The following is a 57,671-nucleotide window of genomic DNA, read 5'->3' on the forward strand; positions in this document are numbered from 1 at the left end:
CGGCACGCTCGGGACGGCGGCGCGTCTGGGCCTCGGACTCCTCGTGGACGATCCCGGCGACTTCCCCCTCGCGGTGCTGCTGGCCAACGTGCTGGGCGCCCTGCTCATCGGGGTCGTGGCGGCGCGGCTCCCGGCCTCGGCGGAGCTGCGGCTGCTGCTCGGCACCGGCGTCCTCGGCGGCTTCACGACCTATAGCGCCCTCATGACCGGGACGTTGGCCCTGTGGGGGTCGGCTCCGCTCCTCGCCGCCGCGTATGCCGTGGGCAGTCTCGTCCTCGGTCTTCTCGCGGCCGCGGCAGGGCTCCGGCTGGGGCGCCCGCGCCGGGGAGGCGTGTCGTGAGTCCACTGCTGTTCCTCGCGGCCGCGCTCGCCGGGGGCGTCGGCGCCGTCCTGCGGTACCTCGTCGACCTCGGCGTCGCGCGGCTCGCCGGCCGACGGTTCCCGTGGGGGATCCTCGTCGTCAACCTCACCGGCTCCTTCGCGCTGGGCCTCGTGACGACGGCGCTGCCGGAGGCGGCGTTCGTGCTCGGCGCAGGCCTCCTCGGCGGCTATACGACCTTCAGCACCGCGATGCTCGATGTGGTCGCACTGTGGCGGGACGGCGAGCGCGGCGCCGCGGTGTTCGACGCGGTCGGCATGCTCGTGCTCGGTCTCCTCGCCGCGGGACTGGGGCTCGCGCTGGGGGCTGCGCTCTAACCGACGCTTGCGGAGAGCCGTCGGCGCGCGCTACTCTCGCTGCTAATCGTTTAACGCTAAACGGTTAACATCGCGCACCGCCTTCTCGTGCACCCGTCAAAGGAGACCTCGATGCCCCGCACCTCTCGCCGCGCCCTGGGCGCCCTCGCCGCCTCCGCGGCCGCCGTCCTGGCGCTCTCCGCCTGCTCCTCCTCCGCGACCGGGGAGTCGTCGGGCGGCGACATCACCCTCAGCTACGCGATCTGGGACGAGAACCAGAAGCCCGCGATGGAGGACATCGCCGCCGCGTACACCGAGGAGCACCCGAACGTCACGATCGAGATCCAGGTCACGCCGTACAAGGAGTACTTCACCAAGCTCCAGACCGCGGTGACGGGCGGCTCGGCCGCCGACGTGTTCTGGATGAACGGCCCGAACTTCCAGCTCTACGCCTCGAACGGACAGCTCGCCCCGCTCGACGACGTGGACGCGGCCGACTACCCCCAGGGGCTCGTCGACCTCTACACCTACGACGACGCGCTCTACGGCGCCCCCAAGGACTTCGACACCGTCGCGCTCTGGTACAACAAGGCGCTGTTCGACGCCGCGGGGGTGGAGTATCCGAGCGCGGGCTGGACCTGGGACGACTTCCGTTCCGCGGCCGCGAAGCTGACCGACCCGGCGAAGGGCCAGTTCGGCGTCGCCGCGAGCCAGTACGGCCAGGAGAACTTCTACAACTCCATCGCGCAGGCCGGCGGCGAGGTCATCTCCGCGGACGGCACCCAGAGCGGATACGGCTCCCCCGAGGCTCTCGAGGGCATCGAGCTGTGGACCGACCTCATCGCCGACGGCTCCTCGCCCACGGCGCAGCAGATGACGGACACGAACCCGGAGGACTTCTTCCTGTCCGGCAAGGTCGCCATGTTCCAGAACGGCTCCTGGGCCGCCATCGCCTACGCGGACAACGCGGACATCGGGGGCAGCGTCGACGTGGCGCCGCTGCCGGCGGGTCCGGAGGGCAACCAGAGCGTGATCCACGGCGTCGGGAACGTCGCGAACGCCAAGAGCGCGCACGTGGAGGAGGCCAAGGACTTCGCCGCCTTCGCGAGCGGCGAGCAGGCCGCGAAGATCCAGGCCGAGACCGGCACCGTGATCCCCGCGTACAACGGCACGCAGCAGGCCTGGGTCGACGCCCTCCCGCAGTACGACCTGCAGGTCTACATCGACGCGCTGGAGACGGCCGTCCCGTACCCCGTGTCGAAGAACACCTCCGCGTGGACGAGCATCGAGAGCGAGGTGCTGTCCCAGGTGTGGTCCGGAGCGGTCTCCCCGAAGGACGGACTGCAGGATCTCGCCGCGCAGATGCAGACCGCGCTGGACGCCGAGCAGGAGTGACCGGATGACCGTCCTCGCGCCTCGCGCGGTCGCCCCCGCCGCCGGACGGACCCCGGAGGCCCCACCCTCCGGGGTCCGCCGGCGGCGCCGCACGCCCGGTGCCTCGCCGTGGTGGGCTCTGGTGTTCCTCGGGCCCACCGCCCTGGGCCTCGCCGTGTTCTACCTGTGGCCGACCGTGCGCACGCTCATCATCTCCTTCACGAAGACGGGGCCGTTCGGCGGCGCGGAGTGGATCGGGTTCGAGAACTACGTCCGGCTGTTCCAGGATCCGGAGCTCCTCGGGGCCCTCCGTAACACCGCGGTCTACACGGTGATCGCGCTCATCGGCATCCCACTCGCGGTCGGGATCGCCGCGCTGCTGAACACCACCGGTCTCAAGGGCCGCAGCGCCTATCGCACGCTCTACTTCATCCCCGTCGTCACCATGCCCGCGGCGATCGCGCTCGTGTGGCGCATGATCTACAACGGCGACTACGGCGTGCTGAACGCGGCCCTCGGCGCGGTCGGCATCGAGGGGCGGAGCTGGCTGACCGATCCGAACACCGCGCTGGTCGCGATCGCCGTCGTCGGCATCTGGGCGGGCCTCGGGACCAACATCGTCATCTTCCTCGCCGGGCTCCAGGGCATCCCCGACACGATCATGGAGGCGGCCGACCTCGACGGGGCGGGCCCCGTACGCAAGTTCTTCTCGATCACGATCCCGCTGCTGTCGCCCTCGATCTTCTTCGTCAGCGTCATCAGCGTGATCGGGGCGCTGCAGGTGTTCGATCTCATCTACATGATGCTCGGGCGCAGCAACCCCGCGATGCCGAACACCCGGACGGTCGTCTACCTGTTCTACGAGGCGGGCTTCCTCGACAACGACCGCGGCTACGCCGCCGCCGTCGCCTTCCTCCTGCTGCTGATCATCCTCGTGCTGACGATCGTGCAGTTCCGGCTGCAGAAGAAGTGGGTGCACTATGAGTGACGTCTCCCTCGACACCCGCGCGGTCGTCGGTGCCGCCCCCGCACGATCGCGGAGGGCGGGCACCCCACGGAACCGCGGGCTGTGGATCGTCCACGTCGTGCTCATCGTCGGCGCCGCGCTCATGGTGTTCCCGTTCGTCTGGCAGCTGCTGACCTCGTTCAAGACGCTGTCCGACTCGGTGCAGGTGCCGCCGTCGTTCCTTCCGCGCGAGTGGGTGTTCACCAACTTCGCCGAGGTCTTCGACTCGATGCCGTTCGGGCAGATGTTCCTGAACTCCGTGCTCCTCACGGTCGGCCGCACGGTCGGGCAGGTCGCCCTGTGCACCATGGCGGGCTACGCGTTCGCGCGCATCGCCTTCCCGGGCCGGAACGCCCTGTTCGTCGTGTTCCTCTCGGTGCTCATGGTGCCCTCGCAGCTCTACCTGCTGCCGCAGTACGAGATCATCCAGGCGCTCGGCTGGCTGAACACGCTGCAGGCGCTCATCGTGCCCGGCATCTTCAGCGCCTTCGGGACCTTCCTGATGCGGCAGTTCTTCCTCTCGATGCCGGCCGAGCTGGAGGAGGCGGCGCGCATCGACGGGGCGAATCCGTGGCAGACCTTCTGGCGGATCATGGTTCCGCTCGCGAAGCCTGGCATCATCGCACTTGTGGTGTTCACTGTGCTGTGGTCCTGGAACGATCTGCTGTGGCCGCTGATCGTGACGACCGATCCGGCGAAGATGCCGCTGTCGGTCGGACTCTCGCAGCTCGTCGGCATCCACGGCACCGACTACCCGGTGCTCATGGCGGGTGCCCTGCTGGCGACCCTGCCCATGCTGGTGACGTTCATGATCCTGCAGCGGCAGTTCATCCAGGGCATCGCGTTCAGCGGGACGAAGGGCTGAGACATGGCACAGCGTGAGCACGCCCCGAGCCGCCGCCCGACCCTGCGGATGGTGGCCGAACGTGCCGGAGTGTCGACCGCGACCGTCTCGTACGTGTTCTCCGGGCGAGCAGGGGCCAGCGGGGCGGGCGTGGCCGAGGCCACCGCGGCGCGGGTGCTCGCGGCGGCGGACGAGCTCAACTACCGGCCGAACACGGCCGCGAGGGCGATCCGCACGGGTCGCAGCGGCATGGTGCAGCTCTCCCTGCACATGCTGAGCGATCCGTGGTCGCTGGCGGTGGCCGACGCCGTGAACGCCGAGGCGAACCGGCACGGGCTGACGACGCTGATCCTCGCCGACGGCGACTGGCACGCGGCCCTCGACCGTGTCGAGAGCGACGTGGCGTATCTCGACGGCGTCGGCCTGGACGAGGAGGACGCCCGACGGCTGGGCGACCTCGTCAAGCGCGGCCAGCGGCTCGTGGTGTTCTCGGAGCATCTGGAGCCGGACGGCTTCGACGTCATCCGCTCGGACGCGATCCCGGGGTGCGAACTCGCGATGGATCACCTGCTGGAGCGGCACACGGCCATCGGCTGCATCGCCGCGGAGGGTGCCGTCCGCCTCGCGGGAACCCAGGTCACGCGCTACACGCCGTACGTCGAGAAGCTCGCGGCGGCCGGCATCTCCCCGGATCCGGCGTGGACCGTGACCTACGCGGAGACCCAGGCCAGCGCCTTCACCGCCGCGATCGAGCTGCTGTCGCAGGAGAACCGCCCGGACGCCGTGTACGCGACGACCGACTTCGCCGCGATCGCCGCGATCAACGCCGCGCACATGCTCGGGCTCCGCGTGCCGCACGACGTCGCGGTGATCGGTGTCGGGAACACGCCGGACGCACGGCTCATCGCGCCCACCCTCACCACCGTCGGCCCCACGGACTTCTACGAGCGTCAGGCGCGGATCATCGTCGAGAAGGCGCTCGAGGGCGAGCCCTCGCCCGGGGCGCTGCACGAGTTCCCCTGGGCCCTCGTCCCCGGCGGCTCGACCGACCTCGACGCCCCGGCAGCCCGCGGCCGCTGAGCCGCCCCCTTTCTCTCCCCCTCTGTCACGAAGGACTTCTGTTGGACCTCCACATCGGCATCATCGGCTTCGGCGCGCGCTCCACCCTCCAGGAGGAGGTGCACCGGCCGGGGCACGGCTCCCGCATCACCGCCGTCTGTGACCTCGCCCCGCGCGCCCGCGAGGACGCCAGGGCGCTCGTCCCCGACGCGCTCATCACCGACTCCCTCGACGAGCTGCTCGCATCCGGCGTCGACGCGGTCATGGTGCTGACCCCGGACGACACGCACGCCGCCCTGACCATCCGGGCGCTGGAAGCCGGGGTGCCCGTCTTCTGCGAGAAGCCCCTCGCGATCGATCTCGCCGACGCCGACCGCATGCTGGAGACCGCGCGACGCACCGGCACCCGGCTCTACATCGGTCACAACATGCGGCACATGCCCGTGATCACCCTCATGCGCGGGCTCATCCATGACGGGCGCATCGGGCAGGTGAAGGCCGTGTGGGTGCGGCACTTCGTGGGGCACGGCGGCGACTTCTACTTCAAGGACTGGCACGCCGACCGGAGCCGCACCACCGGACTCCTCCTGCAGAAGGGAGCGCACGACCTCGACATCATCCACTGGCTGGCCGGCGCGTACACCGAGCAGGTGGCGGCGATGGGCGGCCTGAGCGTCTATGGCGACATCACCGACCGGCGGGACCGCACGGGGGAGCGGATGCCCGACTGGTTCAGCATGGACAACTGGCCGCCGACCGCGCTCACGGGACTCCACCCCGTCGTCGACGTCGAGGACATCTCGATGGTGAACCTGAGGCTGGAGGGCGGGATCTTCGCGTCCTACCAGCAGTGCCACTTCACCCCGGACTACTGGCGGAACTACACCGTGATCGGCACCGAGGGGCGCATCGAGAACTTTGGCGACGTGGCCGGCAGCGAGGTGAGGCTGTGGAACCGTCGGCATGCCGGGGCGGCCGACGCGGACGAGGTGTTCATCGTGCCCGAGGTGCCCGACGCCGGACACGACGGTGCCGACGCGCTGCTCGTGGCCGAGTTCCTCCGGTTCGTGCGGCACGGTGGTCTCACGGCGACCTCTCCCGTCGCGGCGCGGGAGGCCGTGGCCGCCGGGATCCTCGCGACCGCGTCCCTCCGGGGCGACGGCTCCGCGATCTCCGTCCCTCCGCTCGACCCCGAGCTCGTCGCCTACTTCGAGCGCGGCCAGACCCCCTCCTCCACCCCCTCCTCCTCCGCCGCCTGACCCACCGGCAGGGGAGTGCAATAGGGCACCCGAACCGCGTCTACCAGGTACGTTTCTGATCCTGCAGCGCGGGGGAGGAGGAGAGGCGCGGGGCTCTCAGGGAGTTCACACCGGAGGGAATGTACAAACGTACATGTACGGATGTCCAGGGGGTGAGCGATGGCGGAGAGCGCGCGTCGGCGGCGTGATCCCGAAGCGCGCCGTCGGGAGATCGTCACCGCGACCGCCGAGCTCATCGTCGAGGTCGGGGCCGACGCCATCACGCACCGCATGGTCGCCGCCCGCGCCGGAGTGCCGCTCGGGGCGACCACCCAGTACTTCGACACCCTCGACGACCTGCGCGGCGCCGCCTTCCTGGCCCTCGCGGACGAGATCGAATGCCGGCTCGACGGGGTGCGGCAGACCCTCGCCGAACGCGGAGCCGGGGCCGACGTCATCGCCGCGCTCGTCCACGACAGCATCCACGACGGACACGCGGTGCAGGCGGACAGAGCGGTGGTCACGGCAGCCGTCCACGATCCGCGTCTGCGCGAGCTCGCGCGCCACCTGTCCGACCGCCTCGTCGACCTCCTGGAGCCGACCTATGGCGCCGACCGGGCCCGAGCGGCGATGATCTTCATCGACGGCGTCATGTGGAGCACGCAGATCCGCGACGTCGATCTCGAACAGTCCTTCCTCGAATCCGCACTGGCGCGGATCCTCGGAGAACCTCTCTCCCTCCCATCCGCAGCGACCGCCATCCCCTGACACCGAGGACCCCGCCTTGTCGAAACTCGCCATCCTCAGCCTGAAGAACCGCGCCCTCATCGCGCTCGTGACGATCGTCGCCGCGGTGTTCGGCGGGCTCGCGCTGACCAACCTCAAGCAGGAGCTCATCCCGTCGCTCGAGCTGCCGGCACTCGTGGTCATGACCACGTACCCCGGCGCCTCGCCCGAGGTGGTCGAGAACGACGTCTCGACGCCGATCGAGTCGGCCATCCAGGGGGTTCCCGACCTGGAGTCGACCACCGCGACGAGCACGACCAATGCGTCCATCGTGCAGGCGATGTTCTCGTACGGCACGAACCTCGCGACCGCGGAGCAGAAGATCCAGCAGGCGATCAACCGCATCTCCTCGCAGCTGCCGGAGGACGTCACGCCGCAGGTGCTCTCGGTCTCGATCGACGACTTCCCGGTGATCCAGGTGGCGGTCACCGGCTTCGACGACGCGGACAACGCCCAGGCGCAGCTCGAGAGCGTCGCGATCCCCGACCTCGAGGACGTCGACGGGGTGAACGCGGCCGAGATCGTCGGCGGCGTCGGACAGCGCATCACCATCACCCCCGACCTCGCGAAGCTCGCCGCCGCCGGACAGAGCAGCGAGGCGATCAGCACGGCACTCCAGCAGAACGGCACCCTGTTCCCCGGCGGCGAGATCACCGAGGACGACGAGACCCTCACGGTGCAGACCGGAGCGAAGATCACCTCGGTCGACGAGATCGCCGCCCTGCCGCTCGTCGGCACCGCGGTCACCATCGGCGACGTCGCGACGGTGGAGCAGGTGTCCGACCCGGTGACCTCGATCTCCCGCGTCGACGGCGAGGACGCCCTGTCGATCTCCATCACGAAGCTCCCCGCCGCCAACACGGTCGAGGTGTCGCAGGGGGTCATCGCGGCCCTCGACGAGATCGGGGAGGCGCTTCCGGACGCGGAGTTCACGGTCGTGTTCGACCAGGCGCCGTTCATCGTGCAGTCCATCGACACCCTCGCCACGGAGGGTCTGCTCGGTCTCGTGATGGCCGTGCTCGTGATCCTCGTGTTCCTGATGTCGGTGCGCTCGACCCTGGTCACCGCGATCTCGATCCCGACCTCGGTCCTCATCACCTTCATCGGGCTGCAGGCGTTCGGCTACTCCCTCAACGTGCTGACCCTCGGGGCGCTCACGATCGCGATCGGCCGCGTGGTCGACGACTCCATCGTGGTGATCGAGAACATCAAGCGCCACTACGTGGGCGACGCGGACAAGGGCGATGCGATCCGTCTCGCCGTGCGCGAGGTCGCCGCCGCCATCACCGCCTCGACCATCACGACGGTGGCGGTGTTCCTGCCGATCGTGTTCGTGGGCGACATGGTGGGCGAGCTGTTCCGTCCGTTCGCGATGACCGTCACGATCGCCATGGTCGCGTCGCTCTTCGTGGCTCTGACGATCGTCCCGGTGCTCGCGTACTGGTTCCTCAAGCCCGGCAAGCCGCTCCTCGACGACCAGGGGAACGCGATCGACCCGGAGGACCCGGCCGCCCCGCCGACGCGGCTGCAGCGCGGCTACCGGCCCATCCTCGGCTGGACGCTGAAGCACTCGGGCATCACGGTCGCGCTCGCGGTGGTGGTCCTCGCCGGGACCCTCGCCGCCGCCCCGCTGATGAAGGTGAACTTCCTCAGCGACTCCGGTCAGAACACCATGACCGTGACGCAGGACCTCGGGCCGACCGCGAGCCTGCAGGCGAAGTCCGACGCCGCCGTCCCCGTCGAGGAGGCCCTCCTCGACATCGACGGCATCGAGCACGTGCAGGCCTCCATCGGGTCGAGCGGTTCCGCGCTGCGCGACGCGTTCTCCGGCGGTGCGGGCATCACGTACTCCGTGCTCACCGACGGCGACGCCGACCAGGAGAAGCTGCGCGCCGAGGTGCAGGACGCGATCGACGGCCTCGGCGACGAGGTCGGCGAGGTCGCCGTCGCGGCATCCGCCGGCTTCGGCTCCAGCGACATCGAGATCACCGTGTCGGCCGCGAGCGGCGACGACCTCGCCACCGCCACCTCCGCCGTGGTGGACGAGCTCGACGGCCGCGAGGGCATCGGGCAGGTGACCGACAACCTCGCCGAGGCGCTGCCGTACATCGCCGTGGTCGTGGATCGCCAGGCCGCCGCCCAGGTCGGACTGTCCGAGGTCGCCGTCGGATCGATCGTGTCGAACACGATGCGTCCCCAGCAGATCGGCTCGGTCGAGATCGACGACACCGCGCTGACCGTGTACCTCGTCAACCCGGAGCCGCCGACGACCGTCGACGCCCTCCAGCAGCTCGCGATCCCCACCGCGGCGGGCATCGTGCCGCTGGAGGACATCGCGACCGTGGAGCAGCGCAACGGTCCGACCTCGATCACCACCGAGCAGGGACGGCGCACCGCGACCGTCACCGTGCCGCCCGCATCGGACAACCTCGCGGTCGCCACCCAGTCGGTCACCGAGGCGCTCGCCGCCGCGGACCTGCCGGACGGCGCCTCGGCCGAGGTCGGCGGCGTCGCCTCGCAGCAGGCCGACTCGTTCGCGCAGCTCGGCCTGGCGATGCTCGCCGCGATCCTCATCGTGTACGTGGTGATGGTGGCGACGTTCAAGTCGCTGCGTCAGCCGCTGCTGCTGCTGATCTCGGTGCCGTTCGCGGCGACCGGCGCCATCCTGCTGCAGATCATCACGGGCGTACCGCTCGGCGTGGCATCGCTGATCGGCGTGCTGATGCTCATCGGCATCGTGGTGACGAACGCGATCGTGCTCGTCGACCTCGTGAACCAGTACCGGGAGAAGGGACTGTCGACCGCGGAGGCGGTGATGGCGGGAGGGGAGAAGCGTCTGCGCCCGATCCTCATGACCGCGCTCGCCACCATCCTCGCCCTCACCCCGATGGCGCTCGGGATCACCGGGCACGGCGGCTTCATCTCGCAGCCGCTGGCGATCGTGGTGATCGGCGGGCTCGTCTCCTCGACCGTGCTGACGCTCATCGTGCTGCCGACCCTGTACAACCTCGTCGAGGGGGCGCGGGAGCGCCGTCGCGCGCGGAAGGGCGAGCCGCACGACGATGGCGCCCCGGTCCCCGTGCACACGGACGGCACGCCGGTCAGCCGGCGCGAGCTGCGCGAGAACCACGGCGAGTAGTCGCGCGTCCGCAACGCGGAGAAAGGGCCCCGGTCCCGTCGAGGAGACGAGGATCGGGGCCCTTCCGCGTGTGTTCTCCGGACCGGTGGACCGCGGTCAGGCGAAGGAGAGGCCCCACTCCACGGTCCAGGTCTCGCCCGGGGCCAGGCGCCGCAGGCCGCGGCCGCTGTTGAGGGCATCAGCCGGGGCGGTCATCGGCTCGATCGCGACGGCGAGCGGCGTACCGGGATAGTTCGTGGCCGTGTACACCTGCACGAAGTCGAAGCCCTCGCCCTGCCAGAGCGTGACGGTCCGGCCGTCGGGGGCGGTGAGGGTGTGCCGCACCCGGCCGTCCGGGTCGCGCTCGAGGTCGGTGAACCCGGTGTCGAGCGAGACGTCGCCGACGCGGATGCCCTCGCGCAGCTCGGGATCGGCGGGACGGGTGCCGATCGGGAGCATGCGGTCATCCGTCTCGAAGGCGGTGCGGGCGGGCACCCGGAGGACGAGGTCGTGCGGGTCGACATCGCCGATCGTGGGGAACGGGTGTGTGCCGACCGCGACGGGCGCGGGGGAGTCGGACCAGTTGGTGAGCGTGTGCGTGACCTCGATGCCGTCCGCGGTGAGGACATACGCGACGGACGTCTCGATCAGGTACGGGTAGCCGGTCTGCGGGAAGACGGTCGCCCGCAGCGTCGCGGCGCCCTCCGTCTGCTCGATGGCGTACGCCGTGAAGCGCAGCAGGCCGTGACTGGCGTTGTCCGTCTTCGGCTCGGTGATCGCGAGCTGGCGCACGGTGCCCTCGTCGTCCCAGCGGCCGTCGCGCACCCGGTTGGGCCAGGGGGTCAGCACGACGCCCGAGCACGACGGCGTCGGGATGTCGAGCGGATACGGGGAGATGAGATCGACCTCGCCGATCCGGAGGGCACGGAGAGAGGCGCCGACCTGGGCGATCTGCGCGGTCACGTCGCCGAGACGGAGATGGACCTGGGTGCCGGTGGGAGAGACGGAGTTCACCTCGACATCGTAGTGCCGCAGGCCGCCGGAGTGCGGGGGTCTCCCAGGGATGCCGGGTAGACTGAGACGGTCGGCTTCGGACACCCGCGCAGGGCGCGGACGTTTTTCAGTGTGTGAAGTGTGAGTCCAGGGGCCGATGGAACGCGTCGATCGACGCGAATCAACCATCACAGGAATGGCCCCGGCCGCAGATCGTCCGGACTCCGCTGGATCGGAGTGCTCGCGCGTGCGCGCAGCGCTGTTCTCGTGCGAGAACGCAAGAAGGACACCCGAATGCCCAAGAACAAGAAGCCCCGCGGCGGTCGCGCCGCCGCGAACTTCGAGCCGCGCTACGGCGCCAAGAAGACCTCGTTCCACGACCGCCACCGTCCGGCCGGCGGTCGGGACACGGCTCGCGACGAGCGTCCCGCACGCGACGACCGCGAGGGTCGCGCGACCGGCGGGTACGACCGTCGCCCCGGGAGCCGCAGCCCCGGGCACCGCGGCTACCGCCCGGAGGAGGCCGAGTCCGGTGCTCCGAAGCGCCGCTGGAGCTCCCAGGAGCGCGCCGGTCGCGACGAGGCCCGCAGCATCCGCAACCGTGCGGAGTCCGGGCGTCGCGAGGCCCCGCACCGCCGCGACGACCGCGCCGGTGGCGGCCGGTTCGACGACCGCGCCGAGCGTCCGCGGTACAACGACCGGTCCGGCGCTGGACGGTTCGACGACCGTCCGCGGCGGGACGACCGCGGCGGCTCGCAGCGACAGGGGTTCCGCGACGGCGACCACCGCGACGGCGGACGCCCGCGCTTCGACGACCGCCGGAACGAGCGTCCGCGCTTCGACCGCGACGACCGTCCGCGGCGGGACGACCGCGGCGGCGATCGCACCCGCGGTGGCGACCAGGGGACCGAGCGTTCGTACGACGCCGCCCGTGCGCGCCGCGCGTTCGACCGCGACCGCACGCAGCGCTCCTTCGAGGGCGGGCGCGAGCGGCCGTCGACCGGAGGGGCCTACCGCACCGAGCGGCCGCGTCGGGACGAGCGCCCTCGTCGCGACGAGCGTCCGACCCGGAGCGACTGGAACGCGAAGCCGAAGGCGGCGTTCGAGCAGGCCGACGACGTCGTCCACGAGCGCCTCGAGGCACAGGCCGTGCAGGCCGTCGAGGTCGAGGGCGTCACGTTCGCCGACCTCGGCCTGGGCTCCAACATCACCGAGACCCTGAACAACATGGGCGCCGCGACGCCGTTCCCGATCCAGGCGGCGAGCATTCCCGCCGTCCTCGAGGGGCGCGACGTGCTCGCCCGCGGACGCACGGGCTCCGGCAAGACCATCGCCTTCGGGGCACCGCTCGTCGAGCGGGTGCTGCAGTCGCAGGCGGGCAAGCGTCGTGAGTTCGGACGGGCGCCGCGCGCGATCATCCTCGCCCCGACGCGCGAGCTCGCGCTGCAGATCGACCGGACCATCCAGCCGATCGCCCGCAGCGTCGGCCTCTTCACGACGCAGATCTACGGCGGCGTGCCGCAGGGCCGCCAGGTGGGCGCGCTGAAGAAGGGCGTCGACATCGTCATCGGCACCCCCGGCCGTATCGAGGACCTGATGAACCAGGGCAAGCTCGACCTGTCCGACTGCCGGATCGCGGTGCTCGACGAGGCCGACCACATGTGCGAGCTCGGATTCGTCGAGCCCGTGCAGCGCATCCTCCGCCGCACGGCCGAGGGCAGCCAGAAGCTCCTGTTCTCCGCGACGCTCGACCGCGAGGTCGCGGCGCTGGTGGACGAGTTCCTCGTCGACCCCGCCGTGTTCGAGGTCGCCGGCGAGGACCAGGGCTCCAGCACCATCGAGCACCGGGTGCTCGTCATCGAGCACCGCGACAAGGCGGACATCCTCACGTCGCTCGTCGACCGCGAGGGCAAGACGCTCGTCTTCGCCCGTACTCGCGCCTACGCCGAGATGCTGGCTGACCAGTTCGACGACGCGGGAATCCCGGCCGTCTCGCTGCACGGCGATCTCAACCAGGCCAAGCGCACGCGCAACCTGGAGAAGCTGACCTCGGGTCGGGTGAACGTGCTCGTCGCGACCGACGTCGCCGCGCGCGGCATCCACGTCGACGACATCGACCTCGTGGTCCAGGCCGACGCGCCGGACGAGTACAAGACGTACCTGCACCGCTCCGGTCGCACGGGTCGCGCGGGGCGCTCGGGCCGGGTCGTCACGCTCATCACGCGGCAGCGCCAGCGCCGGATGACCGAGCTGCTCGGTCGCGCCGAGATCGAGGCCCCGTTCGAGCAGGCCCGCCTGGACGACGACGTGATCGAGGAGATCGCCGGCCGCGTGCCATCCGCCGCCGAGCTCACCTCCTGACCCGTTCGGGATCAGAAAGGCCCCGGAGACTTCGGTCTCCGGGGCCTTTTCGCGCTCCGCACCGGCCGGGTCAGGGGAGGGTGTGCTCGTGGAGGGATGTCGTGAGGGCGGTGCCGTTGAGGTCGAGGTAGAGGACGCCCTCGGTGACCGTGAGGGTCAGGGTGTTGCGGCGGGCGAGGTGGGGCGTGGCGGTGTCGACGAACCCGGGATCGAAGCTGTAGAACCGGATGTCCTCGGCCCGGTGGATGCGCTTGTCGGCCCATGGCGCCATGACCTTCGCGGGATCGCGGTGCGTGTAGACCACGGTCCGGTCCGCGAGGCGGGTGGCATGATGCAGCCGTGCGGCGTCGGGAGCGCCCACCTCGATCCAGACGGTGACCCGCCCCGTGAGGTCGCGCACGAGCACGGCGGGCTCCTCCGTGTCGGAGACGCTCCCGCCGAACGCGATGCCCTCCGCGAACTCGAGTCCGTACGCGAGCACCCGGGTGAGCATGTACGCGTCGGTCTCGGAGGGGTGCCGGGCGGCGCGGAGCGAGACGTCCTCGTAGACCCCGCGATCGGTGTCGGCCAGCTGCATCTCGAACGTGTGGACTGTCGAACCGATCGCCATGATCCTCGAGCCTACGCGGCGCAGCACCCCTTCCGTGACCGACTCAGAACAGCATCGGCTGGGGAGGAGGGGACGCGGCAGCGCGGCCGCTCGGGGTGAACATCACCGGTCCGGCCCCCGGTGTCTCCGTCTGCACGTGGCCTTGGCCCGGGCGGAACCCGCGCCGCGGATAGTCGTCTTCGTGCCGGCCGTCGAGTCCGTGCATCCGGATGAGAGGACGAGCGCGCTTGGCGAGCCACTGCCGATACGGCTTCGGCGCCTCGACGGACGCTCCGGGATAGAGCCCCCGGTACGACGACACGAGGTCGGGACGGTTCTCGCCGAGCCACTGGAAGAACCACGGCTTGACGCCCGGACGCAGGTGCAGGGCTCCGTAGATCACGCTCCGCGCTCCGGCGGCCTTGATGCGGCGCAGGGCGTCGTCGATCGCGGCGAGGGAGTCGGTGAGGTGCGGCATGATCGGCATGAGGAACACCGTGACCGGGAACCCGGCGTCGGCGAGGGCGCGCACCGTGTCGAGGCGGGCCTGCGTGGTCGGAGCGCCGGGCTCGATCGCTTTCTGCAGCGCGTCGTCGTACATCGCGATCGACATCTGCACGTCGACCGGCACGCGCTGCGCCGCCTTCTTCAGCAGCGGGATGTCGCGGCGGATCAGCGTGCCCTTCGTGAGGATCGACATCGGGGTGCCCGACGCCGCGAGCGCCTCGATGATGCCGGGCATGAGGGCGTAGCGCCCCTCGGCCCGCTGGTACGGGTCGGTGTTCGTGCCGAGGGCGACCGTCTCGTGCTGCCAGCTCCCGCGGCGCAGCTCCCGTTCGAGCACCTCGACGACGTTGACCTTGACGACGATCTGGGTGTCGAAGTCGGCACCGCCGTCGAGGTCGAGGTACTCGTGCGTGCCTCGTGCGAAGCAGTAGGTGCAGGCGTGGGAGCAGCCGCGGTAGGGGTTGATCGTCCAGGCGAAGGGCATGCGCGACGCCCCGGGGACGTGGTTGAGGGCGGACTTCGACAGCACCTCGTGGAACGTCATCCCGGCGAACTCCGGCGTCGTCACCGCGCGGAGGACGCTGGACCGGTTCTCGAGGCCTGGCAGCGCCGCCTCGTCGCTGTCCGCGAGCTTCTGTCCCTGCCACCGCATCGTCCTAGTCGAACAAAGAATCGAATGGAAGTCAAGCGAGTATGGCATCAATGTTCGAATGGAAGAATGGGGCCATGCCCTCCTCGCCGTACGCTCAGCATGCGGCGCCGCGCTCCCCGATCTTCGGCCCCGCTCTCCCAGTCGGGCTGGCGGTGACCGCGGTGGGCGTGCTGCTGTCCCTCACCGGGGCGGCCGCGACCCCTGTCGCCTCGGAGGAGATGCCGCGGCCGGTCGCGGTGATGCAGGTGCCGACCGTGGAGAACGCGGCGACGCCCGCGGCGGACCCCTGTGCCGACCCCGGGGTGCAGGAGGCGATGGCGGCGGGGGATGACGCCGCCACCATCGCGGGGTTCGGCGGCGGAGCGCGCTTCCGTGAGGCGGTGGTCGCGGGGAACGCGCCCTGCGTCTCGCTCAGCGATCCCGCCCGGATCTGGGTGGTGGTGAACAAGGGGCGTCCGCTCGATCCGGCCGCCTACGAGCCCGCGGAACTGGGCCAGGTGCCGCTGCAGATGACGACGCCGTCGGGCCGCGTGCGCACGGAGGTCGCCGACGCGGTCGGGCGCATGGCGGAGGCCGCCGCGGCCGCGGGCGTCGGCCGCATCGGCGCGAACAACGGCTACCGCTCCTACGGGCTGCAGGTCGCGACCTACGGCGCCCACGTGCGGGACCAGGGGCAGGCCGACGCGGACGCCGGCTCGGCGCGCCCGGGGCACAGCGAGCATCAGACCGGTCTCGCCCTCGACGTCGTGGCCTGCGATGCCGGGTGCGGCGGTCTCGACGGCTTCGGGGCGACGCGGCAGAGCGAGTGGGTGGCCGCGCACGCCTGGGAGTACGGGTTCATCGTGCGCTACGAGCAGGTCGGCACCCCGGTCACCGGGTATGCGCCGGAGCCCTGGCACCTGCGTTACGTCGGCACGGAGCTCGCGGCGGCGTATCACGAGGGCGGCTTCCACACCCTCGAGGAGTTCTTCGGCCTGCCCGCCGCTCCCGACTACGAGCACTGAACGGACGGGTCCGCGGTGGCGCTCGGCGTGCTCTGAGGCTTTCCACAAACGCGGTACCCAGTCCCACTCGGGATGGGATGCATTCTCACAATCGCCTGTCCTGCCCCGTGTTCCCGCCGTAGACTCGCCGGAGCAACGACGCACGACACGTTCGGGAGGACGGCATGGAACGCGACATCTACGAAGAGGATCACGAGGCATTCCGCGACCTCGTCAAGGATTTCGTCAAGCGCCACGTCACGCACGAGGCGATCGAGAAGTGGGACGCCGCCGGCGAGGTGGACCGCGCCACGATGCGCGCCGCGGGTGAGGCCGGCATCATCGGGCTCTCCGTGCCCGAGGAGTTCGGCGGCGCCGGGATGCTGCAGGACTACCGCTTCCGCGCGATCGTGAACGAAGAGGTCATCGCAGCCGGAGCAGGCTCGCTCGCCGGCGCCTTCGGCATCCAGGACGACCTGGCCGTCCCGTACCTCGTGCACATGGGCACGCAGGAGCAGAAGGAGAAGTGGCTGCCCCGCATGGCCACCGGCGAGGTCGTCGGTGCGCTCGCCATGACCGAACCCGGGGCCGGCTCCGACCTGCGCGGCATCAAGACCACCGCCAAGAAGGTCGACGGCGGCTACCTCGTCAACGGCGCCAAGACGTTCATCTCGTCCGGTGCGACCGCCGACCTCGTCGTGACCTTCGTCAAGACGGGCGAGGGCAACCGGCCCGACGCGTTCAGCCTCGTCCTCATCGAGAAGGGCATGGAGGGGTTCGACAACGGCAAGAAGCTCTCGAAGATGGGCTTCCACGGTCACGACACCGCCGAGCTGTCGTTCAGCGACGTGTTCGTGCCCGAGGAGAACCTCATCGGCGGCGTCGAGGGCAAGGGCTTCATCCAGCTCATGATGAACCTCCCGCTCGAGCGCCTCTCGATCGGCGTGGCCGGAGCCGCCGCCGCACAGGCCGCGCTCGACTGGACCGTCGCCTACACGAAGGACCGCGAGGCCTTCGGGGAGCGCATCATCGACTTCCAGAACAGCCGCTTCACCATCGCCGACATGTCCGCCACGGTCGACGCGCTGTGGGCCTTCATCGACCGCGCGCTCGTGGCGTACAGGGACGGCAGGCTCTCGGCCGAAGAGGCCGCGAAGGTCAAGTTCTGGGCCACCGAGCGCGAGTGGGAGGTGCTCGACGCCGGGGTCCAGCTCCACGGCGGCTACGGCTACATCACCGAGTACCCGATCGCCCGCGCCTTCCTCGACGCCCGTGTGCACCGCATCTACGGCGGCACGAACGAGATCATGCGCGAGATCGTCGGGCGTCAGATCGCCGGCAAGCGCTGACGCAGGGCCCGCGCGGCGGGCCGCAGGAGAAACGCACCCTCGGGACATCCCGAGGGTGCGTTTTCCGTCTGGAGGCAGAGGGGTGCGGCCCCACTTGTATCGACGAGTGGCGCCGGCGGGGACAGTCGGCCGTGCGGCGTGCCGGTCCCTGGGTCGTCGTTCTGCGCAGAAAAGCCTGATGACGAGCGGATAATTCCGGGTCCGACCAGGGGGCCGACTTTCTTCTGACTTGTCTCTTCAGGGGATACATGTGCTGGTCCATGATCGATACATGTCCGGACAGGCGACGTCCGGCTCGAGGACGCCGATGTCCTCGCACCCGCTCACCGAAGAGGCCGGAATGTCCACGCTCACCCTGCCGCAGCTCGACCGTACGTCGACGGCTCCGATCTGGTTCCAGATCATGCGCGCCGTCGAGGGGCAGATCGCCCAGGGCGCCTGGGCGCCCGGGGACCGCCTGCCGAGCGAGAGCGAGCTGCGCGCGCACTTCGCGGCCTCCCGGACCTCGGTCCGCGATGCGCTGTCCCGTCTCGAGAGCGCCGGGATCATCTCGCGGCAGCAGGGCAAGGGCGCGTTCGTCGAGCGTGCCCAGGGGCCGTCCGCCTGGACGCTGCCCTCCGCGCCGAGCCTGCTCGGCGAGTACAGCGAGGACGGACGCAGCGCCCTGAGTTCGGAGATCCTCCGCGGAGGGATCGAGCCGCTGCCGTCCTGGGCCGCCGCGGTGGTCGGTCGCGACTCGCCCGACGGCATGGGCTTCGTGCTGGAGCGCGTGCGCGCCGTCGGCGCCCGCACCGCCGTCCACGTGATCAACTACCTGCCGACGCGCTTCGTCGGCGTCCTTCCCGACCTCCGCGACCCCCGGGCCAGCCTCTACGCCGCGATCTCCCGCGTCACCGGTGTGCGGATCGCGCGCATGCACCGCACGATCGAGGCCGTCTCGGCCGACCGGATGCTCGCGGGACTGCTCGAGGTCGAGCCGGGGCATCCGATCGTCGTGGTCGAGGCCGTCGCCTACGACCAGAGCGGGCAGCCCATCGACATCTCCCGCGCCTCCGTGCGGACGGACCGTTTGCGCGTGAGCGTCGACACCGGCTTCGACGCGGCGGGCATCTCGAACGAGACCGCTTCCGGTCGATACCCGGCCGCGCTCCGCTGACCCCTTCCCCATCCTTCGATCCTCCGGGAGCCCTGCATGACCGACCACCGCATCCTCGTCATCGGCGACAGCTACATGACCGCCGAGGTCTTCACCCGCGCCTTCCGGGAGCGGGGGATCGAGACCGACGCGGTCACGATGACGATCGCGGAGCCCACCTGGGACACCGCCGCGATCCGCGAGTTCGAGGGCGATCCGGCCGAGGTCGCCCGGCTCGCCGCGGGGTATGACGTCGTCGCCTTCCACGCCGCCCCCGTCACCGCCGAGGTCATCGCGGCCCTGCCCGACCTCCGCCTCCTCGGCTGCGCGCGGGGCGGCCCCGTGAACGTCGACCTCGACGCGGCCCGCGAAGCCGGCGTCCGCGTGACGACCACGCCGGGCAAGAACGCCGACGCCGTCGCGGATCTCACCATCGGCTTCCTCATCTCTCTGGTGCGCAACGTGCCGGCCTCCCTTCGGGACGTGGACGACCGGGTGGCGGACGGGCGTGCGCTCGCCGAGTCGACGTTCGAGGGCGCCCGGTGGTTCGGACGCGAGGTCAAGGGGCTGCGCCTCGGGCTCATCGGCTACGGCAACGTCGCCCGGTTGGTCGCGGCGCGAGCTCGCGCCCTCGGGGCCGTCATCACGGCGTACGACCCGTTCGTCGATCCCGAGGCGGTGACCGATGCGACGATCGTAGGCGACCTCGACGCGCTGCTCTCCGCCAGCGACGTCGTCAGCGTGCACGCCAGGGCGACCGCGGAGAACCGGCACCTGATCGGCCGGGCGCAGATCGAGCGGATGCCGCGCGGCGCGTTCCTCATCAACACCGCCCGCGAGTCGCTCGTCGACGAGCACGCACTGCTGGACGGGCTGCGTTCCGGACAGCTCGCCGGCGTCGCCCTCGACGTCAACGAGCCCGACGGGCCGTGGCGCGAGCTCGTCGCGGAGCCGAACCTGGTCCTCACCCCCCACCTCGCCGGAGCGACACACGAGACGCTCGCCCGCGGTGCGGACATGCTCGCCGCGGAAGTCGAGCGGTTCCTGGCAGGAGGTGATCTGCGATGGGAGCGCTGACCGACGTCTTCCTGGCGATCGACGCCGGGACCGGCTCCGCACGCGCCCTCGCCTTCGACATCGAGGGCCGGCTCGTGACCCACGCCGCCCGGGAGTGGACCCACCGCGCGATCCCGGGCCACCCCGGTGGCACGGCCTTCGACACCGCGAACGGCTGGGAGGCCATCGCCGGCGCGGTCGCCGAGGTCGTCGCGCGGCTGGACGGCCGCCGCGTCGCCGCCGTCGCCGCCTCCAGCATGCGCGAGGGCTTCGTGCTGTTCGACGAGGCCGGCACGGAGATCTGGGCCTGCCCGAACACGGATGGTCGGGCCCGCGCCGAGGCCGACGAGCTCGTGGCGGAGGGCACAGCCGACGAGATCTACCGCACCGCCGGGGACTGGGTGTCGATCACCGCACCGGCTCGGCTGCGCTGGATCGCGCGCCACCAGCCGGAGGTCCTCTCCCGTGCGCGCCACCTCGGCATGCTGAGCGACTGGGTCACCACCCGGCTCACCGGCGTCTTCGTCACCGAGCCGACCTGCGGGTCGAGCTCCGCCCTCTTCGACCTCCGCGCGCGCGGATGGTCCGCCGACCTCGCGGATCTCGTCGGCATCGACCGGCGCATCCTGCCCCCGGTCGTCGCGGCCGGCGAGATCGTCGGCGCTGTGACGCCCGCGGCGGCGGCCGCGACGGGGCTGCCCGTCGGCACCCCGGTCGTCGCCGGCGGGGCGGACACGCAGCTCGCCCTCCACGGCATCGCGGCGCGAGAGGGGACTCCGACGATCGTCGCCGGGACGTTCTGGCAGACGACGGCCGTCGTCGCGGAGCCCCTCGTCGACCCGGATCGTCGTCTGCGCACCCTCTGCCACGTCGACCCCGGCACCTGGATGATCGAGGGCATCGGCTTCCTCTCGGGACTCGCCATGCGCTGGTTCCGAGACGCGATGTGCCCCGACGCGGCGGCGCTCGGACGCGCGGAGGGCCGCTCCGCCTTCCGCATCATGGAGGAGTGGGCCGCCGAGGTCCCGGTCGGCGCGAACGGCGTGGTCGCCACGATGGCGAACGTCATGCAGGCCGACGCGTGGCACCACGCCGCGCCCGCGTTCGTCGGATTCGACATCAACGACGCCGCCGGATCGTCCCGCGGGGCGTTCATCCGGGCGATCGAGGAGTCCGCGGCCATCGTCGCCGGCGCGCACCTGGAGATCCTCTCCGCTCTCACCGCGGGCCGCGCGGTCGCGGACGGCACCGTGACGTTCACCGGCGGGTCGAGTGCGGGAGCGCTGTGGCCGCGGATCATCGCCGGAGTCACCGGCCTGGACACGCGCGTCACCCCCGCCCCGAGGCCACGTCATACGGTGCCGCGCGTCTCGCCGCCGCCGGTGTCGGCGCCACGCTCCCGCCCATGGGCGACGCCGAGCGGGTCGAACGGGTCGATCCCGCCGAGCACGCGCAGTACCGCGCGGTCACCGAGCGCTGGCACCGCGTCTACCGCGACGTCCTGGCGATCTCGAGCCCCGACCTCCCTCCGCTCTTCACCCCGCCGGGGGCGGCCCGCGGCCCCCTCGACCCCTCCACCCCCCGCCTCTCGCCCGTCGGCCACATCGGCTGACGACAACACGAAGGAGACCTCCATGGCAGACCTCGACGGCAACGCCGACGCCAAGCAGTTCCACGTCGGGACGCCCGGCGTCCGGTTCACGCAGAACATCCGTGGCGCCGCCAACCTCGACTGGGGCATGCAGAACCGCCTGTCCCGAATCCTCGATCCGGAGACCGGGCGCACGGTCATGCTCGCCTTCGACCACGGCTACTTCCAGGGGCCGACGTCGGGACTCGAGCGCATCGACCTCAACATCGCGCCGCTCGCCGCGCAGGCGGACGCGCTGATGGGCACGAGGGGCGCGCTGCGCACCTCCCTCCCGCCGGCGACGCGTGCCGGACTCGTGCTCCGAGCCTCCGGGGGACCCTCGATCCTCAAGGACCTCTCGGACGAGTACACGGCGATGGCGATGGAGGACGCGGTCCGGCTCAACGCCGATGCCGTGGCCGTGCAGGTCTTCGTCGGCGGCGAGCACGAGAGCCGCAGCATCCGCAACCTCACCACCCTCGTCGACGAGGGGTACGCGGCCGGGATCCCCGTGCTCGGCGTGACCGCGGTGGGCAAGGAGCTGGTCCGCGACGCCCGCTACCTCGGACTCGCGACGCGCATCATCGCCGAGCTCGGCGCACAGCTGGTCAAGACCTACTACTGCGAGAAGGGCTTCGAGGACGTGGTGGCCGGATGCCCCGTCCCGGTCATCATGGCGGGCGGCAAGAAGCTCCCGGAGCTCGACGCGCTCACCATGGCCTCCCGTGCCGTGCGGGCCGGGGCGGCCGGGGTCGACATGGGCCGCAACATCTTCCAGAGCGCGGCCCCCGCCGCGATGATGACCGCCGTCCGCGCCGTCGTGCACGACGACCTCGACCCCGCCGACGCCTACGAGCTGTTCCGCGCGGCCACTGAGGCCCCGGTGCCCGCATGAGCGCCGACGTGCTGCGGACCGCCGATGCCGCGCTGCGGTTCGGCGACTGGGGTCCGGGATACCTCGCCCAGGGGGAGGACGCGGCGTTCGGCGTCGTCGTGCTCCGCCCGGGGGACGAGTTCGCGAATCACCTCCACGAGCACCACACGGAGTCGTTCGTCGTGATCGAGGGCCGCGCGGAGATCTGGCTGGACCGCGACACGTGTCGGGTCGTCTCCGTCGGCGACGTGCTGCGGGCCGAGCCGCACGAGGAGCACTTCGTCCGCAACCCCTTCGACGAGACCTTCCGTGCGGTCTTCGTCAAGACCCCCTGGGTGGACGGCGACAAGGTCGACCGCCCCTGGACGCCGGACCTCCGATCCGGCGACTGACGTTCCCCCTCACCCGAGAAGAACCACCGAAAGGACACCACCATGAGCAGGCAACGACGCCCCTCTCCGACCGCGCGCCTCGTGCGCCGTGCCCTTCCCGTCATCGCCGTGGCATCCACGGCGGGCCTCGTGCTCGCCGGCTGCGGCGGGGACGCGGGAGGCGCCTCCGGCGACGGAGGCGACAAGACCCTGAAGGTCCTCATCGCCGCACCCCAGGAGGGTGCCGGTGCCATCCTCGAGGAGGACTTCGAGGCCGAGACCGGCGTCGAGGTCGAGGTCGAGGTCGTCCCCTACGACCAGATCCAGACCAAGGCGATCCTCGACGCGCAGTCCGGCACCAACAACTACGACGTCATCCAGTACTGGTACACGTCGGTCGGCGCCCTCGCCGACGCCGGGGCGCTCGCCGACATCACCGACTGGGTCGAGTCCGACGAGGACATCGACTCCGGCGACTTCATCGAGGCGATCTTCGGACCGTACTCGCAGTACGAGGGCGCCACCTACGGTCTGCCCATCGACGGCGACACGCACGTGCTCTTCTACAACAAGGCGATCTTCGAGCGGAACGGCGTCGAGGTCCCGACCACGTGGGACGAGTACGTCGAGGTCTCGAAGAAGATCACCGACGCCGAGAAGGCGAACGGCGTCTACGGCAACGCGCTGCTCGGCTCGAAGAGCGCGTTCAACATCGGGTCGACGTTCTTCAACCGGCTCGCGACGATGTCGCCCGACCCGATCGACCCGCAGATGCCGCAGCTCGACACCGAGTACGCGGTGGCCGCCGCGCAGTCGATGCTCGACGCCTCGCCGTCGGCCCTCCCCAGTCCGCTGGAGATCGGATTCGAGCAGGCGCTGCCGCAGTTCCTGTCCGGGTCGGTCGGGATGATCGAGTTCTGGACCGACCTGGGCGTGTTCGCGCAGGACCCGGAGCAGTCGAAGATCGTCGACGGCTGGGGCGTCGCCCCGCTGCCGGTGGGCCCCGAGGGCAAGGTCTCCGGAGCGCTCAACGCGGGATGGGCGATGGGTATCAGCCCCAACGCGAGCGACGAGGACCTCGCGAAGCAGTTCGTCGCGTTCGCCTCGTCGAAGGAGACGAACGAGAAGCTCATCACGACGACCGGCTCCGGTGTCGACCCCACCCGCACCTCCACGCTGGAGAGTCCGGAGTACGTCGAGTTCGCCCCCGAGGTCTCGGCGGTCGCTGCCGAGGTGCTGCCCAACGCGCAGTCCTGGCCGACCTCGCCGCAGGCGCCGGAGATGATCCAGTCGCTCAGCGACAACCTAGCGCTGATGCTGCAGGGCGGCCTCACCGCCGAACAGGCGATGCAGAACACCTGGGACACCTGGCAGTCCCTGGCCGACTGATCCCCTCGTCGAACCCGAAAGGACCGCTCATGTCGCACCCCGTCACCTCCCGGCGCCGCGCCCGACGCGCGTCGTGGACGGGACGCGCCCTGCTCGCGCCCGCCGTCATCGCGATCGTCATCATCGCGATCTACCCGCTCGGCTACATCATCGCCGCCTCCTTCTCGGAGTCGTCGCTGGGCCGGCCGTTCACCGAATGGGTCGGGTTCGACAACTTCGCGGCACTGCTGGGGGACGGGGTCACCCTCCCGTCCCTCGGCAGGTCGCTGCTCTTCGCCATCCCCTCCGCCCTGATCGCGCTCGTGGCAGGGTTGGTCGTCGCCCTGTCGCTGGACGCCGCGGTCAAGGGCGGGCGCGTCATCCGGGTGCTGCTCCTGCTGCCGCTGATGACACCGCCGGTGATGGCGGGCGTCATCTGGAAGCTCATGCTGGCCCCGACCGGGGGACTGCTGAACAACATCGGGCAGTCGTTCGCGCCCGGGTCCGAGCCGTTCCTGTTCCTCGGCTCCAGCCCCGCGGCGATGATCTCCGTGATCCTCGTGGACGCCTGGCAGTGGACGCCGTTCTGCGTGCTGCTCGTGTTCGCCGCGCTGCAGACCCTGCCGACCGAGGTGTACGAGGCCTCCCAGGTCGACGGTGCCGGGGTGTGGCAGACGTTCTGGCGCATCACGTTCCCGCTCGTGCTCCCGAGCCTCATCACCGTGCTGCTGCTCAAGCTCGTCGTCTCGTTCAAGGTCTTCGACCTCGTGTTCATCATGACCAGCGGCGGGCCGGGCTTCGACACCACCGTCAGCAGCTTCCAGATCTATCGGACCGGGCTGCAGACGTTCGACGTCGGCGCCGCCGCCGCGCAGACCATCGCCTTCCTGGTGCTGGTCACCATCGTCATCCTGCCGCTCAACGCCGTGCGGCAGCGGCTGCACAGAGAGGGCTGACCCATGTCGCTCACACTCCGCTCCACGGATCGGGTCGACGAGAGCGCGACCGTCACGCTGGTGGTCCCCGACGCCCGCCGTCGCCAGCGGCGCCGTCGGACCGCGAGCATCTCCCGGCCCGGCCGGCCGTCCGTCACCGTCACGGCGGTGAAGGCCGTCGTGATCGTCGTGGCGATCGTCCTCGCGCTGCTGCCCGTGCTGTACATGGTGAGCATGTCGTTCAAGAGCCCGGACGACATCCTGTCGACCCGGATCCTCCCGTCCCGCCTCGCGTTCGAGAACTGGGTGGCCGCGTTCGAGAACTGGCCGATCCTCACCTACCTCCGCAACTCGATCGGGGCGGCGGTCGGGGCGGTGGTCGTCTCGCTGCTCGTGGCGATCCCGGCGAACTACGCGATGGCCCGGTTGCGCGCCGGCGGGAAGCAGACCCTCGGGCTCATCGTCTCGGCGTACGTCGCCCCGCCGATCGTGGCGATCATCCCGCTCTTCGTCCTGGTGCGCACCGCGGGCTCATGGACTCGGTGATCGGGCTGGGCATCGTCGAGGGCCTGCTGCTCACGCCGGTGGCGGTGTGGCTGCTCGACGGGTTCTTCCGCTCGATCCCGTTCGAGGTCGACGAGGCGGCGCAGATCGACGGATGCGGTCCGCTGCGCACCCTCTGGGCGGTGATCCTGCCGCTCACCGCCCCCGGCATCGTGGCGGTGTCGATCATCGTCTTCATCCTCGCGTACAACGACTTCCTCATCCCGCTGCTGCTCACGCAGAGCGTGGACTCCCAGACGCTCCCCGTGGGCATCGCGCTCATGCAGGGCGGTCGAGAGGTGATGTTCGGGCAGATGGCCGCCGCGAGCCTCTCCGGGCTGATCCCGATCTACCTGCTGGCGCTGTTCCTGCAGAAGTGGCTCGTCGGCGGGCTCACGCAGGGCAGTGTGAAGTAAGCGGGCGCGGGCACAACTTCGGAGATTCCGGACGACACGCCGGGGCGGCCTCTTCCGCCCCGGCGTGTCGTGCCCTGTCTCCGAAGCTGTGCCCGGCCTCAGGCGAGGGGCTCGGCGGCGGCCTCGCGGGCGGCCTTCGAGGCGGGGGAGGCGGCGCCGATCTTCCAGTAGCCGCAGAAGCTGACGGCGTTCTTGTCCACGCCGCGCTCGCCGACGAGCTGCTTGCGGACGCCGGAGGCCAGGGACTGCTCGCCGGCCGCGTACGCGTGGAACGGAGCGTCGGGGAGTGCCGTCCTGCCGAGGGCGTCCAGGGCGAGAACCCCGGGCGGGATCTCGTGCGGCCGCACGATCCACACCACGTCGAGCCCCGACGGATGCGCGAACTCCAGGGCGTCCTCCGCGGACGGGACCTCGATGATCGCCGTGCCCGCGGCGTCGGCCGGCAGGGAGGCGCTGATTGACGCGATCGCAGGGAGGGCGGTCTCGTCGCCCACGAGCACCACCCGGTCGGTGCCCCGCTCGGGGTTGAACGTCAGGCCCTCGTCGATGATGAGGACGTGCTCACCGGGGGCGCAGGTCTCCGCCCATCGGGAGGCCGGACCGGCGGTTCCGTCGGCCGCCGAGCCGTGCAGCACGAAGTCGACGTCGAGCTCGGCGCCGGTCTCGGCAGTGGCCGGGCGGTACGCGCGCACGGTGTAGTTGCGCATCACGGGGCGCTCGCCGTCGGGGATGCGGAGGAACTTCAGATACCCGAACATCCGGTTCGCCTTGGCGGGCACGCGCTCGAGCCCGGCCTCCCCGCCGATCGGCAGGAACAGCCGGAACCACTGGTCGTAGCCCATCGGACGGAAGCGGTCGATCTCGCCGCCGCCCAGGGTCACCCGCACCCAGTGCGGCGCGAGCCGTTCGGTGCGGAGCACGGTGAGGTGCAGGAGCTCGGCCGTCTCCGGCTTGACCATCTTGCTGAATGCCATGCGGGCGCCTTTCAGGGGAGCTGCCAGGGGAAGAAGACGACGAAGATCGCGGCCGACACGGCGAGCATCGCCACGGTGAAGACGGTGTCCCTCGCGCGGAACGGCACGAGGTGCCGCTCGGTCCGTGTCGGATGCGCACCGAACGCCCGGGAGTCCATCGCGAGGGCGACGCGCTCCGCATGCCGGATGGCACCCGCGAGCAGGGGGACGATGTACCCCCAGCCGCGGGCGATCCGTGCGAAGGGGCCGCGGCCACCGTGGTAACCGCGCACCCGGTGCGCGGCGCGGATGACGGCGAGCTCGTGCCCGAACCGGGGCACGAAGCGGAAGGCGGCCAGGGCCGTGTACCCGATGCGGTACGGCACGCGCAGCTGCTGCACGCTCGCACGCACGAGATCGGAGCCGCTGGTGGTGAGGCCGCCGACGAGCGCGAGCGCGACGATCGACCCGAGCCGGAGCGCCGTGGCGAACCCGATGAGGAGGGCACCGCCGTAGAGGGTCCAGTCGCCGATCGTCACGACGGGGGCGGTGTCGGCGACCAGGGCCGCGTCGACCCACAGCGAGAAGCCGACGCCGATCGCGAGCATGCCCGCGGGAAGACCGAGCAGGAGCAGCGCGAGGAGGCGCCCCGTCACCCGCGCTCCGATGAGGATGAGGGCGTAGGCGAGCACGAGGAAGGCGGCGGGGGTGGCCAGGTCCCGCACGAAGACGAGGAGCAGCATGGCGGGGGCGAACCCGGCGACCTTCGCCAGCGGGTTGAGGCCGTAGAGGAACTGCCGCCGCGACGTGGCTGTGAGCGGCGCGTACGGATCGAGCGTGGTCATCGTCATGGCGACACCTCCCACCCGGCCGCGGTGAGCACCCGCTGCAACGCGGGGACGCGCAGGCCGGCGGAGGGGAGGATCGCGGGATCGGCGAACAGTGCCGCCGTCGGACCGGCGGCCCGCACCCGCCCGTCGGCGAGGACGACCGTGTCGGTGGCGTGCTCGGCGACGAGCTGCAGGTCGTGCGTGACGATGACCACGGTCGTGCCGTCCGCCCGCAGGCTCTCCAGCAGGTGCAGGAGCTCGGCGGCTCGGGCCCGGTCCTGCCCGAACGTGGGCTCGTCGAGGGCGAGGACGGGCGGACGGGTGATGAGGGCGGTGCCCACGGAGAGCCGTCGCTTCTCGCCGCCGGAGAGGAGGAACGGATGCACGCCGGCCTTGTGCGTCAGCCCGAACCGCTCCAGCATCTCCGCCACCCGCGTGCGGACCTCGTCGTCCGGCACCTGGCGCAGCCGGAGCCCGTGGGCGAGCTCGTCGAACACGGTGGCGGCGATGAACTGGTGCTCCGGGTTCTGGAACACGAAGCCGATGCGCGCCGCGAGCTCCCGAGGGGAGGCCGTCCCTGGGTCGATGCCGTCGACGGAGACCCGACCTCTCGGCGGCGGCACGACCCCGGCGAGAGTCTGGATCAGCGTCGTCTTGCCCGCCCCGTTCGCCCCGACGATCGCGGTGAGGCTCCCGGCGGCGATGTCGAGGTCGACCCCGTGCAGGATCTCGGTGCGGCGCCGTGTGACCGTGAGGCCGCGGGCCCGGATGATGGGCTCCCGGTCGGCGGGGCGAGGGTCGCCGACCGGCACCGAGGACGCGGCGCCGGGGCCGGGAGGCAGTGCGGCGGCCAGCGCCTCGGGCGTCAGCGGCAGCGGGTCGAGGACGATCCCCCGGTCACGGAGGCGGAGCGCGGCGAGCGTCGCGGCGGGCAGCCAGACCCCCATCGCCACGAGCTCGTCGGCATGCGCGCGGATGGTCTCGGCCGCCGGACCGTCGAAGACCACCCGGCCCTCGCGGTCGAGCACGATGGTGCGCGTGACGAAACGCATCGCGGCGTCGAGGTTGTGCTCGACGAGGAGGATGGCCCGGTCTCCGGCGGCCACGACCTCGGTCAGCGCCGCGTACACGTCGTCGATCCCCTGGGGGTCGAGGTTCGCGGTCGGCTCGTCCAGCACGATGAGAGGCGAGCCCATCGCGAGGGCGCAGGCGATGGCGAGACGCTGCCGCCCGCCGCCGGACAGGTGGTCGGGGTTGTCGTCGCGACGCTCCCACAGGCCGACGCGCCGCAACGCCTCCTCCACGCGGGCGCGCACGGTCTCCACCGGGAGCAGGAGGTTCTCCGGACCGAAGGCCACCTCGTCGTACACCGTCCCTGTGACGATCTGCGCGTCCGGATCCTGGAAGACCATGGCGACGTGCGTGCTGAGCGTCGCGGTGTGCGCGGTGGTCGTGTCGACGCCTCCGGCCTCGACGGCGCCGGTCATCGTCGCGGGGAGCGCGTGCGGGATGAGCCCGTTGAGGGCGAGCGTGAGCGTCGACTTCCCGGAACCGGACGGGCCGAGCAGCAGCACGACCTCGCCGGGATCGATGTCGAAGGTCACGTCACGGGGCGACGGGTGCGCGGCATCCGCGTGGGTGAGGGTCAGCTCGCGCACGCGGAGGAGGGGTGCGGATGGGCGCACGGCACGTCCCTGGCTCGACGGAGGGTGTGCCTCTAACTTAGCTGAGCCTTACCTGTGCTGCCAGCGGGGCCCGTGCGCGATCAGCGGCGCGCGACCCCGGCGGTGCGCAGCGCCGAACCGATGGCGAGGCCGATCGCCGTCCAGGCCACAGGACCGAGCACGGAGATCGCCAGGTACAGCAGCTGGGCCCACAGCGGCATGACCGCGAGGTTCGCCGCGAAGAACACCGCGACCGCCACGACGACGCCGATCACGACCGCCGAGACGAAGAACCGCCAGGCGCCCCAGGAGCGATAGCGGGTGAGGGCGGCGACACCCTCCTGGATGAGGCCGAAGAGCAGCGCGGTGCCGATGAACCGCAGCGACCACGCCGGGTTGAAGGCGCTCGCGATGAGGGCGGCGAACACGTGTGTGATGAGCGCCACGAACGGCAGCCGCAGCACCTCCTGCGCGATGATGCCCGGCAGCACGTGCGAGCCCAGCACGAGGCCGTAGAGGAACAGCAGCGGGCTGGCCAGGAGGAGGGGAGTGACCCATCCGGCGATGCCGCCGAGGATGCCCGTGGCGACACCGATCGCTGCGCAGATCAGCAGCACTCTGGTCGACAGGACGGAGGTTCGGGCCACGTCTCCAGCCTACTGGCGACATTCGGAGAGTCGGCCGCCGTCCATCCTGACCGATCGGCACGATCGGGGGCGACCATCGTTCAGTTCTCGATCCGGCGCCGAACGGCGGGGCTATCGTGAGCCGCGGTGCGGCGACGACGCGGCATCGGGATCATCGGATCATCAGGAGCGAGATATGGGTCGAACACCCCTTCGGATCGCAGCAGCCACCACCCTGGCGACGCTGTTCATCGCATCGACGGCAACCGCAGGCCACGCAGCGACCGGGGAGGTGACGCACCCCGTTCCGGTCGCGGGGACCCCCGGGCACTACATCGTGATCATGAAGGCCGATCCCCTCGCCAGCTACGAAGGCGACGTCAAGGGCCTCAAGGCGACGAAGCCCGACGAGGGCGAGCAGCTCGAGACGCAGTCGCAGGACGCGCAGCGCTACGTCAAGCACCTCGAGTCCGAGCAGAGCAGCCTCATCAACGACGTCGGCGTCACCCCGGACACGACCTACCAGGTGGTGCTCAACGGTTTCAGCGCCGACCTCTCGGGTGAGCAGGTGGACCAGCTCCGCGCCTCGAAGGACGTCCTCGGGGTGTATCCGGACGAGATCCGTCACCCCGACGCGCAGACCTCGACCGACTACCTCGGCCTCGGCGACGACCGCAAGGGCCGCGGTGGGGTGTGGCAGCAGACCGGAGGCGTGAAGAAGGCGGGCGAGGGCGTCGTGGTCGGCGTGATCGACACCGGCATCGCGCCCGAGCACCCCTCGTTCGAGGGCAAGAAGCTCAAGCAGCAGAAGAAGCAGAACAGCCGCCACAAGGGCACGGACCCGTACACCGACGGCACCTACGTCTACTTCGACAAGTCCGACGGCGGACAGTTCCGCGGCGCGATGGTCGATGGTCAGGACTGGGACGAGCGCGACTACTCGACGAAGCTCATCGGCGGGCAGTACTTCTTCGCGGGAGCCCAGGCGGCCGGGTTCGACTTCCAGTACGACTACCTCTCCCCGCGCGACGGCGACGGTCACGGCTCGCACACGGCGAGCACCGCCGCGGGCAACTTCGGAGTGGACGCCGAGGTCGAGGGTGTCGACTTCGGAACGGTCTCCGGTGTCGCGCCCGGGGCGAAGGTCGCGGCCTACAAGGCCTGCTACGTCGGCCCGGACACGACCGTGACGACGGATGACATCTGCGCCCTGAGCGACCTCGTGGCCGCGATCGATCAGGCCGTGGCGGACGGTGTCGACGTGATCAACTACTCGATCGGCGGCGGCGCCGCGAGCACCGTGATGGCTCCCGAAGACCTCGCGTTCCTCAACGCCGCGGCCGCCGGTGTCTTCGTCGCGACCAGCGCCGGCAACGACGGCCCCGATCCGGTCACCGCCGACCACGCCTCGCCGTGGTACACGACGGTCGCCGCCTCCACCATCCCGACGTGGGAGGGCACCGTGCAGTTCGACGGCTTCGAGCAGGCCGGGGCCTCGGTGACCGTCCCGTTCGGCGACAGCGTCTCCGGTCCCTCCATCGCCGCCGTGGATGCCGCGGCGCCCGGTGCGGTGGATGCGCAGCTGTGCCTGCCGGGCACCCTCGACCCGGCGAAGGTCTCGGGACACATCGTGGTCTGCGACCGCGGCGGCAACGCCCGCGCGGAGAAGTCCCAGGTCGTGAAGGACGCCGGGGGCATCGGCATGGTCCTGGTGAACGTGCCCGGTGGTGCGGATTCCCTCGACAACGACTTCCACGCCGTGCCGACCGTGCACCTGAACGCCGCGCACCGTGCGGCCGTGCTCGCCTACGTGCAGGGCGGCGTCGATCGGCCGATCACCCTCGTCGGTGAGAACACCACCGGCGTGACCACGCCGACCCCGCAGATCGCGGGCTTCTCGAGCCGAGGACCGGTCCTCGCCGACGGCACCGACGTGCTCAAGCCGGACATCGCCGCACCGGGAGTGGCGATCCTCGCCGCCACGCACAACGCCCCGGGTGAGGACCCGACCTTCGGCATCCTCTCCGGGACGTCGATGGCCTCCCCGCACATCGCCGGCCTCGGTGCGCTCTACCTCGGGGAGCACCCGCGGGCGACCCCGGGCGAGATCCGTTCGGCCCTGATGACGACCGCCTCCGACACCGTGCTCCCCGACGGCTCGAAGAACACGAACCCGTTCGAGCAGGGTGCCGGACAGGTCGATGCGACGCGGTTCCTGAACCCCGGTCTGCTCTACCTCAACGGGTTCAAGGACTGGGCGGCGTTCCTCGACGGGAAGGGGCTGTCGGACTTCCCCGGCATCGACCCCATCGACGGCAGCGATCTGAACCAGGCATCGATCTCGATCGGGTCCCTGGCCAGCGCGCAGACCGTCACCCGCTCGGTCACCTCGACCGAGAAGGGCGTGTTCACGGCGAAGGCCTCCGTCCCCGGCGTGAACGTCACCGTCACGCCGTCCCAGCTCTCCTTCGACAAGCCGGGGCAGACGAAGACCTTCACGGTCACGTTCGACAGCACCACCGCGCCGGTCGAGCAGTGGGCCACGGGTTCGCTCACCTGGACGAGCAAGAAGAACACGGTGCGCTCGCCGATCGCGGTCTTCCCGGTCACGGCGGATGCCCCGGCCGAGATCACCGGCAGCGGCGTCGACGGCAGCACGACCGTCGACATCACCCCCGGCCTCGACGGCGATCTGGCGCTGGGCGTCTCGGGTCTCACGCCGTTCCAGCTCCTCAGCGACCCGGACAACCCCGTCGAGGGGCACTCGGGCAACGAGAACTCGGGCGACGCGAACAAGGACGTGTCCTGGATCGTCGACGTGCCGGAGGGCGCTACGCTCTCGCGCTTCGACCTCGACTCGTCCGACGACGAGGGCAGCGATCTCGACCTCACCGTCTACCGGGTCGTGAGCCCCGACGACCTGCGCTACTACGAGCGCTGGCAGTCGGCGACGGGCTCGGCCGACGAGCAGGTGACGATCCCCGCACCGACCGCGGGCACCTACCTCGTCGTGGCGAACGTGTACGCGACCACCGGGCCGATGACGTGGGACATGACCCACGCCTCCGTGCTGCCGGACGGGGAGGGCTCCTTCACCGCGACGCCGAACCCGATCGCCGCGGTCCGCGGGGAGAACACGAGCTACGAGCTGAGCTGGACCGGTCTGACCGCCGGAACCCGCTACCTCGGACTCGTCCAGTACGGCGACTCGGCCGTGCGCACGGTGGTGACGGTCACGACGCCCGCGGATGCCGCGCCGACGCCGACTCCCGCGCCGAAGCCGTCGCCGACTCCCGAGCCGACGCCGACGCCGGATCCGACCACGACCCCGGAGCCGACTCCGGAGCCGACCGCGCCTCCGGAGACCGACGCCCCCGGGTGATCCGGGAACGGTTGCACGACCCGGTCACGGCCGCACGAGGGAATCCCTCGTGCGGCCGTGCCGTCGTCTCCGGGTCGTGCAGACGTGCTGGGGCGCAGATCGTCCGGCCCTCCGTTCGTCGCATGACCCCCGCCGCTCGTCGCAGCGTCCTCGGATCCGGGCATGACGGCGGGGCGCACTCCCTAGCGTGGGGAGACGCAATGATGCGCCCCCAGAGGAGAACCCCATGACCGCACCTTCGTCGCGCCGCCGCGACGGCGCCGGGCTCGTCGACGACGACCCCGTCATCGAGACCGACCCGAACCTCCCACCCGTCGCCCTCTCCGCGGAGCACGAGGCGAAGAGCCGCCGCTGGACCCTGCCGAAGATCCTGCTGTGGACGGCCATCGCCCTCCTCGGCGGCGTCGCCTGGGTGATGCTCGCCATCGTGCGCGGCGAGACCGTGAACGCGATCTGGTTCGTGTTCGCCGCCGTGTGCACCTACCTGATCGGCTACCGCTTCTACTCCAAGGTCATCGAGAGGTACATCACCCGCCCCGACGACCGCCGGGCCACGCCCGCCGAGGTGAAGCAGGACGGCAAGGACTACGTCCCCACCGACCGCCGGGTGCTCTACGGTCACCACTTCGCCGCCATCGCCGGCGCCGGACCGCTCGTCGGCCCCGTGCTCGCGGCGCAGATGGGGTACCTCCCCGGCACCATCTGGATCATCGTGGGCGTCGTGCTCGCGGGAGCCGTGCAGGACTACACGGTCCTCTTCTTCTCGATGCGGCGCGGCGGCCGGACCATCGGCCAGATGGCGCGGCAGGAGCTCGGCAAGATCGGCGGCACGGCGGCGATCATCGCCTCGCTGCTCATCATGCTCATCATCGTCGCGATCCTCGCGCTCGTCGTCGTGAACGCCCTCGGCGAGAGCCCGTGGGGCGTCTTCTCCGTCGCGATGACCATCCCGATCGCCCTCTTCATGGGCGTGTACCTGCGCTACCTGCGCCCGGGCAAGGTGACCGAGGTCTCGATCATCGGCTTCGTGCTGCTCATGGCCGCCATCATCGGCGGCGGCTGGGTCGCCGGCACCGAGTGGGGCCAGGCGATCTTCCACCTCGACCGCACCACGATCGCGTGGGGCATCATCATCTACGGCTTCATCGCCGCGGTGCTGCCGGTCTGGCTGCTGCTCGCGCCCCGCGACTACCTCTCCACGTTCATGAAGATCGGCGTCATCGTGATGCTCGCCGGCGCGATCGTCCTCGTGCGTCCGGAGATCTCGGTCCCCGCGGTCAGCATCTTCGGCGAGAACGGCATGGGTCCGGTGTTCGCCGGTCCGCTCTTCCCCTTCCTCTTCGTGACGATCGCGTGCGGCGCGTTGTCCGGATTCCATGCGCTGATCGCGTCGGGCACGACCCCGAAGCTCGTCGAGAAGGAGCGGCAGACCCGGTTCATCGGCTACGGCGGCATGCTCATGGAGTCGTTCGTCGCGATCATGGCCCTCGTCGCCGCGATCTCGATCGACCAGGGCATCTACTTCGCCATGAACGCCCCGGCCGCCGCGACCGGGGGCACCGTGGAGGGAGCGGTCGCCTTCGTGAACTCGCTCGGGCTGACCGGGGTGAACCTCACGCCCGACATGCTCACCGGCACGGCGGCGGCGGTCGGCGAGGAGTCGATCGTCTCGCGCACCGGAGGGGCTCCGACGCTCGCGCTCGGCCTCGCGCACATCATGCAGCAAGCCCTCGGCGGACAGGCGCTGATGGCGTTCTGGTACCACTTCGCGATCATGTTCGAGGCCCTGTTCATCCTCACGGCGGTGGACGCCGGAACCCGGGTCGCCCGCTTCATGCTGCAGGACTCGATCGGCGCCTGGTTCCCGAAGTTCCGCGATGTCTCCTGGCGCCCAGGGGTGTGGATCTGCACCGCGATCATGGTGGCCGGCTGGGGAGCGATCCTCATCCTCGGCGTCACCGACCCGCTCGGCGGCATCAACACGTTCTTCCCGCTGTTCGGCATCGCGAACCAGCTCCTCGCGGCGATCGCGCTCGCCGTGGTGCTGGCCATCGTCGCCAAGCGCGGTCGCAGCTACTTCCGGTGGCTGTGGATCATCGCGCTGCCGCTCGCGTTCACCGCGGTCGTCACCATCACGGCCTCGCTCTACAAGATCTTCTCGCCGGTGCCGGCGATCGGATACTGGGCGAACCACTTCCGCTACCTGGAGGCGCTGAACTCCGGTGACACCACGCTCGGCGCGCCGGAGGTGCTGCAGGCCGTCATCCGCAACACCGCGGTGCAGGGCACGCTGTCGATCATCTTCGTGGTGCTCGCGATCATCGTCATCGTCATGGCCGTCATCGCGACCGTGAAGGCGATCCGCAACGGCGGCGGCGAGAACACCGAGGACCCGCCCGTGCCGTCCCGCCGCTTCGCCCCGGCCGGGTTCCTCCCCGACGCGGAGGAGCGCGAGCTGGAGAAGCAGTGGGAGCCGATCCTCGCCGAAGAGCGCGCGGCGGCACGGCACTGAGATGACCTCCACGGTGGATCGGACGGATGCCGCGACCTCCCCGCTGCGGGCGCTGTGGAGCGCCCTCGGCCGGGTCGGCCGCGGCATCCGCTGGTACATGACGACGCTGATGGGCGACACCGCGTACGCCACGTACGTCGCCCATCACCGTCGGCATCATCCGGACGAGGAGCCGCTGACGGAGCGGCAGTTCTGGCGTCAGCGGATGGACGACCAGGACCGCAATCCCGGTGCCCGCTGCTGCTGACCCTGCCTGCGCGTCCCTAGGCTGAGCGCATGAACGACGTCGTCCTCGCCGCGATCCTCGGCGCGCTCGGCGGCATCGCCCTCACGGCGCTGCTGCTGCTCGCCCGGCGGTTCGCGCGCGGCTCGGCCGACCTCGGCAGCGAGGCGGAGCAGGGGGCACTGCGGGCGCTGCACCAGGCGAGTCTCGCCGCTCCGCACCTCCGCGGCGGATTGACCGGGCCGGATGCCGTCAAGGCCGCCCGGCACCTGCGGGCTCTGCTGGGCAGCGCCGCGGTCGCCATCGTCGGCGAGGACGACACGGTCACCCTCGACGGCGCCGCGGACGGGCTCGAATCCGCCGCCGTGCGCATCGCCGCCCAGGTGCGCGGGTCGGGGCGGCGGCAGGTGTTCCCCGCGCCCTCGCGGACGGACGACCTGGAGGCGGTCGGCGCGCCCATCCTCGTCGACGGGGAGACGGTCGGGGTGGTCGTCGCCTTCGCGTCCCCGGTGCGGGCCGCCCTCGTGCGGGCGGCGGAGGAGGTGGCCGACTGGTGCGCGGCGCAGGTCGAGCTCGGCGGACTCGAGGCCTCCCGCACCCAGCTCGCCGAGGCGGAGCTCCGGGCTCTGCGTGCCCAGATCTCCCCGCACTTCATCTACAACGCCCTCACCGCGATCGCCTCGTTCATCACGACCGACCCCGACCGGGCCCGTGACCTCGTGCTCGAGTTCGCCGACTTCACCCGCTACTCCTTCCGCCGGCACGGGGAGTTCACCACGCTCGCGGAGGAGCTGGGCAGCATCCACTCCTACCTCGAACTGGAGCGCGCGCGGTTCGGCGATCGCCTGCGGGTGACGCTGCAGATCGCGCCGGAGACGCTCGCGACGGTCATCCCCTTCCTCTCCGTGCAGCCGCTCGTCGAGAACGCCGTGCGGCACGGTCTGGAGCCGGGGGAGGGCGGCGGCGAGATCCGCATCACCTCCCGCGACGACGGCACGCACACCGAGATCCTCGTGGAGGACGACGGCGTCGGGATGGACCCGGACGGCCTGCGCGCGCTGCTCACGGCGCGCGAGGAGGGCGGTCACGTGGGTCTCCGCAACGTCGACACCCGGCTTCGCCAGGTCTACGGCAGCGGGGGTGGTCTGGTCGTCGAGACCAACGCCGGCGCGGGTACCCTGGTGCGCATGCGAGTCCCGAAATCGCAGCCCCTCCACGACCCGGACGACGACTGAGGAGCGGCATGATCGACGTCCTCGTCGCCGACGACGAGCAGCCGGCCCTCGATGAGCTCGTGCACCTGCTGCGTGCCGACCCGCGGATCGGCGAGATCCTCACTGCGGCAAACGGCGCCGACGCGCTGCGTCAGCTCTCCGCGCGTGCGGTGCGGATCGCGTTCCTCGACATCCACATGCCGGGCCTGCTCGGCACCGAGCTCGCCCGCGCGCTCCTCGGTCTCGCGGAGCCGCCCGCGGTCGTTTTCGTCACCGCCGACGAGGCCCGTGCGGTCGAGGCGTTCGAGCTGCGCGCGGCGGACTACCTCCTCAAGCCGGTCCGGCGGGAACGCCTGCGCAGCGCCGTGGACCGGGTGATCGAGCAGGAGGCCGCACCGCGCGGCGAGGACGAGGTGCTGCCGGTGACCGTGGGTGCGTCCGTGCGGTTCGTCCGGCGCAGCGACGTGCGCTGGGTGCAGGCGCAGGGCGACTACGCGCGGCTGCACACGGAGGACGACGGGCCCGGCCACCTCGTTCGCATCCCGCTCTCCGAGCTCGAGGCCCGGTGGGCGCCGGCGGGATTCCTCCGCATCCACCGTTCCACGCTCGTCCGGATCGCCGCGGTGACCGAGGCGCGGCTCTCGGGTGGGGAACCCGGCGTCGTCGTCGGCACGGCCGTGCTGCCGGTGAGCAGAAGGCTCGTCGCGACGGTGCGGGAGGCGCTCGTGCGGGGGGAGGGAACCGGATGACCGAGGCGCCGAAGCGGGTGCGGGTCACCGCGGACACCCCGCCGCGCCGCTCCGCCGCCGCCACGCGGGGGATCGCGCTGCCCGGCGCACCGGTCGCGGAGGCCGATGCCGTCTACGCCCGTGCCCTGATGCGCAGCCAGCTCCGGCTCGCGCTGGGCACCGTCGCCGGCTTCGTGGTGGTCGTCGTCGCCCTGGCGCTCGGGATCGCGCTCATCCCCGAGGTCGACGCCGTCGTCCTCGGCGGGCTGCCGCTGTCGTGGCTGCTCCAGGCCTTCGCGTTCTACCCGGTGATCCTCGTGTTCGCGGTGCTGTACGTGCGCACGGCGGTCCGCAACGAGCGGCGGTACCGCGCCCTGCGGGACCGCGAGTGAACGCCGTGCTCGACCTCGTCGGGGTCGCCCTGGTCGTGATCGCCACCCTCCTCATCGGCGTGTACGGGCTGCGCGTGTCGCGCACGACGAGCGACTTCTTCGTGGCGTCGCGGACGGTGCGCCCGGTCTGGAACGCCTCGGCCATCAGCGGCGAGTACCTCTCCGCGGGCACCTTCCTCGGCCTCTCCGGGCTCGTGCTGCTGGACGGCGCCCGCGGCTTCTGGTTCCCCATCGGGTACGCCGCGGGGTACCTGCTCGTGCTCGTGTTCGTGGCCGCGCCCCTGCGCCGGAGCGGGGCGTACACGATCCCCGACTTCGTCGAGGCCCGGCTCGACTCGACCGCCGCGCGCCGTGTCACCAGCCTCGCGGTGCTCATCATCGGCTGGCTCTACGTCGTGCCGCAGCTGCACGGCGCGGGCATCACGCTCGTCGTGGTCGCCGGGCTGCCGGAGTGGGTCGGCGCCGTGACGATCGCGGTGCTCGTGGCGGCGGCGGTCGCCGCGGGCGGCATGCGCGCGATCACCTTCGTGCAGGCGTTTCAGTACTGGCTCAAGCTCACCGCGCTCCTCGTGCCGGTGGTGTGCATCGCGTTCGCCCTGAGCGGCGGCCCGCACGACTTCGATCCCGCGCTCATCTTCCCCGCCGAGGCCGGGCCGTCCGGCTTCGACGCCTACGAGACCGCGTCGCTGCTGCTCGCGCTGCTCCTCGGCACGATGGGGCTGCCGCACGTCCTGGTGCGGTTCTACACGAGCCCGACCGGAGCCTCCGCGCGGCGGACCACCGTGATCGTCATCGCCATGGTGAGCGCGTTCTACGCCGTGTCGAGCGCGATGGGGCTCCTGGCGCGGATCGCCGCCCCCGACCTCGCACGGCCGGGGGTCGCCGACACCGTGGTGCTGCAGCTCCCGTCGCGGGTGTTCCCCGGGCCCGCGGGTGAGCTGCTGACGGCCCTCATCGTCGCCGGGGCCTTCGCCGCGTTCCTGGCGACCTCGGCCGGACTCGTGGTCTCGCTCGCGGGGGTCATCAGCCAGGACGTCTTCTCCGGCTCCGTGCGCTCCTTCCGGTTGTCCGCAGTGCTGTGTGCGCTCGTGCCGCTGGGGGTCGCGCTCCTCACGGTTCCCGCGGGGCTCGTGTCGAGCGTGGGGGTGGTGTTCGTCGTGGCGGCGTCGACGCTCTCGCCCGTGGTGCTGCTGGGCGTGTGGTGGCGGGGCCTCACCGCGCGCGGGGCGGTCGCGGGCATGGTGTGCGGCGGCGTCGCGACCGGACTCGCCCTGCTCGTGCACGCCGCGGTGGACGGGGTCGGCGTCGCGGCGCCCTACCTCGCGCAGCCCGCCGCCTGGACGATACCGCTGGCGACCGGGGTCACCGTTGCCGTGTCGCTGCTCGACCCTCGTGCGCCCTCGTCCCGCACGGACCGCTTCCTCGCCCGCGTGCACACCCCCGACCGCGCCTGAGCCTGCTTCTGCTTCCCGGACTCTGTCTCCTGGAACAGGCGTTCGCGCGGGTTCAGGCAGGTGAAAGCCCATCGAGCCTGAGCCGGCGCGAGTGCCTGAAGAGCGGGAAGGGTAGGTGTGGTCGGGCCACAGGACTCCGGCGCGGCGGCAGGCACTAGCGCGAGAACAGGCAGGGAGCACCAGGAGTGCCTGAACTGGTGTGGGTGCCTGAACTGGCGCGTCAGCGAGGTTGCGCGCGAGGGCAGGCAGTGGCGTGAGAACAGGCAGGGAGGATCAGGAGTGCCTGAACTGGCGTGGGTGCCTGAACTGGCGTGGGTGACTGTTCGGACGCGTCAGCGGTATTGCGCGCGAGGGCAGGCAGTGACGTGAGAACAGGCATGGAGGGTGGCGAGTGCCTGAATCAGCGGGAGTGCCTGAATCGGCGGGAGTGCCTGTGCGGGAATGCCTGAATCGGCGGGAGTGCCTGTGCGGGAGGGTCAGAGGGTGCGGCTGCGCGGCATCAGGCGCACCGGGGGAAGCGGCGGCGCGGGGATGCGCTGGTCGTGCCCCTCGACGACGCCGAACCGGGGGGATGCGGCCTCCCAGTCCTCTCGGGCGGCGGCGATCTCGTCGTGGGAGCGCCCGGCGAAGTTCCACCACATGACGATCTCGTCCTCGAACGGCTCACCCCCGAGGAGGAACAGCAAGCCGCCCTCACTGCTGGTCACCTCGACGCTGTCGCGGGAATCGCCGAGGTAGAGCATGTCGTTGCGGGTCATCGCGTGCTCGGGGACGGCGGCGTCGCCCTCGACGAGGAGCAGCGCATGCTCCCACTCCGGCCGCAGCGGCAGGCGCACCGTGGTTCCGGCGGGCACGACGATCTCCGCCCCGACGATCGGCGTGTGCACGGTCGCCGGCGAGCGCACGCCCGCGAACTCGCCGAGCACGACCGTGGCCGGGGCGTCCGATCCGGTCGCGGCCGGAAGGGTCGTCGTCGGCAGGTCGGTGTGCCGCTCGAAGCCGCCGTCCCCGTGGCGCGCGGACTCCGGGAGCACGACCCAGAACTGCAGCGCATCGAGCGGAACGGGCTCGTCGCCGATGGAGTACTCCGAGTGCGAGATGCCGTTGCCCGCCGTCATGAGGTTGAGCTGTCCGCGCCGGAGGTCGGCATCGCTGCCCAGCGAATCGCGGTGCCGGATCTCGCCGACCAGCGGCCAGGTCACCGTCTGCAGACCGATGTGCGGATGCGGCTCGACGCGCATCCGGGTCTCGGCCGGGCCGAACCTGTCGAGGAAGCACCATGCGCCGATGGTGGGGAGGTTGCGATGCGGCAGCACCCGCAGCACCTCCATGCCGCGCACACCGCCGAGCGGCACCGCCCGGGGTTCGAGGACGAGGCGGCGCTGCCCGATCATTCCGCCCTGCCCGTGGGGTCCTCGTCCGCGCCGGCCGACTCCTTCTGCACCGGGGCGTCCGCCGTCGAGCCCGGGCGCTGCGGCCAGCGGATCTCGGCGCCGGGCACCTCGTGCGTCTGGAGGTACTTCGCGATGTACGGGCAGAGCGGCACGATCGCGTCGCCCGTCGACGCCACGTCGGTCAGTGCCGCCGCGGCGAGCTTCCCGGCCAGGCCCTGGCCCTGGAAAGCGGGGTCGATCTCGGTGTGCAGGAAGCGGATCGCGCCGGGGCGGGTGTCGAACTCGGCGAACCCGGCCAGCACGTCATCGGAACGGATCTCGTAGCGGGAGGCCTCGTCGTTGCGGGTCACGGTGATGTCGGTCATCGGATGCTCCTTCCGGCGTCTGGAACCAACCTACGCCCGGGATCGAGGGTGCGGGCCTGTGGACGTTGCCGTGCCGCTGTCCGTCGGGGTGATTACGCTGGAGGGATGCCGCAGACTCCCCGCGATCCGTACGACGGATGGATCCCCGAGCCGGACGCGGCATCCGACCAGCCCTGGGACGACGGGTGGGAGCCGACCGAGCCGCCGGAGCCGATGGACTGGGAGCCGCAGGGCGCGGGCTTCGAGCCGCCCCTCGACTGGGGTCCGGGTCCGACGACCGCGGTGACCACCGCGCCGGCCGTCCGCCGCGCCACGCCCAGCCGGTATGCGACGGCCCGTGAGGCACTGCACACCGTCTTCGGCTACGACGACTTCCGCGGCGACCAGGCGGCCATCGTCGAGCAGGTCATCGGCGGTGGCGACGCCGTCGTCCTGATGCCCACCGGCGGCGGCAAGAGCATCACGTACCAGGTGCCCGCTCTCGTGCGCGAAGGCACCGGACTCGTCATCAGCCCGCTCATCGCGCTCATGCACGACCAGGTCGACGCGCTGCGCGCCAACGGTGTGAAGGCCGCGTACATCAACTCCACCCAGTCGATCGAGGAGCGCCGCGAGGTCGAGCGCGCCTATGTCGCCGGAGAGCTCGATCTCATCTACGTCGCACCGGAGCGGCTGTCGAGCGCGCAGACCACCTCCCTCCTGCAGCGCGGCACGCTCAGTGTCATCGCCATCGACGAGGCGCACTGCGTGTCGCAGTGGGGCCACGACTTCCGGCCGGACTACCTCGCGCTCGGCGACCTGGGCGAGCGGTTCCCCGGCGTCCCCCGCATGGCCCTGACCGCCACCGCGACGCGGGCCACGCACAAGGAGCTCACCGAGCGCCTGCACCTCGACGCGGCGAAGCACTTCGTGGCGAGCTTCGATCGCCCCAACATCCAGTACCGCATCGTCCCGAAGGTCGATCCCCGCAAGCAGCTCGTGCAGTTCATCCGGTCGCAGCCGGAGGGGGCGGCGGGCATCGTCTATGCGCTCAGCCGCAAGTCCGTCGAGCAGACGGCGACCTATCTCGCCGCGCAGGGTCTCGACGCGCTGCCGTACCACGCCGGTCTGCCCGCCGAGGTGCGGGCGGCGAACCAGTCGCGCTTCCTCCGTGAAGACGGCGTGGTGATGGTGGCGACCATCGCGTTCGGCATGGGCATCGACAAGCCCGACGTGCGCTTCGTCGCCCACATCGATCTGCCGAAGTCGGTCGAGGGGTACTACCAGGAGACGGGCCGCGCCGGCCGCGACGGCGAGCCGTCCGTGGCGTGGATGGCGTACGGGCTCGGCGATGTGGTGCAGCAGCGCCGTCTGATCGATCAGAGTCCTGGTGACCGCACGTTCAAGATGCGGATGGGGCAGCACCTCGATGCGATGCTCGCGCTGTGCGAGACGGTGGAGTGCCGCCGGCAGAACCTCCTCGGGTACTTCGGCCAGGACTCGCAGCCGTGCGGCAACTGCGACACGTGCCTCGACGACACGGCGACCTTCGACGGGCTCGTCCCCGCGCAGAAGCTGCTGTCCACGATCGTGCGTCTCAAGCGCGAGCGGAATCAGGCCTTCGGTGCGGGCCACCTCATCGACATCCTCCGCGGGGCCTCGACCGAGCGCATCCGCCAGCAGCGGCACGACGCCCTCGCGACCTACGGCATCGGCGCCGACCTCTCCGACCAGGACTGGCGCAGCGTGGTGCGCCAGCTCCTCGCCCGGGGCATCCTCGTCGCGCAGGGCGACTACGGCACGCTCGCACCCGGAGAGGCCGCGGCCGGGGTGCTGCGCGGCGAGACCGCGGTACCGCTCCGGAAAGACACGATCGGACGCCCGTCGTCGCCGTCCCGCGCCCGGAAGGCGAGTGCCGCCGACGCCCTCGACGCCGGAGACCGGGAGCTGTTCGAGGCGCTGCGGGCCTGGCGCGCCGAGACCGCCAGGGAACAGGGCGTCCCGGCGTACATCGTCTTCGGCGACGCCACGCTCCGTGCGCTCGCGGAGCATCGGCCGACCTCGCACGCCGACCTCGACGGCATCACCGGCATCGGTGCGAAGAAGCGCGAGGCCTATGGCGACGGCGTCCTCGCCGTCATCGCCGCCTCCTGACTCCGACCCACCCCCTTCCGCGCGAGCCACCCCTTTGCGGACGCTCGCAGGGGGCCGGGAAGCACGGAACGGGGTGGGTCGACGGAGCTCCGAACGGGGAACCTGTCGCGAGCCGACAACGACGGGCGCGGACGGGGCGGCCAGGCGTTGGAGGATGCGGACAGGGGACTTCGTGCGGTTTTGTCGCACACCTACCATGAGAGGCATCCACTTTCGTCTCTCCGAGAGGAACGCTCATGGTCGACGCCGCCGTCCGCCCTTCGACGACACCTGACCCGCGCGAGAGCGCGACCGCCCCGCGGATCGATGTCGCCCGCCTGAACGACGCCCTCATGGGCACCTGGGGCGACGTGCGCCGCCAGGCCCGCGAGATGATCAAGGACTCCGCGTTCTGGCGGAAGGACGAGCTCGGCAAGGACGACCACCGCGAGCGCGTGCTCAGCCAGCTCCACCTCCTCGTCGACAACAAGGCGGTGCACCGGGCGTTCCCGAAGCGCTTCGGCGGCGAGGAGAACAACGGCGGCAATATCGCCGGGTTCGAGGAGCTCGTGGCCGCCGACCCGAGCCTGCAGATCAAGTCGGGTGTGCAGTGGGGGCTCTTCGGCTCCGCGATCCTGCAGCTCGGCACGAAGGAGCACCACGACAGGTGGCTCCCCGGTGTCATGGACCTGTCGATCCCCGGCGCGTTCGCGATGACCGAGATCGGGCACGGCTCCGACGTCGCCGCGGTCGGCACCACCGCCACCTACGACCCGGAGACGGAGGAGTTCGTCATCCATACGCCGTTCCGGGGAGCTGTGAAGGAGTACCTCGGCAACGCGGCGCTGCACGGCATCGCGGCGACGGTCTTCGCCCAGCTCATCACGAACGGCGTCAACCACGGCGTGCACTGCTTCTACGTGCCCCTGCGCGGCGAGGACGGCGTGGATCTGCCGGGCATCGGTCGCGAGGACGACGGTCTCAAGGGCGGACTGAACGGCATCGACAACGGCCGCCTCTCCTTCGACCAGGTGCGCATCCCGCGCACGAACCTGCTGAACCGCTACGGCGACGTCGCCCCGGACGGCACCTACTCCAGCGCGATCGACAGCCCCGGCCGCCGCTTCTTCACGATGCTCGGCACCCTCGTGCAGGGACGCGTCTCGCTCGACGGCGCCGCCTCCTGGGCCTCCGCGCTCGGCCTGCACATCGCGATCACCTACGCCACGCAGCGTCGCCAGTTCGACGGGGCGGACGGGCAGGAGGTCGTGCTGATGGACTACGGCAAGCACCAGCGCCGTCTGCTCCCGCGCCTGGCCACCACGTATGCGCAGATCTTCGCGCACGACGAGTTCCTGCAGAAGTTCGACGGCGTCTTCTCCGGCCGCACCGACACCCCGGACGACCGGGAAGACCTGGAGACGCTCGCGGCCGCGCTCAAGCCGCTGTCGACCTGGCATGCGCTCGACACCCTGCAGGAGGCCCGCGAGGCGTGCGGCGGCGCCGGCTTCATGTTCGAGAACCGGCTCGTCGGACTCCGCGCCGACCTCGACATCTACGTCACGTTCGAGGGCGACAACAACGTCCTGCTCCAGCTCGTGGGCAAGCGGCTGCTGACCGACTACGCGAAGCAGTTCCAAGGCAAGGACGCCGCGGCGCTCGCGCGCTACGCCGTGGGGATGACCGCCGGCAAGGTGTTCCACGGCGCCGGCCTCCGTCAGCTCGGTCAGGCGGTGACCGACTTCGGCCAGGTCGCCCGGTCGGTGGAGCGCGGACTGCGCGAGGAGCAGCAGCACGACCTCCTCGCGGGCCGTGTGCAGCAGATGGTCGCCGACATCGCGACCCGGCTGCGTGCCGCCGGCAAGGACAAGGTGCTCGGGGCGCGGCTGTTCAACGAGAATCAGGCCGAGCTCATCGAGGCGGCCAGGGCGCACGGCGAGCTGCTGCAGTGGGAGGCCTTCACCGACGCCGTCCACGCGATGGACGACGCCGAGACGAAGAAGGTCATGACCTGGCTCCGCGACCTCTTCGGCCTGCAGCTCATCGAGAAGCACCTCGCCTGGCACCTCATCCACGGGCGGCTCTCCACGCAGCGGGCGGCGGCGGTGTCGAGCTACATCGATCGGCTGTGCGCGCGCCTGCGTCCGTACGCGCTCGACCTCGTGGACGCGTTCGGCTACGAGCCCGAGCACGTGCGGGCTCCCATCGCGAGCGGTGCGGAGAAGCAGCGGCAGGACGAGGCCCGCGCGTACTACGCCGACCTCGAGGCGACCGGTCAGGCTCCCGTCCTGGAGAAGACCCTCAAGCGGCAGAAGCGCTGAGCCGTCGGCCCGGGCTGCACAGACGGCCCTCCGGACAGCGGATTCATCGGCGGGGGCGGATAGTCTCGGCGAGTACCGACCCGAGGAGCAACATGTCGACCGTCACCGCCTACGCCGCCCCCGCCGAAGCCGCCCCGCTCGAGAAGACCGTCATCGAGCGCCGGGAGCTGGGCCCGCACGACATCCTCATCGACATCGCCTTCGCCGGTATCTGCCACTCCGACATCCACACCGTGCGCGGAGACTGGGGTCCGCAGCAGTACCCGCTCGCCCCGGGACACGAGATCACCGGAACGGTCGCCGCGGTGGGGTCCGAGGTCACGAAGCATGCCCTCGGCGACCGCGTCGGTGTCGGCTGCCTGGTGAACTCGTGCCGGGAGTGCGTGTACTGCCTCCGCGGCGACGAGCAGTTCTGCACGCAGGGCGCCGTCGGCACCTACGGGGCGGTCGACCGCGACGGCACGATCACCCAGGGCGGCTACTCGCAGCAGGTCGTCGTCACCGAGGACTTCGTGCTGCGGATCCCGGACGCGCTGCCTCTCGACGCGGCGGCTCCGCTGCTGTGCGCGGGCATCACCACGTACTCGCCGCTGCGGCATTGGAAGGTCGGCCCCGGCACGCGCGTCGCGGTGGTCGGACTCGGCGGCCTCGGTCACATGGGCGTGCAGATCGCGCATGCCCTCGGCGCGAAGGTGACCGTGCTGTCGCAGACGCTCGCGAAGCAGGACGACGGCCTCCGCCTCGGCGCCGACCGCTACTTCGCGACGGGCGACCGCGACACCTTCCGCGACCTGCGGGGCTCCTTCGACGTGATCCTCAACACCGTGAGCGCCGTCATCGACCTCCGCTCCTACCTCGGGCTGCTCGACGTGGACGGCACCATCGTGTGCGTCGGTGCTCCCGCGGAGGCCCTCGCCCTGAACGCGGGGTCGCTGATCGCCGGACGACGCTCCATCGCCGGCTCGAACATCGGCGGCATCCGGGAGACCCAGGAGATGCTCGACTTCTGCGCGGAGCACGGCATCACGGCGCAGATCGAGGTCATCCCCGCCTCGGCCATCAACGACGCGTACGAGCGTGTCCTCGCGTCCGACGTCCGCTACCGCTTCGTCATCGACGCCGCCACCTTCGCCGACTGACCCCGTCCCCGTCCCGGTCCCGGTCCGTCCGTTCCGTCGCAGGATCAAAACCGCACCCCCGGTGCCTGCCTGAGGAGCGATTTCCGTCCCGCGAACATCGAGGCCGCAGAGCCGGGACGGAATAGTGTCCGGATGAGGGCCGCGCAGGCGCGGTTCTGACCCCGCGTTGGTCTCGGAGGGCACCGTCTGCCGGAGGACCTCGGTCTGGTCTCCGCGCTCGGTGTGGGATGGGAAAGGTGCCGCGGATCTGCGTCGAAGGGCCCTTTTCGATCCCCCCTCGGAGGTGTGTGTCCTGGCGGGATGGAAAACGGGCCTGGGAGGCGGGGGGGAGGGGCGGAAGTGAACTCGGACGAGGGACGCGGGACGAGGGACGGGGGCGCGGGACCGGGGACGGGGGTGTCGGTGGGGGTGGATACGGTGAGGGGATGACCTCCCTCCTCCTGGGGCCCGACTCCCGCGCGCGCTGCGCCTGGGTCGGCGACGACGCAGAATATCGCCGGTACCACGACGAGGAGTGGGGGACGCCGCTGCACGGGGACCGCGCACTGTTCGAGAAGATGGCGCTCGAGGGGTTCCAGGCGGGGCTGTCCTGGATCACGATCCTGCGCAAGCGCCCGCGGTTCCGCGAGGTGTTCGCGGGGTTCGTGCCGGAGGCCGTGGCGGCGTTCGACGACGCGGACGTGGAACGCCTCATGGGAGACACCGGCATCATCCGCAACCGCGCCAAGATCCTCGCGACGATCGGCAACGCCCGGATCGTGGAGTCGATGGCGGACGGAGAGCTCGATGCCCTGATGTGGTCCTTCGCCCCGCCGGCGACCGGAGCACGGCCTCGCGAGTTCGCCGACGTCCCCGCGGTCACGCCGGAGTCGACCGCGCTGAGCAAGGAACTGCGACGCCGGGGTTTCCGCTTCGTCGGGCCGACGACGATGTACGCCCTCATGCAGTCCGCGGGCATGGTGGACGACCACATCGAGGGGTGCTGGAAGGCCTGACGCCTCGACGGAGAAGAGCGCGGGGCCACACGCCCTCGCCCGATATACTCGGCACATCGGGGGATCCCCCGGCGCACGACGCCGGGTGGCTGCAGGCGCGCGGTCTCCCATCAGACCGTGAGGAGCAGGAGTGGCAACGCGCATGGCAGCGACACCGCCGACGCTGGCGGGGTACAGCTACGTGCGTCCGCTCGGGTCCGGCGGTTTCGCCGACGTGTTCCTCTACGAACAGGACATGCCGCGCCGCGTCGTCGCCGTCAAGGTCCTGCTCGCGGATGCCGTGAACCCCGAGGTGCTGCAGACCTTCAACGTGGAAGCCGACATCTCGGCGCGGCTGAGCGCCCACCCCTCGATCGTCACCATCTACCAGGCGTCCATCTCGGCGGACGGGCGGCCGTACTTCGCGATGGAGTACTGCCCCGACACGATGAGCGCGCGCTACAAGAAGGCCCCCCTCCCGCTCGCGGAGGTGCTCGACATCGGCGTGCGCATGGCCGGCGCTCTGGAGACCGTGCACCGGGCCGGTCTGCTGCACCGCGACATCAAGCCGTCGAACGTGCTCATCAACTCGCTCGGCGCGCCCGTGCTGGCCGACTTCGGCATCGCCGCCGCCGTCATCGAGGAGGGCGAGGGCGAGACCATCGCGATGTCCGTGCCCTGGAGCTCCCCCGAGGTGCTGCAGGAGCGCGTGTCCGGATCCATCCCCAGCGAGGTCTGGAGCCTCGGCGCGACGCTCTACACGCTGCTCGCCGGCCGCAGTCCGTTCGAACGCGCCGACCGCGGTTCGAACTCGCGCGATCAGCTCACGGACCGGATCATCAAGGCGCGCTACACCGCGGTGCCCGTCCCCGGCATCCCGCCGATCATCGACGACATCTTCGCGAGCGCCATGCACCGTGACCCCGCGAAGCGGCCGGCGAGCATGGCGGAGTTCGCGGAGAAGCTGCGCTGGGCGCAGTATGAGCTCGGCATCTCGCCGACGGCCTTCGAGGCGGCGTCGTCGGAGTGGGCGGCGGCCGCGCCGGTGAGCTTCTCGGACACCTCCGTCCGCGGACCGGTCATCACGACGGTCGCACCGGACTCCCGTCGGGCCGCCCGCGCCGCTCAGGCCCAGGCCGCCCCGCGTGACCGCGACGACATCCCCGCGGGCCCCCGCGGCCGCAACCGTTCGCCGCTGGTCGTCGGCATCGTCGGAGCGGTGATCGGGGCCGCCGTGATCGCGGGCCTCGGGACCGCCGCACTGTTCCTCACCGGGGTCCTCTGATGGCAGCGGGGAACCGTGCCAGGGCGGAGGCCGCGCGCCCGTCTCGGGGGCGGCTGATCGCGCTGGTCTCCGGGATCCTCGCGCTCGTGGTCGTCGTGGCGCTCGCGGTGACGGCCCAGGGATATCAGTCCCAGGAGGTGCCGCGACTCGAGCCCTCGGTCTGGGTCATGCGCGACAGCGGGCAGTACGCCCGCGTCAACACCGAACTCGCCGAGATCGACACGGTCCGCGACGTCGACGACCCCGAGGCGGTCTGGCAGAGCGGCTCCAGCACCGTGCTGTTCGCGCAGGGGAACCGGCAGCGGTGGGACGTCGATCCGGCCAGCCCCGCCGATCTGCTCTCCGACAGCTCGGAGGAGGGGACGCCGCTCGCTTCGCAGCCCACGCCCGCCGGGACCAGGGATGTCCTTTCCGCCGGGCCCTATGTGGCCTACCGCACCGACACCGGGCAGGTGTCGGTGTCGACCCTCGCGGCCGGAGCGGGCACGGCCCTCGTCGACCCCTTCGCCGAGGTCGAGGTCGAGGAGGGAGAGGACCCGCCCACTTACACCGCGGATGCGATCGGGCTGTCGCCGGATGGCCTGCTCGTCCTCTACTCGGCGGACGAGGGGGCCGTGCGCCGCTTCGACATCGACGAGCACCGGTTCCTCGGGGACGAGTCCCCCGTGGCCGATGCGCCGGAGGCGGGCGAGGGGCTGGCGATCGCGGTCGTCGGTGAGCGCTGGGCGATGCTGCAGCCGAACTCGGGCACGCTGTGGCTCTCCGGGCGCGATGCGGCGGTCACCCTCGACGTCACCGAGGACGCACGCCTGCAGCGCGGTGCCGCCGAGGGCGACGCGGTGCTCGTCGCCGACTCGGACGGCCTCGTCTCCGTGGACCTCGCGTCGGGGGAGGCCGACCGGGTGGCCGAGGCCTCCGGCGTCCCGGCCGCACCGGTCACGGTCCGCGGGGAGACGTACGCGGCGTGGCTCGACAGCGGCGGTGGAACCCTCTGGAGCGCGGGGGAGACCACCCCGCTGCAGGTTCCGGACGAGACGCTCGACGCGGCCGCCATCGACCCGGTCTTCCAGGGCAACGGCGATCGCGCGGTGCTGGTCGAGAAGGGCACCGGCCTCATCTGGACCGCGCCGGAGGGCGTGCTGATCCCGCTCGAGCAGTGGAAGATCGAAGACGACACGGAGCAGCAGGAGGGCACGATCGTCGTCGAGGACGTGGCGGAGCAGCTCCCGCCGGTCGCCGTCGACGACGCGTTCGGCGTGCGGGCCGGGGAGCAGGTCATCCTCCCCGTGCTCTTCAACGATCACGATCCGAACAAGAAGGACGTCCTCACGATCGACCCGGACTCGGTCGCCTCCGGGCTGAGCGACCCTGACTTCGGGGATCTGTCGCTCGTGGCGAACGGTCAGTCCCTGGTCGTGAACGTGAAGGCAGGCTCCGGGCAGACGAGCTTCACCTATGCCGTGACGGACGGCGCCGCCGTGTCGCCCCCGGCGACCGTGACGCTGACGGTGGTCGATCCCGGGGTCAACTCCGCCCCGGTGTGGTGCGGTGTCGACGCCTGCACTCAGGAATGGCCGACACCGCAGATCCTCGCCGGCGGGAGCACGATCGTCTCGGCGCTCTCCGGATGGGTCGACCCCGAGGGCGATGCGTTCGTCCTGAGCGACGCGTACGAGACGGACTCCTCCTCCCCGGTGATGGTGGCCCCGATGGCCGACGGCCGGGTCGCGATCCGGCACACCGACCCCAATGCCGCGGACGCCGTGATCTCGGTCACGGTCGTCGTACAGGACGTGCACGGGGCGACGGCGGAGAAGACCATCGAGGTCCAGGTCAGCGGCAGTCCGGCGTTGCAGGCGTCGGCCGTCGCGGTGACCGCGCGCGTGGGCGAGCGGCAATCCCTGCGCATCTCCGATCACCTGTCCGGAGGGTCGGGCTCGTACCGCCTCGTGGACGCCGTCCAGACCGCCGCGACGGCACAGGGCTTCGAGGTCACCCCGAACGCGGCCTCCGGCACCGTCGATCTGACCGCCGCCGAGCCGGGCCAGTACGTGGTCACCTACACCGCGCAGGACGTCACGACCCAGGCCGAGCAGTCCGCGGTCATCCGGATCACCGCTGTCGACGGCTCCGCGGCGCTCGCGATGGCGCCGCTGACGGCGTTCGTCCGCGAGGGCGAGGACACGACCGTCGATGTCCTCGGCGCGGTGCAGAACACCAGCGGACGGGTGCTGCTGCTGTCCGACGCCGTGAGCTCGACGCCGCAGCTCAACGTGCGCGTGGTCGGCAACGAGAGCCTGCGGGTCAACGGCACGACCGAGGACGGCGAGCCCGGCCTGATCGGCAAGGCCACCGTCACGGTGGCGGACGGCGCGGGCGGGGCCGTGCAGGGCACCGTCAGCGTGTTCCTCACTCCGCCGTCCACGGTCACCCGGCCGATCGTCTTCCCGGATGCGGTGACGGTGCGAGCCGGTTCGCTCACGCGCATCGAAGTGGCGGCCAACGATGTGGCACCGCGCGGGGAACCGCTCCTCGTGCTCCCGGAGGTGACCGGATCCGGCGAGCCGGACGAGCTCGTGTTCGCCGACCGCAACGCGCTGCGCTATCTGGCGCCGAAGACTCCCGGCACGTACCGCCTGACGTACTCCGTCTCCCTCGAACGGAATCCGTCGCTGTCGGATGACGGCGTCGTGACGGTCACGGTCGTGCCGCCGGGCACGAACCGGGCCCCCACGCCGACGCCGCTCACCGGCCGCGTCCTGAGCGGCCAGACGGTCTCCATCCCGGTGCCGACGACCGGGATGGACGGCGACGGCGACCGCGTGGTGCTATCCGGCGTCGAGCAGCCGAAGAAGGGCGGCGGCACGGCCACCATCTCGGCGAACGGTGAGGCGATCGTGTACCGCGCGCCGGCCGGAGGCGTCGCCGGCGGCCAGGTCTCGTTCCGCTACAGCGTCCGTGATCCGCAGGGCGAGGAGGGGAGCGCGGCCGTGCGCATCGGCGTCCTCGATGCGGACGTGGACGACGCCGCCCCTGTGACCTTCAGCGACTACGTCCGCGTCGAGGCGGGATCCCGCACGCCGGTCGTGCTGGACCCGCGCTCGAACGATCTCGACCCGGCGCAGAGCGAGCTCGAGATCACCGAGCTCGTGCCGAACGCGCCGCCCGTCAAGGGGAACCCGCTGTACGACCGGCTCAACGCGCTGATCGATTCCGACACCTCGCTGAAGGACGGCCGGGTCGTGCTGCGTGCCGGCGAGACCGCCGGCACCAACTCGTACTTCTACACGGTGAAGTCGTCGCGCACGGGGAGCACGGCGCAGGGCCTCATCGTCGTGACCGTCACCGACGGCACGGTCGCCGATCAGCCGGTCATCGCGGACACCGTGCTCACCGCGCGCGACCGCGACGATCTCGCCGATCGCGGCATCGATGTCGTGACCGACCGGGTTCGCTGGCCCTCCGGCGACGTCGGCTCGCTGCGGCTGCGCCTGTGGGGAGAGCAGCCGGGCTATTCGGTGCAGGGGAACCGCATCGTGGGCACCGCGCCGAAGGAAGGCGCCCTGGTGCCCTTCCAGCTCACCGGAACGGCAGCGAACGGACGCGACGTCGTCGCCTACGGCTTCCTGCGCATCCCGGCGTTCGACGACATGCAGGTGCAGCTCGTCCCCGGCGCGACGCCGGTCGTCGTCGACGAGGACGCGGCGGTCTCCTTCCCCGTGCAGGACTACGCCGACCTCCCGTCGTCCGATGCGATCGAGATCGGCACCGGGTCGTTCACCGCCCAGCGGGCTGCCGCAGAATGCACCGCCGACGGCCCGCGCGAAGCGGAGTACCGGGCCGGCCGCGAGGCGCCGTGGTCGGACACCTGCCTGATCCCGGTGCGCCTGGAGGGGCAGAAGCGGTGGTCGTACCTCGACGTGCCCATCAGCGTCCGCCCGTCCGAGCCGCAGCTGCTGCTCTCCTCCATCTCGCACACGATCGCCCCCGGAGCGACGGAGAGCGTCGACCTCTACGCCAACATGGCCGCGTGGGAAGGGGGCCGGGAGGGCAACGCCTCCTCCCTCGAGTACCGCATCGTCTACTCCGGTTCGGCGTTCCTCGTCACGCAGAGCGGCGGGAAGCTGACGATCGAGGCGCGCGCCGATGCGCGACCGGGCAACACCGAGAACGTCAGCGTCACCGTGCCGCAGTACGGACAGCCGTCGGCGTCCGTCCGCCTCGTCGTCGGCGCGGCCCCGCCGGACGCCCCGCGGGGAGCGACCTTCACCAAGCAGTGCGTCGTCACGAGCGCCAACTGCTCGATCGACGTGGTCGACGTCGCCGGTGAGTACGATCCCTTCGCCGGGAAGCCGGGATCCGGGCTGCGCCTGATGTCGCTCGGGGCCGGCGCGCGCTGCGACGTGGCCTCGGTCTCGACGGCGGGCGCCAAGACCATCACGGCGAGCTGGCCCGGCGGCGGGCAGGCGCCCGGCGGACAGTGCGTGATCCCGTTCGTCGTGTCGGATGCGCAGGGCCGCACCGGCACCGGCACGCTCACCCTCGACCTCCAGGGGTTCCCGCAGGCCCCCGCGAGCGTCACGACGGTCGGCTTCACCCGCACGACCGTCGCGCTGGAGGTGCCGCTCGGCGAGGCGGGACGCGCGCATCCCGCGGTCTCCGGTGTGACGATCCTCCAGGACGGCGCCCCGGCGAATGCGTCCTGCAGCCCGGCCGGCGCCGTCTACCGCTGCACGGTCAACGGGCTGACGAACGGCACCCCGCACACGTTCACCGCCGCTGCCGTCAACGCCGTCGGCACCTCGGCCCCGACGTCGCCGCACACGAGCTGGGCCTACGCCGCTCCTGTCGTCTCGAACGCGACGGCCACGCCGGAGTACCGACCGGGGGTCTCCGACCGGGGACGCGGGGCGGTCCGGGTGTCGATCGACGCCGCCGACGACGCCGTCTCGTTCCGGATCGAGGAGACGGGCGAGGTCATCAACCGCACGGGGGCGACCACCACGGCCGAGATCGCGCTGTCGCCGGGGGCGCAGACGCTGACGATCGTCCCGATCAGCCAGTTCCAGCCGCCGACCGGCGGTGGGAACGAGGGCGGCGGGTTCCGCACCTCGGTGACGGTCGCCGGCTCGGTGTACTTCGACCCGGCGGCGACCCAGGCGACGGTCGTCTCGAACACGGCGGTGAACGTCTCCGGCATCGCCGCGCAGGCCAACGGCAGCGCCAAGGGCGTCCAGGTCGTGTACGTGGCGTGGCGGTCGGGCAACGTCAGCTGCACCGCACGCGGCGACGGCACGCTCGCGGTGTCCGGCGGCGAGGTGCAGTCCGAGTCTCCGTCCCTCCAGGGGCTGCGGCCGTACCAGGTGTACTCCGTCAAGGCCTGCGCCTCGAACGGCTACGGGGTGGCGGAGTCGTCCACCGCGACGGTCTTCACGTTCACGTTCGTCGACGGTCCCGGCGGCGACACGACCTACACGGTCGCGAAGGACCCCCGGCGCGACGGGAACCGCTACGAGTACGGGCTGGCCTCGGCCCCGCGCATCGAGGTGGAGAACGGCTTCGTGCCGAAGTACTACATGTACGGATCGTGGCGCGATGACTTCGCGCTCACACCGGACTCGTCACCGGGCCAGGTGCTCGCCCGCGCCTGCCATGCCAGCCAGAGCAACTCCTGCTCCGGCGAGGTCACCATCACCGCGACGACCGCACCGACCGTGGTCAACGCCGTGTTCCAACCCTGCATGCCCGTCGTCGAGGGCGACGTCGTGACGGTGTCCGCCGCCGCACGCGGCTCGTACATCCTCGAGGCGACGCCCCTGGTCGACACTCCCGGCACCTTCGACGTGACCATCACGTGGACCGGAGCCTTCGCCACCCTGACCCCCATCACGCATCGCATCACGGGCCTGTGCCCCTGACCGCCGAGCACACCGACACGAATACTCTTTCCCTATGCCAGCCACCGCAGCAGCCCCCGTCACCATCGCTCCCGAGCAGGCCTCCTGGTTCGCCGAGACGTTCTCGATCCTGAGCGGCAACATCGAGCAGGCGATCCTCGGCAAGCGCCACGTGGTCGAACTCGTGCTCGCCACCGCCGTCAGCGGCGGCCACGTCCTCCTGGAGGACTATCCGGGAACCGGCAAGACGGCGCTCGCCCGCGCCGTCGCCCAGACGGTCAACGGGACCAGCAGCCGCATCCAGTTCACGCCCGACCTCCTTCCGGGCGATGTGACCGGCATCACGGTCTATGACCAGAAGGAGGGCACGTTCGAGTTCCACGCGGGGCCCGTCTTCGCGAACATCGTGCTCGCCGACGAGATCAACCGGGCGAGCCCGAAGACCCAGTCCGCGCTGCTCGAGGTCATGGAGGAGGGCACGGTCACGGTCGACGGCGTCACCCGGTCCGTCGGCTCCCCGTTCCTCGTGATGGCGACGCAGAACCCCATCGAGCAGGGCGGCACCTACCGGCTGCCGGAGGCCCAGCTCGACCGCTTCATGATCAAGACCTCGATCGGCTACCCCGACGAGGCGGCGACGATGCGCATCCTGCAGGGCGCCGGTCGGCCGAAGACGGTGCTCGACGGCATCGTCGACACCGACACGATCCTGACGATGGCGGAGATGTCGCGCGGGGTCTACGTGAACCCGCTGGTGTCGGACTACATCATGCGCATCGTCGACGCCACGCGGCGCGCGTCCGAGGTCCGTCTCGGGGCCAGTGTGCGCGGGGCCCTGGCGCTGTCGCGCCTGGTGATGACGTGGGCGGCCAAGAACGGGCGCACGTTCGTGACGCCCGACGACGTGCGCGAACTCGCCGTCGTCGCCCTCGCGCACCGTCTCGTGCTCGAACCGGAAGCCGAGTTCGACGGGGTGACGGCCGTGGCCGTGGTCGGACAGATCCTCCTCGACGTCGAGCCTCCGCGCGAGAACGGCACTGCGTGACCTTCAGCACCGAATCCCGCCTGACGCGGACGACCGCCGGCACGAGCACGTCGACGCGGACGTCCACCGTCACGCGTTACGACCGCACGCGCCGCGGTCCCGTGCGCGGCGCGGTCTTCGGCGCGCGTCGGGTGGTCCGCTCCGTGGGGCGCGCGACGAGGGCCACGGTCGGCTGGGTCCGTGAGACGGTCACCACGGCGGGGATGCTCGTCGCCGTGGCCGTGGTGCTCGGCGTGCTCGCCGGGCTGCTGTTCGGCTGGGTGGAGGCCTGGGCGGTCGCCACGATCGCGCTCGTGCTGCTGGTGGCCTGCGTGCCGTTCATCCTCGGCGCCCATGACTACCGGATCGATCTCGTGCTCGACCGCGACCGCGTCGTCGCCGGTGCCGAGATCGGTGCGACGCTCGACGTCCGCAACAACGGCGAGCGCCTCTCGCTCCCCGGCGTCGTGGACGTGCCGGTGGGGGAGGGCCTCGTCGAGGCGCACGTGCCGCTGCTCCGACCGGGCGCGCACCACCGCGAGGAGCTGACGATCGCCGCGCACCGCCGCGGCGTCATCGATGTCGGCCCCATGACGATCACCCGCGGCGACCCGATCGGGATCCTCCGCCGAGAACTGCGCTGGCCGGATGTGCAGCGCATCCATGTGCACCCGGTGACCGTGCGGCTCCCCAGCACCAGCGCGGGCCTGATCCGCGACCTCGAGGGCACGCCGAGCACCACCCTGGTGGACGCCGACCTCTCCTTCCACGCCGTGCGGGAGTACGTCGTCGGCGACTCGCCGCGCCACATCCACTGGAAGTCGACGGCGAAGACGGGCACCCTCATGGTGCGGCAGTACGAGGAGTCCCGGCACGCGCGCATCGCCGTCATCCTCGACCTCGACCCCGAGTCCTACGCGAGCGACGACGAGTTCGAGAACACGGTCAGCGCCGCCGCGTCCCTGGCGCTGCAGGGCGTGCGGGACGGCAGGGACGTGCTCTTCTCGGTGAGCAACGAGATCCCGGAACACGGTCGCGCGGAGGTGCTGTCGATCCGCACTCTGCCCACGGTCACCCCCAAGGCGCTCCTCGACGCGACCTCCACGATCGATCAGGCGGCACGGGTGATGCGGCTCGAGGCCGTCGCGGCCCTCACGGCGCAGTCGTACCCCGACCTCTCGATCGGGTTCCTGCTGACCGGCTCCCTCCTGCCTCTCGAGCGTCTGCGTCACGCGGCGGTGAAGCTCCCGGCGGCCGTGGAGGCCGTGGCGGTGCGCAGTGAGCTCGGTGCGCAGCCGACGATGCGGACGGCCAGGGAGC

General features: G+C 71.1%; 44 protein-coding genes (2 of these 44 running past the window's edge). 35 read left to right on the forward strand and 9 right to left on the reverse strand.

Features of this window, described 5'->3' with window-relative positions; translation table 11 throughout:
* The 9 genes from IZR02_RS02140 to IZR02_RS02180 form a co-directional block, all read left to right on the forward strand.
* Positions 1-340, forward strand: the 3' portion of a protein-coding gene (locus IZR02_RS02140; protein WP_231729394.1) for a fluoride efflux transporter FluC. Its footprint begins 35 nt before the window's first position; the window shows 340 of its 375 coding nt (coding positions 36-375); its start codon lies off the left edge, out of view; it ends in the stop codon at positions 338-340.
* The gene (locus IZR02_RS02145; RefSeq protein ID WP_025104696.1) at positions 337-696 is read left to right on the forward strand and encodes a fluoride efflux transporter FluC; all 360 of its coding nucleotides are present in this window, start codon (positions 337-339) and stop codon (positions 694-696) included. The genes IZR02_RS02140 and IZR02_RS02145 overlap by 4 nt, the downstream gene beginning before the upstream one ends.
* 111 nt (positions 697-807) lie before the next feature.
* Complete coding sequence (locus tag IZR02_RS02150; RefSeq protein WP_025104695.1) at positions 808-2,070, forward strand: ABC transporter substrate-binding protein; 1,263 nt, start codon at positions 808-810, stop codon at positions 2,068-2,070.
* Between the two features lie 4 nt (positions 2,071-2,074).
* Complete coding sequence (locus tag IZR02_RS02155) at positions 2,075-3,037, forward strand: carbohydrate ABC transporter permease (protein WP_025104694.1); 963 nt, start codon at positions 2,075-2,077, stop codon at positions 3,035-3,037.
* Entirely contained in the window at positions 3,030-3,920 is an 891-nt protein-coding gene (locus IZR02_RS02160; protein ID WP_025104693.1) for a carbohydrate ABC transporter permease, read from the forward strand. The genes IZR02_RS02155 and IZR02_RS02160 overlap by 8 nt, the downstream gene beginning before the upstream one ends.
* A gap of 3 nt (positions 3,921-3,923) precedes the next feature.
* A complete protein-coding gene (locus tag IZR02_RS02165; RefSeq protein ID WP_025104692.1) occupies positions 3,924-4,979 on the forward strand; it encodes a LacI family DNA-binding transcriptional regulator in 1,056 nt (351 codons plus the stop codon).
* A gap of 41 nt (positions 4,980-5,020) precedes the next feature.
* A complete protein-coding gene (locus tag IZR02_RS02170; protein ID WP_197426443.1) occupies positions 5,021-6,217 on the forward strand; it encodes a Gfo/Idh/MocA family protein in 1,197 nt (398 codons plus the stop codon).
* Positions 6,218-6,376: 159 nt separating this feature from the next.
* Complete coding sequence (locus IZR02_RS02175) at positions 6,377-6,964, forward strand: TetR/AcrR family transcriptional regulator (protein WP_025104690.1); 588 nt, start codon at positions 6,377-6,379, stop codon at positions 6,962-6,964.
* Between the two features lie 16 nt (positions 6,965-6,980).
* Entirely contained in the window at positions 6,981-10,121 is a 3,141-nt protein-coding gene (locus IZR02_RS02180; protein WP_025104689.1) for an efflux RND transporter permease subunit, read from the forward strand.
* A 96-nt stretch (positions 10,122-10,217) separates the two neighbouring features.
* Here the strand turns inward: IZR02_RS02180 and IZR02_RS02185 are convergent, their stop codons facing one another.
* Positions 10,218-11,114 carry an aldose 1-epimerase family protein gene (locus IZR02_RS02185; RefSeq protein WP_062766154.1) on the reverse strand — a complete coding sequence of 299 codons (897 nt, stop codon included), beginning with the start codon at positions 11,112-11,114 and terminating at the stop codon, positions 10,218-10,220.
* Positions 11,115-11,387: 273 nt separating this feature from the next.
* Between IZR02_RS02185 and IZR02_RS02190 the strand changes: the two genes are divergently transcribed.
* The gene (locus tag IZR02_RS02190) at positions 11,388-13,454 is read left to right on the forward strand and encodes a DEAD/DEAH box helicase (protein WP_062766157.1); all 2,067 of its coding nucleotides are present in this window, start codon (positions 11,388-11,390) and stop codon (positions 13,452-13,454) included.
* Positions 13,455-13,524: 70 nt separating this feature from the next.
* Here IZR02_RS02190 and IZR02_RS02195 read toward each other — a convergent pair whose 3' ends face one another.
* The gene (locus tag IZR02_RS02195) at positions 13,525-14,064 is read right to left on the reverse strand and encodes a YaeQ family protein (protein ID WP_062766160.1); all 540 of its coding nucleotides are present in this window, start codon (positions 14,062-14,064) and stop codon (positions 13,525-13,527) included.
* Positions 14,065-14,107: 43 nt separating this feature from the next.
* Positions 14,108-15,202, reverse strand: coding sequence for an Rv2578c family radical SAM protein (locus IZR02_RS02200; protein WP_062766163.1), 1,095 nt, complete (start codon positions 15,200-15,202; stop codon positions 14,108-14,110).
* 74 nt (positions 15,203-15,276) lie between these two features.
* Between IZR02_RS02200 and IZR02_RS02205 the strand changes: the two genes are divergently transcribed.
* From IZR02_RS02205 to IZR02_RS02250, 10 genes are all read left to right on the forward strand, one after another.
* Complete coding sequence (locus tag IZR02_RS02205) at positions 15,277-16,206, forward strand: M15 family metallopeptidase (RefSeq protein WP_217316558.1); 930 nt, start codon at positions 15,277-15,279, stop codon at positions 16,204-16,206.
* Positions 16,207-16,370: 164 nt separating this feature from the next.
* Entirely contained in the window at positions 16,371-17,534 is a 1,164-nt protein-coding gene (locus IZR02_RS02210) for an acyl-CoA dehydrogenase family protein (RefSeq protein WP_062766169.1), read from the forward strand.
* Positions 17,535-17,874: 340 nt separating this feature from the next.
* Positions 17,875-18,690 carry a GntR family transcriptional regulator gene (locus IZR02_RS02215; RefSeq protein ID WP_161973074.1) on the forward strand — a complete coding sequence of 272 codons (816 nt, stop codon included), beginning with the start codon at positions 17,875-17,877 and terminating at the stop codon, positions 18,688-18,690.
* Between the two features lie 36 nt (positions 18,691-18,726).
* Entirely contained in the window at positions 18,727-19,746 is a 1,020-nt protein-coding gene (locus tag IZR02_RS02220) for an NAD(P)-dependent oxidoreductase (protein ID WP_062766175.1), read from the forward strand.
* Positions 19,734-22,250, forward strand: coding sequence for a 3-hydroxy-5-phosphonooxypentane-2,4-dione thiolase (gene lsrF / locus IZR02_RS02225; RefSeq protein ID WP_217316559.1), 2,517 nt, complete (start codon positions 19,734-19,736; stop codon positions 22,248-22,250). The genes IZR02_RS02220 and lsrF overlap by 13 nt, the downstream gene beginning before the upstream one ends.
* On the forward strand, positions 22,247-22,621 hold the full coding sequence (locus IZR02_RS02230; RefSeq protein WP_062766184.1) for a cupin domain-containing protein: 375 nt from the start codon (positions 22,247-22,249) through the stop codon (positions 22,619-22,621). The genes lsrF and IZR02_RS02230 overlap by 4 nt, the downstream gene beginning before the upstream one ends.
* 42 nt (positions 22,622-22,663) lie before the next feature.
* Complete coding sequence (locus IZR02_RS02235) at positions 22,664-23,989, forward strand: extracellular solute-binding protein (RefSeq protein ID WP_082758481.1); 1,326 nt, start codon at positions 22,664-22,666, stop codon at positions 23,987-23,989.
* Positions 23,990-24,018: 29 nt separating this feature from the next.
* Positions 24,019-24,924, forward strand: a complete 906-nt coding sequence (locus IZR02_RS02240) for a carbohydrate ABC transporter permease (protein WP_025104676.1) — start codon at positions 24,019-24,021, stop codon at positions 24,922-24,924.
* A 3-nt stretch (positions 24,925-24,927) separates the two neighbouring features.
* Positions 24,928-25,449 carry a carbohydrate ABC transporter permease gene (locus IZR02_RS02245; protein ID WP_062766189.1) on the forward strand — a complete coding sequence of 174 codons (522 nt, stop codon included), beginning with the start codon at positions 24,928-24,930 and terminating at the stop codon, positions 25,447-25,449.
* Positions 25,437-25,862 (forward strand): carbohydrate ABC transporter permease, encoded by a 426-nt coding sequence (locus IZR02_RS02250; RefSeq protein ID WP_062766191.1) that lies wholly within the window; start codon positions 25,437-25,439, stop codon positions 25,860-25,862. Before IZR02_RS02245 ends, IZR02_RS02250 begins: the two co-directional genes overlap by 13 nt.
* 98 nt (positions 25,863-25,960) lie before the next feature.
* On the opposite strand, the gene IZR02_RS02255 is transcribed toward IZR02_RS02250, so the two are convergent.
* The 4 genes from IZR02_RS02255 to IZR02_RS02270 all read right to left on the reverse strand — a co-directional run bounded on the left by IZR02_RS02255 (position 25,961) and on the right by IZR02_RS02270 (position 29,956).
* Positions 25,961-26,836, reverse strand: a complete 876-nt coding sequence (locus IZR02_RS02255) for a siderophore-interacting protein (protein WP_062766194.1) — start codon at positions 26,834-26,836, stop codon at positions 25,961-25,963.
* Positions 26,837-26,847: 11 nt separating this feature from the next.
* Positions 26,848-27,666, reverse strand: coding sequence for an energy-coupling factor transporter transmembrane component T (locus IZR02_RS02260; RefSeq protein ID WP_025104673.1), 819 nt, complete (start codon positions 27,664-27,666; stop codon positions 26,848-26,850).
* Positions 27,663-29,330, reverse strand: a complete 1,668-nt coding sequence (locus IZR02_RS02265; RefSeq protein WP_025104672.1) for an ABC transporter ATP-binding protein — start codon at positions 29,328-29,330, stop codon at positions 27,663-27,665. Before IZR02_RS02265 ends, IZR02_RS02260 begins: the two co-directional genes overlap by 4 nt.
* A gap of 80 nt (positions 29,331-29,410) precedes the next feature.
* Positions 29,411-29,956 (reverse strand): ECF transporter S component, encoded by a 546-nt coding sequence (locus tag IZR02_RS02270; protein ID WP_025104671.1) that lies wholly within the window; start codon positions 29,954-29,956, stop codon positions 29,411-29,413.
* A gap of 175 nt (positions 29,957-30,131) precedes the next feature.
* Here IZR02_RS02270 and IZR02_RS02275 point away from each other — a divergent pair, with 175 nt between their 5' ends.
* The 7 genes from IZR02_RS02275 (at position 30,132) to IZR02_RS02305 (ending at position 39,840) form a co-directional block, all read left to right on the forward strand.
* Positions 30,132-33,317, forward strand: a complete 3,186-nt coding sequence (locus IZR02_RS02275; RefSeq protein ID WP_025104670.1) for a S8 family peptidase — start codon at positions 30,132-30,134, stop codon at positions 33,315-33,317.
* 226 nt (positions 33,318-33,543) lie between these two features.
* The gene (locus IZR02_RS02280; protein WP_025104668.1) at positions 33,544-35,829 is read left to right on the forward strand and encodes a carbon starvation CstA family protein; all 2,286 of its coding nucleotides are present in this window, start codon (positions 33,544-33,546) and stop codon (positions 35,827-35,829) included.
* A gap of 1 nt (position 35,830) precedes the next feature.
* On the forward strand, positions 35,831-36,076 hold the full coding sequence (locus tag IZR02_RS02285) for a YbdD/YjiX family protein (RefSeq protein ID WP_081811614.1): 246 nt from the start codon (positions 35,831-35,833) through the stop codon (positions 36,074-36,076).
* Between the two features lie 29 nt (positions 36,077-36,105).
* A complete protein-coding gene (locus tag IZR02_RS02290; protein WP_025104666.1) occupies positions 36,106-37,287 on the forward strand; it encodes a sensor histidine kinase in 1,182 nt (393 codons plus the stop codon).
* Between the two features lie 8 nt (positions 37,288-37,295).
* The gene (locus tag IZR02_RS02295; RefSeq protein ID WP_025104665.1) at positions 37,296-38,015 is read left to right on the forward strand and encodes a LytR/AlgR family response regulator transcription factor; all 720 of its coding nucleotides are present in this window, start codon (positions 37,296-37,298) and stop codon (positions 38,013-38,015) included.
* Positions 38,012-38,386 (forward strand): hypothetical protein, encoded by a 375-nt coding sequence (locus IZR02_RS02300; protein WP_025104664.1) that lies wholly within the window; start codon positions 38,012-38,014, stop codon positions 38,384-38,386. The genes IZR02_RS02295 and IZR02_RS02300 overlap by 4 nt, the downstream gene beginning before the upstream one ends.
* Positions 38,383-39,840: a sodium/solute symporter gene (locus IZR02_RS02305; RefSeq protein ID WP_025104663.1), complete on the forward strand. Its 1,458-nt coding sequence runs from the start codon at positions 38,383-38,385 to the stop codon at positions 39,838-39,840. The genes IZR02_RS02300 and IZR02_RS02305 overlap by 4 nt, the downstream gene beginning before the upstream one ends.
* A gap of 476 nt (positions 39,841-40,316) precedes the next feature.
* Here IZR02_RS02305 and IZR02_RS02310 read toward each other — a convergent pair whose 3' ends face one another.
* Both IZR02_RS02310 and IZR02_RS02315 read right to left on the reverse strand, forming a co-directional pair.
* Positions 40,317-41,234, reverse strand: coding sequence for a pirin family protein (locus IZR02_RS02310; RefSeq protein WP_025104662.1), 918 nt, complete (start codon positions 41,232-41,234; stop codon positions 40,317-40,319).
* The gene (locus tag IZR02_RS02315) at positions 41,231-41,599 is read right to left on the reverse strand and encodes a GNAT family N-acetyltransferase (protein ID WP_025104661.1); all 369 of its coding nucleotides are present in this window, start codon (positions 41,597-41,599) and stop codon (positions 41,231-41,233) included. The genes IZR02_RS02310 and IZR02_RS02315 overlap by 4 nt, the downstream gene beginning before the upstream one ends.
* 105 nt (positions 41,600-41,704) lie before the next feature.
* Between IZR02_RS02315 and recQ the strand changes: the two genes are divergently transcribed.
* The 8 genes from recQ to IZR02_RS02355 all read left to right on the forward strand — a co-directional run.
* On the forward strand, positions 41,705-43,732 hold the full coding sequence (recQ, locus tag IZR02_RS02320; protein ID WP_025104660.1) for a DNA helicase RecQ: 2,028 nt from the start codon (positions 41,705-41,707) through the stop codon (positions 43,730-43,732).
* A gap of 236 nt (positions 43,733-43,968) precedes the next feature.
* Positions 43,969-46,032 (forward strand): acyl-CoA dehydrogenase family protein, encoded by a 2,064-nt coding sequence (locus tag IZR02_RS02325; RefSeq protein WP_025104659.1) that lies wholly within the window; start codon positions 43,969-43,971, stop codon positions 46,030-46,032.
* A gap of 92 nt (positions 46,033-46,124) precedes the next feature.
* Positions 46,125-47,171, forward strand: coding sequence for an NAD(P)-dependent alcohol dehydrogenase (locus IZR02_RS02330; protein WP_025104658.1), 1,047 nt, complete (start codon positions 46,125-46,127; stop codon positions 47,169-47,171).
* A 425-nt stretch (positions 47,172-47,596) separates the two neighbouring features.
* Positions 47,597-48,166 carry a DNA-3-methyladenine glycosylase I gene (locus IZR02_RS02335; protein WP_025104657.1) on the forward strand — a complete coding sequence of 190 codons (570 nt, stop codon included), beginning with the start codon at positions 47,597-47,599 and terminating at the stop codon, positions 48,164-48,166.
* 142 nt (positions 48,167-48,308) lie between these two features.
* Positions 48,309-49,430 (forward strand): serine/threonine-protein kinase, encoded by a 1,122-nt coding sequence (locus IZR02_RS02340; RefSeq protein WP_062766200.1) that lies wholly within the window; start codon positions 48,309-48,311, stop codon positions 49,428-49,430.
* Positions 49,430-55,348: an Ig-like domain-containing protein gene (locus IZR02_RS02345; protein WP_025104655.1), complete on the forward strand. Its 5,919-nt coding sequence runs from the start codon at positions 49,430-49,432 to the stop codon at positions 55,346-55,348. The genes IZR02_RS02340 and IZR02_RS02345 overlap by 1 nt, the downstream gene beginning before the upstream one ends.
* A gap of 34 nt (positions 55,349-55,382) precedes the next feature.
* The gene (locus IZR02_RS02350) at positions 55,383-56,372 is read left to right on the forward strand and encodes an AAA family ATPase (protein ID WP_025104654.1); all 990 of its coding nucleotides are present in this window, start codon (positions 55,383-55,385) and stop codon (positions 56,370-56,372) included.
* Positions 56,369-57,671, forward strand: partial view of a DUF58 domain-containing protein gene (locus IZR02_RS02355; protein WP_025104653.1) — the 5' portion only. The gene runs 68 nt beyond the window's last position; 1,303 of the gene's 1,371 nt are visible here — the first part of the coding sequence; its start codon is at positions 56,369-56,371; its stop codon lies beyond the right edge, outside the window. Before IZR02_RS02350 ends, IZR02_RS02355 begins: the two co-directional genes overlap by 4 nt.

This window comes from Microbacterium paraoxydans, from assembly GCF_019056515.1.
GTDB lineage: Bacteria > Actinomycetota > Actinomycetes > Actinomycetales > Microbacteriaceae > Microbacterium.

What these genes read in the sequence shown, in the direction of transcription:
- IZR02_RS02235 (WP_082758481.1), top strand. Translation starts at nt 22,664, where the DNA reads ATGAGCAGGCAACGACGCCCCTCTCCGACCGCGCGCCTCGTGCGCCGT.
- IZR02_RS02175 (WP_025104690.1), top strand. Translation starts at nt 6,377, where the DNA reads ATGGCGGAGAGCGCGCGTCGGCGGCGTGATCCCGAAGCGCGCCGTCGG.
- IZR02_RS02255 (WP_062766194.1), bottom strand. Translation starts at nt 26,836, where the DNA reads ATGGCATTCAGCAAGATGGTCAAGCCGGAGACGGCCGAGCTCCTGCAC.
- IZR02_RS02230 (WP_062766184.1), top strand. Translation starts at nt 22,247, where the DNA reads ATGAGCGCCGACGTGCTGCGGACCGCCGATGCCGCGCTGCGGTTCGGC.
- IZR02_RS02240 (WP_025104676.1), top strand. Translation starts at nt 24,019, where the DNA reads ATGTCGCACCCCGTCACCTCCCGGCGCCGCGCCCGACGCGCGTCGTGG.
- IZR02_RS02300 (WP_025104664.1), top strand. Translation starts at nt 38,012, where the DNA reads ATGACCGAGGCGCCGAAGCGGGTGCGGGTCACCGCGGACACCCCGCCG.
- IZR02_RS02195 (WP_062766160.1), bottom strand. Translation starts at nt 14,064, where the DNA reads ATGGCGATCGGTTCGACAGTCCACACGTTCGAGATGCAGCTGGCCGAC.
- lsrF (WP_217316559.1), top strand. Translation starts at nt 19,734, where the DNA reads ATGGGAGCGCTGACCGACGTCTTCCTGGCGATCGACGCCGGGACCGGC.
- IZR02_RS02245 (WP_062766189.1), top strand. Translation starts at nt 24,928, where the DNA reads ATGTCGCTCACACTCCGCTCCACGGATCGGGTCGACGAGAGCGCGACC.
- IZR02_RS02160 (WP_025104693.1), top strand. Translation starts at nt 3,030, where the DNA reads ATGAGTGACGTCTCCCTCGACACCCGCGCGGTCGTCGGTGCCGCCCCC.
- IZR02_RS02250 (WP_062766191.1), top strand. Translation starts at nt 25,437, where the DNA reads ATGGACTCGGTGATCGGGCTGGGCATCGTCGAGGGCCTGCTGCTCACG.
- IZR02_RS02155 (WP_025104694.1), top strand. Translation starts at nt 2,075, where the DNA reads ATGACCGTCCTCGCGCCTCGCGCGGTCGCCCCCGCCGCCGGACGGACC.
- IZR02_RS02260 (WP_025104673.1), bottom strand. Translation starts at nt 27,666, where the DNA reads ATGACGATGACCACGCTCGATCCGTACGCGCCGCTCACAGCCACGTCG.
- IZR02_RS02335 (WP_025104657.1), top strand. Translation starts at nt 47,597, where the DNA reads ATGACCTCCCTCCTCCTGGGGCCCGACTCCCGCGCGCGCTGCGCCTGG.
- IZR02_RS02275 (WP_025104670.1), top strand. Translation starts at nt 30,132, where the DNA reads ATGGGTCGAACACCCCTTCGGATCGCAGCAGCCACCACCCTGGCGACG.
- recQ (WP_025104660.1), top strand. Translation starts at nt 41,705, where the DNA reads ATGCCGCAGACTCCCCGCGATCCGTACGACGGATGGATCCCCGAGCCG.
- IZR02_RS02165 (WP_025104692.1), top strand. Translation starts at nt 3,924, where the DNA reads ATGGCACAGCGTGAGCACGCCCCGAGCCGCCGCCCGACCCTGCGGATG.
- IZR02_RS02330 (WP_025104658.1), top strand. Translation starts at nt 46,125, where the DNA reads ATGTCGACCGTCACCGCCTACGCCGCCCCCGCCGAAGCCGCCCCGCTC.
- IZR02_RS02205 (WP_217316558.1), top strand. Translation starts at nt 15,277, where the DNA reads ATGCCCTCCTCGCCGTACGCTCAGCATGCGGCGCCGCGCTCCCCGATC.
- IZR02_RS02310 (WP_025104662.1), bottom strand. Translation starts at nt 41,234, where the DNA reads ATGATCGGGCAGCGCCGCCTCGTCCTCGAACCCCGGGCGGTGCCGCTC.
- IZR02_RS02215 (WP_161973074.1), top strand. Translation starts at nt 17,875, where the DNA reads ATGTCCACGCTCACCCTGCCGCAGCTCGACCGTACGTCGACGGCTCCG.
- IZR02_RS02190 (WP_062766157.1), top strand. Translation starts at nt 11,388, where the DNA reads ATGCCCAAGAACAAGAAGCCCCGCGGCGGTCGCGCCGCCGCGAACTTC.
- IZR02_RS02295 (WP_025104665.1), top strand. Translation starts at nt 37,296, where the DNA reads ATGATCGACGTCCTCGTCGCCGACGACGAGCAGCCGGCCCTCGATGAG.
- IZR02_RS02210 (WP_062766169.1), top strand. Translation starts at nt 16,371, where the DNA reads ATGGAACGCGACATCTACGAAGAGGATCACGAGGCATTCCGCGACCTC.
- IZR02_RS02285 (WP_081811614.1), top strand. Translation starts at nt 35,831, where the DNA reads ATGACCTCCACGGTGGATCGGACGGATGCCGCGACCTCCCCGCTGCGG.
- IZR02_RS02340 (WP_062766200.1), top strand. Translation starts at nt 48,309, where the DNA reads ATGGCAGCGACACCGCCGACGCTGGCGGGGTACAGCTACGTGCGTCCG.
- IZR02_RS02290 (WP_025104666.1), top strand. Translation starts at nt 36,106, where the DNA reads ATGAACGACGTCGTCCTCGCCGCGATCCTCGGCGCGCTCGGCGGCATC.
- IZR02_RS02280 (WP_025104668.1), top strand. Translation starts at nt 33,544, where the DNA reads ATGACCGCACCTTCGTCGCGCCGCCGCGACGGCGCCGGGCTCGTCGAC.
- IZR02_RS02345 (WP_025104655.1), top strand. Translation starts at nt 49,430, where the DNA reads ATGGCAGCGGGGAACCGTGCCAGGGCGGAGGCCGCGCGCCCGTCTCGG.
- IZR02_RS02220 (WP_062766175.1), top strand. Translation starts at nt 18,727, where the DNA reads ATGACCGACCACCGCATCCTCGTCATCGGCGACAGCTACATGACCGCC.
- IZR02_RS02315 (WP_025104661.1), bottom strand. Translation starts at nt 41,599, where the DNA reads ATGACCGACATCACCGTGACCCGCAACGACGAGGCCTCCCGCTACGAG.
- IZR02_RS02325 (WP_025104659.1), top strand. Translation starts at nt 43,969, where the DNA reads ATGGTCGACGCCGCCGTCCGCCCTTCGACGACACCTGACCCGCGCGAG.
- IZR02_RS02350 (WP_025104654.1), top strand. Translation starts at nt 55,383, where the DNA reads ATGCCAGCCACCGCAGCAGCCCCCGTCACCATCGCTCCCGAGCAGGCC.
- IZR02_RS02200 (WP_062766163.1), bottom strand. Translation starts at nt 15,202, where the DNA reads ATGCGGTGGCAGGGACAGAAGCTCGCGGACAGCGACGAGGCGGCGCTG.
- IZR02_RS02150 (WP_025104695.1), top strand. Translation starts at nt 808, where the DNA reads ATGCCCCGCACCTCTCGCCGCGCCCTGGGCGCCCTCGCCGCCTCCGCG.